Source organism: Nostoc sp. (assembly GCF_036917355.1).
GTDB lineage: Bacteria > Cyanobacteriota > Cyanobacteriia > Cyanobacteriales > Nostocaceae > Nostoc.
Window position 1 is genome coordinate 57,672 of the sequence record NZ_JBALDP010000108.1, and the last position, 57,671, is coordinate 115,342.

Sequence of the window (57,671 nt, forward strand, 5' to 3'; positions counted from 1 at the left end):
CCTGAAAATTCTGTGAATGAGTTTCTAAACCATCAGCGTTAGTCGCAATTTCTCCCTTTGCAGCTAATTGCTCTTTGCCATAAAGAAATATGTTTAACTGAGTTTGGGCTACTTGGATAACTTCCTGGCTACGTTCTTGCACTGGGAATAAAGCATTCGATTCCAATTTAGCAACGGCTATATCTAGAAATGCTACTAATCTATCTGTATTAAGTAAATCTTTTGACATACCCTCCGCTAAAACTGGAATTTTAGCTGGATTTACGTCAGTGAGTTTTGCTAATAATCGGTCAATTTGTGGTAATAGTTGCGTTTCTTTTTTAGTTACAATCAAACGCCAGGACTGCCAGTAATTAGCAACTTCATTAATAATTCGGTCTTCTAATTTTGCCTGTTGTTCGGGTGTTAAGATATCTATAATTTCATTGTCGGCAGTAACAAGTACTAAATTTCGATTCATCAAATTTGTGGCAATTCCTCGCACTATTGGCAGACGCTGTTGAAGGGCATTGTCTAATTGTGAAGGGTTGAGACTGACAGCTTGATTAGCCGTAATATTTGATGATTGAGTAAGATTAGAGTTTTTTTCAACGAATTTCAGCCGAAAAACTCCCAATAAAGCCAAGGGATTGAAATGTTCAGATGCTTTCGTAGGAGTGGAGGCGGGTTCATCTGATGACAGGTGATTGACTGCCTCTAGTACATTTTGAATGGGACTATCAGCATTGGGTAGAGTTTCAGGCTGGAAATCGGTATCATTTGGTTGTAACTTTAATCTAGTTTGTGGTTCTTTAGTATGTAGCGTTTTCCCAGATGATTCAGATGACTGAAACAGTAGATACACTGGGTAAAGTAGTACCTCAACACCCCACTTAGTGGCAACTTGCAAATGCCGAAAGGTATGTTCCCACTGTTGTGTCACCCGCCGAGATTGCTGGTGGACAAAGTTAAATAGTCTGCTTTGATAACGACCAGAGGAACCAGAAGACATAGTAGTAATTTTTCAGTTCAAGTCTTGTTAAGTTGTGAGACTCGCGCCAAACAATAAAAACGACCAACACCTCATCTTAGCGAATATATGACCCCGACTGTCTCTCAATCCCAGACCAAATTTATCTCACAAGCAATTGAGCAACTACGCTCTTTTTGTCAAGTTAATATCCAGTCTACGTGGCTGTATCAGGAATCTGACTTAGTTATTACTGATGTTGTAGCTGCTGATTTGTCTCATTGGCAACCTGCCCAGTTGAATGCTAAAGAACATATTGCTTGGACGGGCGGGAAAAAAGTGCTATGGCTAGTGCAAAGATTGGTGGTTCCTCAAGATTTACACGGTTATCCTTTGGCGGGGTTATCTTTGCGGCTGGCGCTGGTTTGGTGGGCGGATTCTGCTGAGATTTATGTAAATGGCGAGTTAGTGCTGGAGGGTGATTTATTTGATTGTTCGCCGAGAGTGCTTCTCAGTCAGGGGGTGACGCCAGGGGAAGAATTCACTGTGGCTTTGCGTTTAGTGAGTCCGGGACATTGTGATGGTGCTTTAGTGCGATCGCTCCTAGTTTATGAGTCTTATGTTGATAATAATCCCGATCCGGGTTTTGTGGCTGATGAGTTAGCTGTAGTGCAACTTTATTTAGAAAAATTTGCACCGGAGAAGTTGGATGTTTTAGCAGCGATGGTGGGGGAGGTTACGAACCGCCAAGACGCCAAGGACGCCAAGGAAGAGCTAGTAAGATCGTTTTTGTCTCTACGTCAAAATTTAATTCAATCCGACATCTTAGCCCCCCAATTGATTGGGGGTTGGGGGGATCAAAAATCTAAAATTTTCCTGTTGGGTCATGCTCACTTAGATTTAGCATGGTTATGGCCTGTGAGTGAAACTTGGAATGCGGCGCAAAATACTTTTGAGTCGGTTCTGAAGTTGCAAGCAGATTTTCCTGAGTTAATTTTCTGTCATTCGACTCCCGCACTTTATGCTTGGATTGAAGAACATCGCCCAGATTTGTTTAGGGCAATTCAAGCACAGGTAGCCGCCGGACGTTGGGAAGTTGTTGGCGGAATGTGGGTGGAACCAGAACTCAACATAATTGCTGGTGAATCAATAGTCCGTCAGCTACTGTATGGTCAGCGCTACATCCAGGAGAAATTTGGCAAGTTTTCAACTGTGGAATGGGTTCCAGATTCTTTTGGTTTCTGTGCAACTTTACCGCAGTTTTTCGCTAATGCCGGAATTGAGTATTTTGTGACGCAGAAGTTGCGGTGGAATGATACTACTAAATTTGATTATGGGGCTTTTTGGTGGCGATCGCCTGATGGCAGTGAAGTCTTTAGTTTGATGTCTGCACCCATCGGTGAAGCTATAGATCCAGTTAAAATGACATCCTACGCTCTTGAATGGCAAACTCAAACTGGTTTACCAGAATCTCTCTGGCTTCCCGGTGTCGGCGACCACGGCGGCGGCCCCACTCGTGATATGTTAGAAACCGCCCAACGCTGGCAAAAGTCTCCTTTATTTCCAGACTTAGAATTTACGACGGCTGAAAAGTATTTACAGCAAATCAGTAAAGGAGGCAGAAGGCAGGTGGTCACTGAGCGACTTGCCTTGAGCGAAGTCGAAAGGAGTCGAAGTGAGGCAGAAGGCAGTAGTGATGATTCTCCCTTATTCCCGACTTGGAATGACGAACTATACTTAGAATTTCATCGCGGTTGCTACACTACCCACGCAGATCAAAAACGCTGGAATCGTCGTTGTGAAAATTTATTATATCAAGCTGAACTATTTGCTACCTTGGCAACTGTAAGCTGTGGTGTGACATATCCTAAGGCAGAAATTGAAGCAGCTTGGAAATTAGTTTTATTTCAACAGTTTCACGATATTTTACCTGGTTCTTCAATTACCCAAGTTTACACAGATGCCTTGCCCCAATGGCAGCAAGTGGAACAAGTGGGAACGAAAATATTACAGGAATCACTTTTAGCGATCGCATCTCACATTACCCTATCAGAACCACCAAAACCCGATAGTCTACCTATTTTTGTTTTCAATTCTCTCAATTGGCAACGTTCTGAGATAATCTCTGTAGCCTTACCCACACCACCAACAACTACCCAGGAATGGCAGATTTACGATGCTTTTGGAAACCAGCTTGTCTCCCAATTATCTGAACCATCAACCCTACTATTTCTCGCCACCGAAATTCCACCCGTAGGCTACCGCATATTTTGGCTTTCCCCTTCACACTCCACTACAGACGAGATGAATCGCGTCTCTCCGTCATCTCCCCCACTCTTCCCAGACTGGATTTTAGAAAATGAATTCTTGCGAGTTGTTATAGATCCTGACACGGGAGATTTATCAAGTGTTTTTGATAAAACTTATCAGCGAGAAGTTTTAAGTGGAGCGGGGAATCAACTGCAAGCTTTTAAAGACAGTGGGCAATATTGGGATGCTTGGAATATAGACCCCAATTATGCTCAACATCCCTTACCCTCAACAAATCTTCAATCTATTCAGTGGTTAGAACAAGGCCCAGTGCAAAGTCGTGTACGCGTAATGCGTCAGTTGGGTGAATCGGAATTTTGCCAAGACTATATTCTGCAAGCTGATTCACCTCTGCTGAACATTGCTACAACTGTCAATTGGCAAGAAAATCATGTATTAGTGAAAGCTGCTTTTCCTCTAAATATTGAAGCCGACTTTGCTACTTATGAAATTCCCTGTGGCGCGATTCGCCGCCCAACTAAACCGCAAACTCCCGCAGAGAAAGCAAAATGGGAAGTTCCTGCTTTGCGTTGGGCTGATTTAACAGCAGAAGAAACACAGATAAATACTGCAATCCCAAATCGTTATGGCGTCAGTTTGCTCAATGATTGTAAATACGGTTATGACAGCAAACCAAATCAACTCCGCCTAACACTGCTACGCAGTTCTAATTGGCCAGACTCAGAGGCTGACCGAGGTTTTCACGAGTTCAAATATACCTTGTATCCTCATGCTGATAGTTGGGAATCAGCTCATACAGTACGGCGTGGCTATGAATTGAATATACCGTTGCAAGTGATATTCAATTGGCCACTGGCTAAACCCTCCACTACCGCTACCGGCACTATTGAAGGAGTAAGTTTCCTAGATTTATCAGCTGAAAATTTAATCTTGATGGCCTTGAAGCCATCTGAAGATGATCCACAGCAGTTAATTCTGCGATGTTATGAATCTCACGGAGAAACAGCCGAGTTATCTTTGCAAAGTGATTTAGGGTTAAATCTCGGAAATACAGTAGATTTATTAGAGCGTTCCGTCAGTACTGAATTTGCATCTCAGCAACAAAATTTGATGATACAACCTTGGAAAATCGCCAATTTTAAGGTGATACCAGCGATTAATCCCAGGTTGAAGTGAGCCACTATAGTTAATGTTTAGTGATTAATAGAACAACTACTAACCATTAGACATCTGGTGAACGAAATATGTGTTATGCAAAACCTTTGTAGAGATGTAACATTGCTAGGTCTCTACATTCTTTTTCACCAGATTCCTATTAACAATTGGCTTATTTGGATCACCATTGCTCAATAGACATTTCTAGAAATTAATTATCTGCCTTATCCGAAATATTTAGTAGGCAAAATTCATGTAGCTGGAGGCTTCCCATAGCACTTTTTGCAAGCTACGCGTAGCCTTTCCGTTAGGAGAAGGGTATTATGCCTACGTTATTTTCACTTCCATCTCTAATAGCGTCGGCGGATAATCTGGTATCGTCCGTAGGGCTGCCGTCGTTCAATAATCTGGCGTTGTCCAAAGCCCTGCCGTCTTTGGATTATCTGCCGTCTTCCGTAGGGCTGCCATCGTTGGATTCTCTCGTATCGTCCGTAGGGCTGCCGTCCTCGGATTCTCTGGTATCGTCCATAGGGCTGCCGTCCTCGGATTATCTGCCGTCGTCGGATTCTCTGGTATCGTCTTGACCGCCGTTGAGCAATCAAAAGCTCTCCGGTTTTATTTCCAACCAGGTTAACATCTGGTGCAACGCTCTGTTCATTCAGAACATTACTTAGAGAAATATCTTTCGCTTCAGCTAATGAGGGCGGAGACACAAAGGCAAATAGCAATACTGCTATTGAAGATAACTTCCTGAAACCTTTCATGTTTTTGCTTCTCTAAACTTTCGGTAATAACTTTATTAAAACACTTTAAAGTCTGAAAGTTACGGCTCGCGCACTTTTTTAAACTTAATTTAGTATGAACTTCAATATTGCAATTTCACCCTTTCGTATAATTGCAATTTTTATAAACTTGTGTATATAAATAATTAGTATCTAATAGGATGTAATTTTTTTCACCACATAGATAAAGTATACAGTTATTAATTAAACAAGCTACATTTTTTTTGTACAATAGGTTAAAAAGCCTTGCTGTGTAAGGGAAATATCCTCCCAAGTTTTGATTTAGATAAACCTTAGATCGAAATTATTCCCATTTCATAAGATGTATCAAAACTGTATCAAATACAAACGATAGCTGCTAAATATTCTTAGTAGAAGCTGTAAATAATAATATGTCACTGGATTTTTAGCTTCAGGCAACTATCTTGTTAAGGGCTGCGTTTTTTCTATCTTATGCCTGACTTCTTTACAAGAGGATGCACTTCGACTACGCTCAGTGACCACGGCAACGACTACGCTCAGTGACCACTTGCTTTCTGCCTCCTGTCTGATTGTTGAGCGTAGTCGAAACACTGCCTTACACATCCTTTAAGGATATCTTCTGCTACCTCCACCCACTACACCAATTTTATGGCGATAGGAGAGTTCAGCACCAAACCAACCAGAAGCACTGGTTAGCGTACCGACAACAAGCGAGATTAACAGTCCCCAAGGTACGATTCGGGATTCAGCATCACCTAAGCGTAAGAGAAAGTTAACGAGCGATAAAACTAGTATAGAAACGTTAAGTATCAAATGCGTCCAACCAGCGGCGCGCTTGCGGACTCGTTCAATTTTCACAAAGTCGCTCAGACCGATCGCAGATGCAAGGATGCCTCCACCTAATCCAAGTCCGATTAACCATAGCGAAGCCCTAGCCCAAAAGAAATCGTCAGTTAACCAATAACCAATGTCACTTCCCAAGGCAGCGGCTAAAAATGCTATGGGAAAGATCACACTCAACGGGTGTAGGGGATGTCCGGCGATCGCAACTGTACTAGGTACACCAGTATCGCGATACTCACTGTCGTTACTTTCAATAACTGGTGGAATATTTGGGAAAGGTGTTGAACCTGTTTGTGTTGTTTCTGTAGTTTCCATTATTAGTATCCTGAATTTATGAACGTTACATTTTTCGGCTGAAGAAATGTTTTTAACATCAGCTTCAGCTTGTAGGATAGTTTGCCTACTTCTACTTTTAGTGGGTTGACTTGACTAATTTTACGCTGGAAGTTAGTGCTACTTTCCCATCACCGGATAATCGAAAATCTGTTTTTCTAATCCAGGATTGTCTGAACATTATGTAAGTTAACTCTTAGAGGTTGTTTGAAAAGCACATCCTTGAGTAAATTTAATAAACTAACAGCAGACTTTTATCTATCTGGCGATGGAATATAGATTTAAATGTTGTCTATCTAATTTCAATTTTCAATTTTCCCTCCGTACCCTTTTTATCCTTTATTACCTCTGCACTTGGAGCGATTTGTTATAAAATTGACACAAACCCAATATTTCAGTTGAGTTATTCTGACTGCTAAAACTTTTTTATACAATGCTCTCAGAACGTTTTACCGCGGCCCTTACCTACGCCACCCAATTACACGCTAACCAACTTCGTAAAGGTTCAGGCGTCCCTTATGTTGCCCATTTATTAGGTGTTACCAGTATTGCTTTAGAATACGGGGCAAATGAGGATGAAGCGATCGCAGCTCTCTTACACGATGCGATCGAAGATCAAGGTGGCGCTGCAACACGAGAAGAAATTCGTCGTCGCTTTGGTGACAATGTAACGGCAATTGTAGATGGTTGTACTGACGCTGATACAACTCCAAAACCCCCTTGGCGACAGCGCAAGGAGGCATACATTGCTCATATTGCTACTGCTTCCCCATCAGTTCTGCTGGTATCATCAGCGGATAAACTTTACAATGCCCAGTCTATTCTCAAAGATTATCGCATTTTAGGCGAATCACTTTGGGAACGTTTTCATGGGCGTAAAGAAGGTACTCTTTGGTATTACCGGGCGCTTTTAGAGGCTTTTAAAAAGACTGAAAGCACTGTAATAATTGAGGAATTAGAACGGGTAATTTTGCAAATTGAGGTATTAGCATCTAAATAAAAATTTTATTTATCCAGAAGTAGATAAAAAATTTCTCAAAACTAGACAAATAAATTTTTTATAAACACGATATAGTCATGTTTCTCAAGAATAAATTTTGGCTTTTAGGTTCTCTCTCTAGATAAAAAATCTTTCTCTCGATAGATAGGTGTACTGACATTATTACGGCTGCTATGTTACCAATATGACGATAGTAAGACAAAATACCCTAAATCCAACTGTAAATCCTTCAGTAAGTCCTCCAGAAAACTTGGCAGAAAAGTATATGGAAGCAGAGCGTATGCGTGATGTTCTGCTTTTACTGCAAAACTTGATTAACAGTGAAGAAGCCACTGTAAAATTAATTCTGGATTGTCTTTATGATGTTGGTTCAGTCAATTTGATTAATCAAAAGCTTCGCCTGAAACCTTTAAACAGGGTGATGAAATTAATTGCCCGAATGTCTAAACCAGTTTTTAGAACCTTAGCTTTAAATTGGTTTAAAAAGAACTGTCCCCAACTGATTACTAATTGGCTACACACGCAAGTCTCTTTTGAAAATCCCCAAAAGACACCCGAACAAGTAGCTATTGAAGTTGTACAACTGGAACCATATTCCATACCACAAACAGAAAGTCTGAGCCAAGAGATTAAAAATCTGCGCTCTCAGGTAAGATGGCTAGCTGGAATTTCAATAATTGCGATCGCTGTTTTAGTAGTAAGAGCCACTTGGTTAAACTGAAATCTATGAATGATAAATTATGAATTATGAATTATGAGTATTATGTCTCTACCCAAACCGATCTTGGAGGATATAGAAATACACTTGCTCTTGGAGGGTCTGTATCAGTACTACGGTTATGACTTTCGCAATTATGCTCTTTCCTCACTCAAGCGCCGTATTCAAGGCTTCATGCAATTAGAAGGATTAGCAAATGTTTCTGCATTGCAAGAGCAATTACTCCACAACCGTCCCTATTTAGAAAGATTTTTGCTTGCTCTGACGGTGAATGTAACCTCAATGTTTCGCGATCCCAGCTTTTATAATACCTTCAGAAATCAGGTTATTCCCTTCTTACAAACCTATCCATTTATTCGCATCTGGCACGCTGGATGTTCAACTGGTGAAGAAGTCTATTCAATGGCAATTTTACTGCAAGAAGAAGGACTTTATCACCGTTGCCGCATATATGCTACTGATACGAATGAGAAGGTATTACAAAATGCCAAAAGTGGGATTTTCTCGCTGAAAATGATGCAGGAATATACTCAGCTTTATTTAAAAGCAGGCGGCAAGAAATCTTTCTCAGAATATTATACAGCAGCTTATGATAACGCAATTTTTCGCTCATCCCTAAGAGAAAATGTTGTTTTTGCCCAGCATAATTTAGCCACTGATAGTTCTTTTAATGAGTTTAATGTGATTCTTTGTCGTAACGTCCTGATATATTTTAATCAGTCACTTCAAAAGCGGGTACACGAACTGTTTTATAATAGCCTTTGTACTTTTGGGATCTTAGGTTTAGGAAGACAAGAATCTATCAGATTCACCTCTTATGAGCCTTACTATGAAGAGTTAGTCAAGGGTGAGAAAATATATAGGAAAATAGCAGGTATGTGAAAAGAATGCTTTGAATGGGTAATTGAATTATGAATTATGAATTATCCTAAAATAACTAATAGCCAATATCGCAAAAATTATAAATAAAATTGCGCTCGTTGTCAAAAGACAGTCTGTCAAACATTTTTTATTGTGTTCAGAAGATAGATTTAGCGAGCGTTTAAGGTAAATTACACATTAAAGTATTTAAGGAGATTGTCGATGCAACTTCTCGAATGTCCTCTTGTTGCAGTCATTGCTGGAGAAAATGCGGTTCATGTTTCTCAACTACCTTCTATATGGCAAGACATTGCTAGAGGAACCACGAGTGTCGGACTTTCCCAACCCCAAAGCTATGTTGAGATGGCACAGCTATTTTTGTATAAATTAGAACGTGGTGATGTTGACTTATTTCGCGATCGCCCCCAACTAGCTCATTTGATACCTTCATTTTCCCAGCTATTTACACAACTAGCATGGGAAACCTTAGAGTTTTTTGGGCAAGACTTTCTCAAACACAGCTATCCGAACTTTGCAGAAATTCTTCGCGATGTGGAGTCAAAAGGAATCAATTACGCTGATGAAGTAAAAGTGGCTCGCATCGGCATAGATTTATTCAATGAATTTGGTTATGAACTACCAGCAAGTTTTTATCACGTGCATTTAGCACCAATTTACCGCGATCATATTTTTGAAGAACGTGCTTTGCGATTCGATCAGCGCGATATCGAGCATAAACGTGCTTGGGATGCCATACTCCATGCAGGTAAGGTATTTGCTATTCAAATGAAGGTGCAAAGTATAGCTTCTAAATACGGATTTACTTATCAGCATGGCTGCGGTTGCAACTCTCATTTATCTTCCATTGATGTATCTCGTGGGGCGTTTGAATATGAATTGAGTCCCGACAAGCGTCAGCGATGGATTCGCAGTTTCATCTGGACTGCTTGGTACGAGTATGCTTTCTTTGCGATCGTACCAAATACGAGTTATTTGGTTTAATAAGAAAGGAGTCAGGAGTCAGAATTGAATTGTGTGCGATTAGTGAATAGCGCAAGAAGGTAGCGAGTCCGCCTACCCTTACACCGAGGTACACGCAGCCACTCGTAGAGAATATCTTGATTCTTACCGGATGTGAAGTGTCTTTGGCTTTGCTCCTAAATTCTGACTTCTGAATTCTGACTCATGAATTCTTCTTCAAGAAATCGGTTCAAAAACCATTTGCGGAATCAACACTTCATCTTGTAATTGTCCAACACCTAAAAAGCGAGTCTCTTCTTGATAAACTCGCACTATCCCAGTAACATCAGAGTTCAGAGAAACTCGCTGACCTTGACACCATTTTTGAGCAGATGTTGCTGGTAAAGTCACAGACAACAAATGTTGTAACGCTGCATCAGAGGCAAGAGGTTGGAATGTCCCGCCTTGCAATTTAGCTTCTAAGTCGCTAAAAGTGAGACTATCTGTTAAATCGAAACCACTGCTTTGGGTACGGATCAAAGCCGCAAGAGTGCCACCAGTTTCTAAGATTGCACCTAAGTCACGAGCGATCGCTCTAATATATGTACCAGAACCACAGGCGATCGCCACATCCAATTCGGGAAAATCTCCTTCTCTCCAATCCAAAATATCTATCTGAAAAATTTCCACTGTTCGTACTGGAACTTCCACCATTTTCCCTTGGCGGGCTAAGTCGTAGAGACGTTTTCCATCCACTTGAATTGCACTATAATTCGGTGGGATTTGCTCAATCTTGCCTTCAAATTGTGCTAGTGCAGTTTTCACCTCTGCTAAACTCAATCCCGGACAAGCTTGAGAATTAATGATTTCACCTTCTAAATCATCGGTTGTAGTCTGCACGCCCAGACGAATCGTAGCCTTGTAAGCTTTGTTTTCTGGCAGATATTGCAATAATCTTGTGGCTTTACCAAGTGCGATCGGTAAAACCCCTGTTGCAGCTGGATCTAAGGTTCCCGCATGTCCTACACGTTTGAGGCGCAACAATTTTCGCACTCGCGCTACGCAGTCGTGGGAAGTCCAGTCAAATGGTTTGTTTAAGTTGAGAAAACCTTGAAATAACACAAAATCAATACTTACAGTTTCTAAACTCTATTAAATACTTATTCAATGCTCAAAGCATTAATATTTAGCAATTAAAGTTTATTTAAGCATTATTTTATCAGTATCAAGACATTCTCTAAGCACTTTACCGAATAATATCCAAAAAGTGCAGATAACGCCGAGTATTTTCCGCAAATATCACGATGTCATTTATAACTTCTAAGACATAAAACTGTAATAATCAAGAAATATAATAGAAAACTTCATGAAAGGTTTTATTGTCAATCAAAGATTTTTCTTATAGCGCTTTTAGCCAAACAACTATCAATATATTTTAGGAACATAAATCAAATGAAAAAATCAATCTTCATTACTACATTGTTTTTTTGCTCTATGTTGATTTTGAGTTGTAGTAACTCTGGCAATAATTCTGCTCAACAGAATAAAGTTAATCCAGTAAATACTGCAACAGCTATCCAAGTTAATTCTGAATCTATTTCTGTAAATCAAGCAAAACTAGATAACAGCAAAAAAACTATTAATTCAGCATCAACTGAAAAAACATCTCTTAAAAACAATCAATCCAAGGAAATTAAAAACGATAATCCAATTTCTGGTACTATCAAAGATATGCAAAACGGAGACTTGAAATGCTACGTTACTGTTGTCGATGGAAATGGCAAAGTATATGAAGGTGTCGGTGCAGTCTTTGAGGTTTGCGAACCAGAGAAATACGTCAACAAAAAAGTAAAAATGTCTTATTCTCTAGAAAACGTCAGTGATTGCCAAAGTTCTGAACCTTGCGGGAAAACAATCAAAGAATGGTTAATTAGCAAGATAGAAATTCAAGATCAATAATTATCTAAATCAAGTAGATGATGGGGATAGTTGACCAGTTGGGCATATCTTCGGTAAGCTAACTGTAACTTTAGTTCCTTGCCCCACTTCACTTGATAAAGTAATATTGCCACTATGTAACTCGACACAAGCTTTAGCGATCGCTAGCCCTAAGCCTGTACCAGGAATTGTGTCAACGTTACTTCCACGACTGAAGGATTGAAACAAATTTTCTTGATCTGCCATCGGGATACCAATTCCGCTATCTTGAATGTAAAAAATTGCTTCTGATTCTTTGCCGATCAGGTGGAATTCTACACTACCTCCATCTGGAGAGTACTTAATCGCATTGGACATTAAGTTAATAAAAATTTGTTGCAAAAGTCCGCGATCGCCCCAAAATCCATGATGATTACCAGTAATTTTAAAAATCAATTCGTGGCGATCGCCTACTGTTTCTCGCTCTTGTTCTAAAAGGTCAGAAAAAAATTGCAGTAAATCGACTGAGATTGGTTGAAACTTGGGTTTTTCCAGTTCAAGTTGGTTAACCAGAAGCATATTATCCACGAGTTTGGACATATACCTGGCTTTCTGTTCAATGATTCCCAAGAACCTCTGTTGTTTGGACTCATCTAGTTGCTGGCTATGTTTTACCAAAGTTGATGCCGCAGCCAAAATTGAAGTTAGCGGCGTTCGATACTCATGGGAAACCGTTGTAATTATTTGGGATTTAAATACATTGAGTTGCTTTTCTTTGGCAAGAGCTGCTTGAGTTTGGGCTAACAATTCCGCCTGTTGAATAGCGATCGCTAGTTGCACTGATACTTCATTGAGCATTTCTGCATCATCAGTTTGCCAGTGTCGCTCCCCGGAATTATGGTGAGCAATCAGTAAACCCCAAAGCTTAGGTGTTGGGTTCCCATTGTTGCTCAGATTAATCGGAACTACCAGATTTGCCTTAGTATTAAATTGCTCTTTTAGGCTGACACAATTACACAAGCCAAGCTCATAGATATAAGGGATTGGGGATTGGGAATTGGGCACAAGAGGCAGAGGGGCACAAGGGCGGAGGGGCACAGGAGAAAAACCTACTGCAACTTCCTCCCTGCTCCTCTGCTCCTCTGCTCCCCTGCTCCCCTGCTCTCCAGTCCCAGCGCCAAAGCGATCGCACAATGCCACAGTGCGGTATGACTCAACTGATGAGGCGACTATTTTGCCATCTGTATCTGGGGCAAACTGATAAACCATCACGCGATCGCACTTCAGAAGTTGCTGTACTTCGGCTACAGCCGTATTCAAAATTTGCTCTAGGTTAAGAGACTGGCGAATTCGTAAAGCAGTTGTGGCAATTAGGCGTTGTCTCTCCTGAGTTTTGAGCAGTTGGGCTTGCAAGCACGACTGCTTAATGGCGTTGCGGACTGCTAGTTGCAGCACATCCTGTGTAAGATTTTGCTTGACTAAGTAATCCAAAGCACCCCGTTTCATTACCTGCACAGCAATTTCTTCATCACCGCGCCCTGTCAACATAATCACGGGGACAGAAGTCTTAAATATCTCCTGCTGGATGCGATCGAAAAGTTCTAACCCACTCATATCAGGTAGGCAAAAATCCAGCAAAATGACATCGCAGCGTACTTTTTGGCACAAAGCAAGTCCTTCTTCTGCACAGTCTGCCTCCAAAATCTGGTAGGACTGGTGCGGATCTTTCAAAAGATATCGACGATAGATTTTCCGATCTGCGGCACAATCATCGATGATAAGTAGCGTCCATGTGTCCAACATAAGGTTATGAGGATCAGGGAGCCATATAGATCCCTTTTATCCAGATTGTGTTTTCTTGCATAATTCTAAAAATAATATAAAATAAGTGTAAATAAAATCTAAATTCTTTAGTAATCCTAAAGAAACACCAAATAGTCAAAAAATAGAAAAATCGGGAGAAGGAATCTAACAGAGACAAACAGACACAGTGACTCAAAAAGGAAAATGTCTCTGTGTCCTCTGAGCCGTCTCCTTTATTATCCTTTTTCCCCGACTGCTAGATCGACAAAAAATAAACAACTTAATCCAACACAGGCGGCGTATTGGCTTCAAGCCAGTAGTCTACAAATGCCTGGATCGTCTTTTTTAGTTCCAGAGCATCCATCGGTTTTACCAGATATCCATTTGCGCCCTTTTGGTAGCACAATTCAATATCCTTGGGGTTAGATGATGTGGTAAAAACAACGATGGGGATTCCCTTGAAAGTCTTGTCTTGCTTGAGCCGATCTAAAATGTCACGCCCATCAATACCTGGCAAATTGAGATCGAGCAAGATTACAGAGGGTCGTAATACTACTTTTGAGTTAGGTAGGTCTTCGCCTTTAGTGTAGGCATCGTTCCCCATTTGATAAAGGAACTCTAAAACCTCATCTCCATTAGTACAACGGTGTATGGGATTCTGGACGGACATACGCCGCATCAGACGTTGCAGCATCCGAAAATCTTCATTGCTGTCCTCAACAACGAGCAGCGGTTCATGAAGTTTTTTTGTCATTCGTAGTCTTAAAAGAGCTTAACAAAAATATATATTTAGTCATTATCTTAAACTATTCCAACGTAAAATAAAAAATTGAGCCAACGCCTACAGTAGATTTCACCCAAATTTTACCGTTATGAAGCTCAACAATCTTCTTAACAATAGCTAGTCCAGCACCGGCTCCTCCACCGTATTTTTCCTGGGAATGAAGCCGCTTAAATAATCTAAAGATAGTTTCTAGGTGATGCTGTGGAATTCCAATGCCGTTATCGCGGATATAAAATATTGGGCATTGGGTATTGGGCACAAGAGGCAGAGGGGAAAGACCTACTGCAACTTCTCCTCGGTCACTGAGCGCAGCCTCTCGTAGAGAAGTGCTGCTCCCCTGCCCTGCCTCTTCTTGAGAAAAGTAGCCAATCTCAACCCATTGTTCTGCCTTATCGTTGTATTTGAACGCATTACCAAGCAGATTACTGAAGACTTCATTAACCAAGACTCGATCGCACAAAACTGTTGGTAGAGGCCGAGGAATGCGAATATCCACAAGCCCAGAGTCTTGGCGACTAGCACGAAAAACATCAATTACTTGGTTGAGCAATTCGTTGAGGTCAGTTGCTTGCAAGCGTAGTTGTGCTTGTCCTAGCTGCGAGAGTCGCAATAGAGCATTAATCAGAGTTTCCATGCGTACAGACAAGGATACTACTGTTTGCAAGCACTCCATTCCATCATCATCTAATACTTGGGCATAGTCTTCTAGCAACACTGTCGAGAAGTTATAAATGCCTCGCAAAGGTTCCTTGAGGTCATGGGAAGCGGCGTAGGCAAAAGATGCTAGTTCTTGGTTGCTGCGCTCTAACTCCAGGTTAATTTTAGCTAATTCATCTGCTTTCGAGAGTACAATACCAACGATCGCATTATTCAAAGCGATCGCACTGTCAAGTTCGCAAGGTTTCCAGGGTAGAGAAGTTAATCTAACCGTTTCTTGCCATTGTTCAAAGGATTTTCGTGGAGACAGGATATAGCTACCATCTGCCTGTGCTTGCATGGATTCCTGTGGATTTCCTGCCCAGTGTACTGTTTGGATAACTTCCGGGCGAAACCAAAGGATGTAATAGCGCCGAATTTTAGAAATCCGCAGTAGCAACAAGCCACTAGCAGTATCTTTAAATATCAGTGCCTCTGAGTAAAGCTTCGGCAGAGAATTAGTAGAAAATAGGTTGTCACTAACTTGGGTGTCTGCCCATTCAATGAGTGCCCGAACTTCATCAATATTTGGTGTTGTTCCTACAAGAGTAATTTCATTATCTAGACAAACTGCCGCTCCAGAAGCACTAACAAGATCGAGCAAGCGAATTTCCGGTTTGATTAGAGCATCGATAAAATTGTCTGCTTGGGAAATAGATTCTAGAAACTCAGACTGTAGCGATTTGAGTTTTACTTTATAATCCCATTCCGAGTGACTAATTTTATGTGCTAATTCTGAAGACGCAATCTGTCCTAAAAATTCGCACATCTTGCGGACTTCGTAAGAAATATACTTTGGTGTTTGATGGTGACAGGATATTAATCCCCAAAGCTTCTGCTCTTGAATAATTGAAATCACCAAAAGAGCCTTCACCCCCATATTTTGATGATATTGAGTACAACACCAATCAAAACTCCGTAGCAGACAGTAGCTTAAGTCAAGATGCTGATGTGTTGTCGGATTTTCCGTTGGAACTAGTTTGACAGGTTCGGCAGTCAAATCGGGAAGAAATCGGAGAAAGCAGCGCGTGTATAACTCCCTAGCCTGCGCTGGAATATCTGTAGCAGGATAGTGGAGTCCTAAATAAGGTGATAAATCTTCCCGTTTAACTTCTGCAACAACAGAACCCGCTTCTGACTCGTCAAATTGATAGACCATCACCCGATCGAAACCGATGATTTTTTGGACTTCTTGTGCGACTAAATGCAAAAATTCTCCCAGATTGCATGTCCTTTGCATTTTAGCGATCGCTTCACTCGCAAAACTATGAAAGTTTAAGAAACTCACCTCAAATTCCGAGTCAGTTGGTTCTAGCTCCAGAATTACAGCTTCTTCTGTACGATGAGCAATAGCATCAAAGTATATTTCTCCATACAAAGTATTTATTAATACTTTAAACGCATTAGCGCTGCCAACCTTTTTTACTAAGCACTGCTTGACAATTTCCACTGGCTGAGGTTCAAGTAAATAGCTCAAAGGTTGACCGAGTAAATCTTCTGGAGCTTTGCACAAATATACTTGAGTATTGTTACTAACTTGCAGTATCTCTAGCTGAGTACTGAGTGCCAGGAGAATGCCATGAGGTTGAATGGAGCCAGGTATGTGAATAGGTTTGCGATCGTGGTTTGTTAGGGCAGTAGCTTGGGCTGTAGTATATTCCGGCTGGCTCATAACTGAACTTATGTAAAGCTAGTTTTTAAAATAGCGTAATTAAATGTCATATTTCTTTAAAGTATAGGTCGAGAAGTATGAATGCGATCGTATATCAATTGGGCTTGTTACGGTTTTTACAATAAGTAGGTAAGCGCAAATAATTAGAAGATAGTTTTCGGTACGTTATAGAAGCTGTAATATCATGTACGTATAGCTAGTTATGATTTACACGCATATTTATTGCTCCTACTGAGTCTAATAGTCACTGCCGTCTTAAATACGGTGAAAAGCTTGACTATCGTAATATACCTGACAAGTCTCCATCACATTGTTAGCCCGTTTTCACTAGCAACTTAGCGCAAGCTGCAAGAAAACCACTGATGAGTGGATGAGGTTTAGAAGGAGTTGACGAAGTTTGCGGCACAAACAAACTTGCTAGAAAGAAGGGATGAGCTGGTAACTCCAAGATCCGAGGTTCACCATCTTGGTCTGTGCCAGAAATCTGCATACCTGCCTCAATCAGAGCATCACGATACATCGGATTGATTCCAAAGTGGCAGAAGTATTCCTCAACTGCTGCGTTGTTGCTGTAGAGATCGCGAGCAAGACTGTTGGGTTGAATATTGACAGTCATCTTCTTTCCTGCAATGTTACACGCAAGCGGAGTCAGAATTAATCGAGCAGCAGATGGCTCGAATTCAGCACTGGTAGCATCTGCAATCCATAATACGTTGCGGGCAAACTCAATAACCGCATACTGAAATCCAGCACATGTTCCAAAATAGGGCTTGTCATTTTCACGAGCGAAGCGAATTCCTTGGAGCGTTCCTTCCAATTCCCGAACATCTCCTGGCCCGCCAAAGATGCCATCAAAATCCTGCAACATTGCACTTGCATTAGGCTTGGCAAGAGTTTCTGTTGGTATCCATGTTTCTGTAACTTCTAGGTCAAGAACTGCTGCGGCATGACGGAGCGCTACGCCCAATGTGGCTTGAGGTGGAAACACTGGGTGATAGTCACCAACAACCGCTACCTTGATTGGTTTCATTGGCTTACCTCAATTTGTAGTATTTTGTAGTACAAAGTCTTGTCTTCAGTGCTTCTACCACTCTACAGACAGATTCAAAACTCTGCCCCTACCAATAACTTGAGGGCTAACTGTACAAATCAAATAAAAATCATCACATGCAGTAATGCAACACCAATATCCAACATCCAAAATCCGAAGCTGACTATGGTGTTGGGAACTTTTTTTTTACGAGTTTGGCTCCTTTGATATCCAATAATTGTGCTAATTCGGCTGTATTCAATGACTTGACGAGACTCAAACCAAGAGACTTACTAGAAATGCTTTGAGTGTAAGCGGCGTTCAGGTACGGTGTATATTGCGGCTTGACTGCAATGTATGTTTGGAAGAAAGGTAAACTTAAAACATTCATGTAACGACGTGCTTGAGAAGCATCGCCAATCATATCAGCAGGTAATGCTACTTGTTGATTTGCAGGGTTTGCATTGCCAATGGTGGAAAAGTGTGTACCACCAACAAGCATGACGAGATACTTTTGGGAATTTGCCAACCAGGAGAAAGGTACAATTTGCTCGGATAAAGCTGGTGCAACTGTATCATCACTACTGCTGACAATCATCACTGGAGTTTTAATTTGACTTAAGCCAGCTTTGCCGAAAATCGAACTAGTAATGGGATTAACTGCGATCGCAGCTTTTACTCTCTCATCCCGCAGGTTATAATCTTTGCCAGACTTGCTAATGCTCAATTCTAAAGCGCGACACTGGAGCAGTAAAGACATATTCCAGGTATTTTGTAGTGCTGCTGGTTGACAGTCTTGTTTTAGCTGCTCAAAGTTGATTTTAGCGCCTGCCAGGGCTAAGGCTGTGTAGCCTCCCAAAGATTGACCAAATACTCCGACTTGTTGCAGATTTAGGCGACCTTTAAACCGTGAATCAGATTGATTACCTTTTTGCAATTGATTCAGTATATATGTTACATCCAAAGGTCGGTCTTGAAATTCGCTTGGTTCTGCTACTTCAATAGCGTGTCCTTTTAGCAGAGAACGCAATTGTTTCGCGTCACTACCAGGGTGATTGGGAACAACGACAGCAAATCCGTAAGAAGCTAGATGAGTGGCCAAATATTGAAAGTTACTGCTGTCTAAACCCAAGCCGTGAGAAATGACAATTATCGGTGCAGTCTTCTGGACATTGGGAATATAAACATCAGTCAATAAAAGCCGATTGCGGGTTGAGTCGAAAAACTTCAGGATGTATTTTTGCGACTTAAATTTTCCCGGAAGCTTTAAATCGGGCAATTGCGAGAAATTGGGTTGAGAAATGCCATCAGCTTCTATTTTAGACCTTTGGGAAACAGCTGCGATCGCCTGATGGGTTTGGTTAACAAGTTTCTCCAATTCCGTAGCTATTTCCAAAGTCTCGGCGACATCAAGGCGAATGCTGCTGGTGGGATATTTACGCAACACATTTAAAAGTGTCAAGCCTCCCGATTCACCAGAGGCTAAAATTAGCGCCGAACGCAAAGCACCAAATCCTGGTTGACTGGTTTTAATCACTTGCGTTAAGCGATGGAGTAAAAATTCTCCTTGCGGTGTGTAGAGAAGTTGAGAAACTACTACTGGACTAACTTTCACACGATTAAGCAAAATCCGCCGCAATTCTTGAAGCTGTTCTAGAGGCAGATATCGCTGATAGGCTGCTAAGTCTTCGTTAATTACACCTGTTTTGGCGTAGTTCTCTAAAGTTTTGACTGAAATGGAAAGCTCCAAAGCTGAATAAGATGCATAAATCCGCTCTGCTGCCAAAACAGAATTACTAATTCCAAATGTTGGCAGCACCATTGAAAGAACCAGCAATAAAGAATTTTTTCTGAGGGTGCTGGCCCAATTACCAAACAAACTATTCATCGCTCAACTGTTTCGGTGGTCTGGTTTTATCGGGTGTTGGCTTTGGTAGTTATTCGGGCGCCCTGCTTAGTTTCTTTAAAGTTATTAGCCTCAATTTTATCAAAACAGAATTTAGGAGTCAGTAGTTATAATTCACGATGAATTATGTATGACTTGCGAATGTAGCTGGCTGAAAATAATGGGTATAAATGGGTTTAAAATTTCCACCAAATCTGAGATTTAGTAGTCAAAAAAAGTAGTGATTCCCAATTCCCTAGTAATGTATTCTGACTCCTGAATTCTGATTTTTGAATTCTTTTGCAAGGATATTTCGGCTATAAAGTTAACAATCAAATCCTACAAAGTCACGCAGATGGGTAAAGTATCCAACTGACTTAAGTAGTTTGCCTTCACTATTAAATCATAACAAATAAAAAATAGTCTGCCTCAGTATTTATGTTGTAGCTTTGAATATTCCACAAATTCACTAGATGAAAAATCCAGTAAAAATCCTGAAAAACATGGCGATTAATCCGCTTTTCCCAAAGCGATCGCAACTGAACCTGTAACTACTAAACCCGCTCCAAATATTGCTATGAGGGTGAAGTGTTCTGGTGGTGTCCAAGAAGGTGCAATAACAGATACAACCGCAACTGCTATTAATGTCACAATGGGAGCTAAAGCTATTACTGCACTTACTCGTGATGCTTCCCAATGTTGTAATGATTCAGAAAAAGCACCGTAAGCAATTAAAGTATTCAAGGCACAAAAAATCAACATTCCTAAATGGAAAGTATCAAGTATAAAAAGTGATTTAACTTTGGCTAGAGGAGTGAATAATAAAGCACAGCCTCCATAAATAATCAACATGATGCTGGTAGAAGATAAAGATTGTAATAACTGCTTTTGTGCCAAAGCATAAATAGCCCAAGCTGTCGATCCTAGCGCAATTAAAACACTACCTAGTATATATGTGCCATGTGCTGTAATTAAATTTGTTAGTTGTTCGCGAAAAAATAAAAGATAACCACAAATCATGACACTAACGCCAATCCATTGAGACAGCCGATAATGTTCTTTAAAAATTACTAATCCTCCAAAACCTAATAAAAGACTAGATAATTGAATGAGAACTTCAGCGTTAGCAGGCGATGTTAATGCTAAACCTTGGGTAAACGAAAAGTAATTAATCCCTAAAAATATTGTCGCGATCGCTAATAATTTTCCAGAAGCAAAGCGCAGTTGTTCTAAGTTTGGTAATTTGCCGCGTATCCCTAAATACATAGCAAGCAATACAAATGATACTAAAAAACGAAACCAAATTACGGTATAGACATCTAGTACTTGTAGAATTACTGCAAGAGCAATAGGTAAAATTCCCCATAATAAGACCGTCAATAGCGATAATGCTAGCCCTAAGCGCCACCGACCAGAACTTTGATGTAGTAACATTAAAATATCCAAAAATTAGGACTGATAAGTAAGTTATATATAATTTAAATATCTGAACATTTTATCAAACTATTATCGACAAAATATATTAATAGTTTAATTAATGCAAATTCAATATAAGATAACCAATTTATCTAACTCAATTTATTATTCGTAGCCCAAAGAGTTTTTTTGTATTCACGTAAAATTCGTAATTTACGTGTTCATTTTACATGAATATTAAATTTCAAACTTCCTCGGAAATGTATACTTTATCTCGGTGTTACTTTATAATACAACTATGGGGATTATACCCATAATCAGCTTAGTAATCTTTACGACTGCCTTATCTAGTTACTTATTGCTGACCTCAAGAGGTCAATTTTTGCTCAAATCTTTGGTGACAAAAATAAAGCAGCAACAGTGGAAATTCAGATATGGCAAACCTAATTACTTGAGATCGAGATTTTCAAGGACTATAACAATTGCTGTCATTATTCTGGCAGCAGTAATAGTTGGAAATACTGTATCAGCAAAGATTACAGGTCCACCCCCAGTTTCACTCAAGAGCGTATCGGTTCCAGAACCTGACAATCTTGGAGACTTCGTAAGAGACAAAACAGCTGCAATCAAGTTAGGAAAGACTCTTTTTTGGGATATGCAGGTTGGGAGCGATGGAAAGACCTCCTGTGCTAGTTGTCACTTCCATGCTGGAGCTGACAATAGATCCAAAAATCAGATTGCTCCTGGGCTTTTGCGGGTCAACGCCGATGGTACAGAGAATCCAGATTCAGTTTTCAATGTCGGCGGGCTACCAAACTATCAGCTCAAACCAGGAGATTTTCCCTTCCACAAGCTGTCAAACCCAAACGATCCTACGACTGTTGTATCTGACCGTAACGATGTCAGTTCTTCTCAGGGGATCTTCAATACGAAGTTTGTGGATGTCACACCTGGAAATGCAGAAGACAAAGTTACAACCGAGCCAGATTCGGTGTTTAACGTGGGAGGTATAAATGTGCGACGCGTTGAGCCGCGTAACACGCCAACCGTGATTAATGCCGCATTCAACTTTCGCAACTTTTGGGATGGAAGGGCACAAGACATCTTTAATGGGGTGAATCCTTTCGGTTTAAGAGATCCTAATGCTGCTGTCGTCAAGGCTATAAACCCAATTAATGTAGAATTTGTGAAAGTCAGCCTCAAGAACTCGTCTTTGGCATCTCAAGCTGTCGGGCCGCCACTCAGTTCCTTTGAGTCATCCGCAGATGGTCGGACTTTTCAAGAAATTGGTGATAAGTTCGGCGGTAATCAGTTCGGGCGAATTGACATAACACCTCTCACCGTTGGTAAGGGTAAAAAGCTCCCCCGAAAACTTGCGAAAAAGTTATTACCTCTTAGACCGCTAGGTAAACAGATTGTGCATCCACAAGACAGCGTTTTAGGTAAAGATAGTAGATCGCCTAAACCTGGACTTAAAGATAGAACATACGAGCAGATGATTCAAGATGCCTTCAAGCCGGAGTGGTGGAATTCTAATCGACTCATCCAAGTTGACTCTGACGGTAAACGGACTATTGTCAAAAGGCCCGATCGCTCTTTGAAGACTAATGAGTACACATTGCTAGAGTACAACTTCTCGCTATTCTTTGGGCTGGCAGTTCAATTGTACGAGTCTACGCTCATTTCCTATGATACGCCCTACGATCGCTACTTAGAAGGAAACACCAGCGCCTTAACCGCGCAGCAACAACGAGGGAAAGGACTGTTTGAGGGCAAAGCTCTGTGTATTGCTTGCCACAGTGGATTAGAATTAACAGCTGCTTCAGTCAGCAACGTGGCTAAAGAGGGACGAATCAAACGTGCGCCGTTTGGGCCAAAATCCCCAGAAGACACTGGTTTCTTCAATATCGGTGTCAGACCTGCCACAGACGACCCCGGTTTGGGTGGTTATGATGGTTTGCAGAGTAACGGTCAACGTAATCCGCTTTCAGAAGCACGATTGGCTCAGTTGGGTAAATTTAAGAATCTCCTGGGCGAAAACCCCCCAACCCTTACTCCACCGTTGAATTCCAGTGAACCTGTGTTTGCAAACGGAGCTTTCAAAGCACCAGGACTTCGGAATGTAGAACTAACTGCTCCCTACTTCCACAATGGAGGTCAGGCGACTTTAGAGCAAGTGATTGATTTTTACAATCGCGGTGGTGATTATGGAGTACTTCCACCGCTAAATCTTTCACCAGTAGAAAAACAGGAATTGGTCGCCTTTTTAAAAGCGCTGACTGATAACCGAGTTCGGTTTGATAAAGCGCCCTTTGACCATCCACAATTGTTTATCCCTAATGGACATGTGGGTAACACTAATTATGTTGTCAATGACGGCACTGGTAAAGCTACAGATGACACAGTGGAAATTCCTGCTGTTGGTAGGAGTGGTAATAGTGGAACACCAAATTTCCTCAGTTAATCTCATTTCACGACGAAATACCTGAATACAGATAGATATGTAGGGATGTACAAATGTACGTCCCTATTTTTGCGATTTGGTGCAATTGCGAAGTTAGTAGTGAGGGCTAAAGCCCTCAAGCCAAGGACTAAGGTGATTTACAAGAATAAATATACCGATGCCGTTGGTTTCGACTTCGCTCAACCAACTGATAGATCGAGAGTTGAGCGTATCGCTAAAGCGAAAGCTCCGCTAACGCGTAGCGTCTCGCAGAGAAGTCGAAACTCGCCAACACAGGTATTTTCTTTGTCGGAAATCACCTAAAGTCCTTACTACAAACTTATTCACCCTACTCAATGCTGAGTAGTGAGTACCTTGCCTTAGAGTAAATTACTCAGCACTCTTGCTCCACCAAACTTTATGTGGTGGACTAGTAGTTACGATCGCTTGACTAACGAATGCGTAGGCGTAGCCCGCCGGAGGCATCGCCAAATTTGGGTTCTATATTGCTAACTTTGGTATTGTCTAGGTAATTATAGACTCTTCTGGAAACTTCACGGACAAAATCTCCTGCTCTGCGATCGTAGTTTGGTCTTTGCACCAAAACACCTGCTAAATAGCTTTTGCCGTTGGGCATTTGAATAATACCCGCATCACCAATGATAAATCTCAATGTACCAGTTTTATGGGCTATGGTCGCTCCTTGACCGATACCTGCTGGTAGTAAACTATTGGTTTTGACACGGCGCATAATGCCTAAAACTCGATCGCGGCTAGTTGGGGATAACAAACGATTATTAGAAACTAACGCCGCCAATCTGACTAAATCTTTGGAACTAGTTGTATTTGTGCCGCCGATATCTGGAAGTAGATTCCGAAGTGCTGTATTTTGCAATCCCCAGCTACGAAAACGTTGACTAACTTTTGCTGCACCACCCAAGCGATCGAGAACTAGATTTGTGGCGGTATTATCGCTGATTGTCATCATCAAGGTAGCGGTTTCTAGGACGCTAAATTTAGTGCCTATGGGTTTGTACTGCATAATTCCAGATTCACCAACCTTTAAATCGCGCCGCATCACTAATTTATCGGTGAGTTTAATTCTACCTGCATCTATTTCTTGGAAAAGAGCCACTAATAAGGGAAACTTGATTGTGCTGGCAGCAGCAAATCTTTTTTCGCCATTAATATCTATATAGTTTCCTGTATCTAAATCTAAGAAAAATATTCCCGGATTCAATGTTTTATAACTTGCTAACAAAGTGCGAATCTGAGAAGTAATACCAGCCATCTCTTGACCAAGATTCACAACTCCAGCAAATGTCGATGCATCTGTGGATCTGATGGCAATATCTTCTCGATTTTCTCCAACAAGGGGATTATTTTGGCGGTTAAATGAATTGAATTTGAAACTCCAATGAGAACGGGAATCTCCTTTAACTGATATATTTTGGGAAGTAACATCATAACCAGGAGCTAACTCGACGACAAAACGAGTGGTTTGAGGGTCTGGTTTGCCGAGGCGAATTTCTTTTACCGCCTTACCAAAACTTCGTTTAACAGTATCGGAATTAAAATTAGTTCCAGGTAAGTCAATCACTAATCGATTAGGATTATCTAATAAAAAGGCTTTTGGTTCTATTCCCGAAGTGGTAGTTAAGTCTAATTGGTTTTGGCTAGAATCATAGTACCAAGACTGTAATTGTGAGGCTTTAGCTTGTCCTGCAACTAGAACCAAACTGCTTAAACCAATCGCCAGTAGATGTGATTTCATGTTGTGAATGTGGGTGTGCAAGTAAGGATCGACTAATCAGGTTTACTTAGATTGTTTTCTGATGACTGTGCTGAACTTCCGGAGAAAAAGTCATAAATCCCGTTGAGTTATTTTTACCAAATGAGGTTTGGGATTAGATAAGCACGATAAATCATCATTACTTATTTAAAGTAAATTGCTGACAGTTTAATTTGTGTGTGAGTTGACAACAACAGAAATTGTTAATCTAGCGGAAGGACGAGCGAAGGATTAATTATGTTTCCAGCTTCTGTTTTGTAGAGAGAGAAAGTAAAACCTATTCACTAAAACCCTAATACATATAGATTTGAAGTGAAAGCCAGCTTAGAACCAGCTTTTAGATATTGTCTCGTTCCCAGTCTCAAACTGAGAATGCCGTCCTAGAGGCTCCACCTCCCTTGCTTACGGTGTACACACAAGTCTGTTGACCTGCACCTTTGATGCATCGACTTGCAAAAATTAACCTTCTCTAACTATATTTGAACAACCACGAGTTTAACCTAGCGCAGCGAGAATGTCGGGAGGTCTTTCTATATGCAATCAAAAAGGCTTTGGATAAATATGGTTTTAAGCTTTATCTACCTGCAAATATTTGCGTAGCTTCTGAAATAGCTGTTTCTGTCCCATGTAGTTTTCCGGCTATTTGCAAATGGTAGGGAGCGAACAAACTTGTATATAGTGGTGCTAGTTCTCGGATATCTAACTGCAACTTTTGGTGCAGGGCGATCGCACTCACAAATCTCAAAAACGTATTGCTTGCACATTTAAAGGGCGATCGCCAATCCTCACAAATCTTAAAAACGCATTGCCGATTAAAAGAGCCAGCAAGTCCTACTGGGGCAGTAAGCTGCTGGCTGGTCATAAAGTTCACTTGAGAGCGCAAATAAATGCTTACCTGGTCAATTAGCATTGCCGATTCCGCAATAGTGCCAGGTAACGGAACGCCCTGAACTAACAAAAGTGGTACAGAAGTTTGTCTAAGCAAATTGAGGTTGTAGGTTTGATTTGCGGGTGTGAGATATTATGTACTCACACAACACAACTCAAATCAACCCCCACAATCACCTTCCCGAACTAAACTACTACCTAAATCCCAATCCCAATCCCAATCACAATCTGCAATAAACTTTTCTCGTTATGGTCATTATGGCCTTTGCCTCCGACTACTGCCGATACTTGGGAGTCATCAAGTTCCTCTAATACTGGAGCTTGCAGATTTTCGTCGTTGGCTGTTTTTGCAAAGATATTGATAGTCATAAATCATGTCCTTGACGTGTAGTTATTCAGCAGCTATTGACTGCACACGTAATGTATCAAACCGGAACAGGAGAAATCAAGGATTGATACAAAACATCCTACTTTTCCCAATTTTCCTACTTTTTTGACGAAGCATGACAAAATGGGGACGGGATAAATACATACGAATTATGAGCTATTTATTACCTCCAAGTTGGGAGAATTTAATCTCTCTGGCTGGTTTGACTACACAAAACTGTCCCTCTTTGACTCTCAAGAGGAACAGAATTGAACTAACGCGAAAAAAGGTTAGTTGACAGCTCAGGTTAAAAGAAATCAGCCATCCAAGGAGAACTACCTGCAAATATTTGCGTAGCTGCTGAAATAGCGGTTTCTGTGCCATGCAGTTTTCCGGCTATTTGCAAATGGTAGGGAGCGAACAAACTTGTATATAGTGGTGCTAATTCTCGGATATCTAACTGCAACTCACCCTTTCCACCTTTTGTAACTTCACCGCGTCCATTGGCAACAGAAAGAATGAATTTACCATTGTTTGCATCTAGCAAATTATCTTGAATATCTAAGTGCAATTCAGTTTCAATTCCCGATGGATAACCTCGCATCTCTAGCGCTTTGACTACATCTACTACCCGCAACATCCAACGCATAGTATGCCTGAGCTTGGCAGTTTGCTCTGGTAGCAGCAATGTCAAAGAATCGGTTACAGAACTCCTCCATCGCACGTGTTCAATTTGGGAGCGATGACTGGCAAGAAAAGACCAAAATGTTTGTGCAGCCGCAACTGTGAGAATTACCCAATCTTTGATTCGCAGGATTGCGCCATCCTCTTTTGAATGTTGACTGAAGAGGATATAGCCTTCGGGTTTCTCTTTTGTACCGATAAAATATGCGTAAAATGTTTCCTTCTCATCTGGTTGAATTAACCGCTCCCAGATTGCAGGATGTCGGTCTAAATATCCATGCGTTTGTCTCGCCTGCTGCTGATATAGTTGATGAAAGACTTGATGATTGATATTCACTATAGGTTGCAAAGGTAGGGATTGCTCTCGCACTTGGATATTCCTAGTAGCAACTTCCCAATTACACCAGCTACCCCCTTGCTCATACCCGACTTTTCGATACAGAGTTTGCACAGCTGGATAAAGAGCAGAGAGCGGTATACCTCTAGCATAAAGTTCTTTGAGCGTCTGCTGCATGAGAGCGATCGCAGCTCCCGAACCGCGATACTCTGGAGCAATACCCACTGCGGCAATTCCTGTCATTGGTACGCGCACACCACCCCACCACTGACCCATATCCAGAGTTGCCAATCCACCAACTAATTGCCCAAATCCCCGAATAATACGGAAATTTTCTACGCCAATGAGATTAACATAAGCTTCCTCGCCACCAAATCCGCTGATGAAACACTGCTCAAGGATATATATCAGCTGCTGAATATCCTGTGGATTGGCAAGAGTGCTGTATTCAAATTGAGCCGTCATCTCTCGTACCATTAGTAGGACAAAAACACAATCACACTACAGCAGATGTTGCCCTAATACTTGAGCAATTTCATCGCCATAAAGCCCCGGAATAGCCTCAATTATACTACTGCACGTTTGCTTTTAAATGTTGGAACACCCATACGTTTCTTTGTGAAGCTGCATATATTTATCTCCCGGCTACGCCTTCCCTCCAAAGCATCTTCATGGAGAATTGATATTACACTGGTAAAAATTTTTAATGAGTTACTTCAGGACTGTTTATTCTATTTTTAGGGCAGTTGCTCTTAACAAACCACTTACAAAAAATATGTTAATAAGTTGGATTTACCTTATAATTGCAATTCTTTTTGAAGTTTCAGGCACAACTTGTATGAAATTATCGGAGGGATTTACTAAAATAGTTCCTTCAGTATTAATATTTGTCTTCTATGGACTTTGTTTTACTTTTTTGACCTTTGCCCTCAAGCGACTTGAAGTAAGTGTCGCCTATTCTGTCTGGGCTGGATTAGGAACTATTCTAGTAGCTCTTATTGGTATTATTTGGTTTCGCGAATCTGCCACATTCATCAAACTTGTGTCGATCTCCTTAATCATCATCGGGGTAATTGGGATCAACGCAAGTCAGTGAAGGAGGCAGGAGGCAGGGGGGCAGGGGAGCAGAGGAGAAGGTTTGTAGATTTTATACAGCTTAGTATTGGCTGCTTTCGCTAAACATTACTTAGGTAGCGGTGAACAAATTGAATGGCAATTGAACCTTCTCCGACACCGGATGCCACCCGTTTAATTGAGCCATAGCGCACATCTCCGGCTGCGAAGATTCCGGGAATGTTGGTTTCTAATAAGAAAGGAGAGCGTTCTAAAGACCAACCACGAGGAGATTTGCCATTATGTAGCAAGTCTGGCCCTGTGATGATAAACCCCTGAGCATCGCGTTGAATAACGCCATCGAGCCAATCAGTTTTGGGGCTAGCACCGATGAAAATAAACAGCGATCGCGCCGACACGGTTTCGGTTTGTCCAGTGTTGGCGTGGGCGATCGCAATTGCTTCTAAATGTTCCTCTCCCTTCACTTCCACGACGCTGCAACCCGTGCAAACTTTGATATTTTCAGTTGCAGCAATTTGGTCAATCAAATATTGAGACATACTTGATGCTAGTGACTCACCCCGCACTAACATAATCACTTTGCTGGCATACTTAGAAAAGTGCATTGCTGCCTGTCCAGCAGAGTTTGCCCCGCCTACCAAGTAAACCTCTTCGTTGGCGCAGGCGATCGCCTCAGTCATAGCAGCACCATAATAAATTCCTGCTCCTGTGAGCTTCTCTGCTCCTGGAACATTTAGCCAACGGTAGGAAACGCCGGTTGCAACTAAAAGTGCATGGCAACTAATCTCGCTACCATCTGCCAATTGCAGAACCCGATAAGGATCTTCCAGTCGAACCCCAGTTACTACTTGAGGAGTAAGAATTTCTACCCCAAATCGCCGCGCCTGGGTGACTCCCCGCCTTGCTAAATCACTCCCACTCAAGCCAATAGGAAACCCCAAATAGTTCTCAATCCGCGAACTCGTACCTGCTTGGCCTCCTGGCGCTTCACGTTCAATTAAGACAGTACTCAATCCCTCAGAAGCGCCATAGACGGCAGCGGCCAGTCCGGCAGGGCCAGCACCGACGATCGCTAAGTCATAGAAGGGACGCTCTGCCTGAGTTTGCAGTCCAATTTTGGCGGCAATCTCTAAATTAGATGGTTGAATTAATCGGGAACCATCGGGAAACAGCACCAATGGTAATTGCTGTCTACAATCAGCTTGGGCGTATTCCACCAGTTTTGCGGCATCCGGTTCTAGTTCAATATCTAACCACTTGAACGGAACCTGGTTACGTGCCAGGAAATCTTTCACCTGATGTGAAAAAGGCGACCAGCGATTACCAATGACTCGAATGCCTTCAAAGGGTGGGCGGAATCCAGCTAGCCAGTCATCTAACAAATCATCTAAAACCGGATATAGCCTCTCTTCTGGTGGATTCCAGGGTTTGAGTAAGTAATAATCAAGTCTGGCACTATTAATCGATTTAATCGCAGCATCCGTATCTGCATAGGCCGTCAACAAAGCGCGTTTCGCATCGGGAAAGATGTCTTTTGCCCGTTCCAGGAACTCCACGCCTCCCATTTGGGGCATACGTTGATCCACCAAAAATAGAGCAACTGCTTCATTCCGCAATTTTAGTTGCTGCACTACATCCAGAGCCGTGATACCTGAATCTGCCCGGACAATGCGGAAGCGATCGCCATACTGATGACGCAAGTCTCGTGACACCGCTTGCAATACTTCTGGATCGTCATCGACGGTTAAAATTGCTGGTTTCGCCATAACTACTGTTACTTAACAATTGCAGTGTCTAGCCGTTGTCTTCAAAAATTCGTCGTTAAAATATCTACTGTTTAACCAGTTGCTTTAAACGAAAGTATGCCTCTTCTGGTGTCAGCGGTTCCGATTGAGTTTCATTGGGTATATAAAATACCCAGGTATCAGGAAAGTAATGCACCACAAAGCTGGGAATCAAACCCAAGTTTACTGCTTGCTTGCCGAGTTTTTCAGTTTGTTCTTCTAAACTCAGTTGGTCATGAAATGAGTGTTCAGCCATACTTTTGCATCTCCCTGTACTTTATTTGACCCTGGAAGAAGGTTCAAAACCAGTATTGCACGAATCACCTAAAGGTGATTTATCACGTTCCAGAATCAGCTTGAGAATATTTTGGTGTTAGACCTAGAATAATTTCAAATATGCTTTCGTAGAGAATCATAAAACTATTTGGATCGTTCAGGGTAATTGAAATTGGATTGAATCAGGCAACAGGGCATTTTTTACGAATTCTAAGTAAGTATGCGATCGTTGGTGTCAACTTAACGTGAAAGCCACCCTAGAACAAGCTTTTAGATATTGTCTCGTTCCCAGTCTCCGACTGGGAATGCCGTCCTAGAGGCTCCGCCTCCCTTGCTGGCGGCAGAGCCGCAATTGAAGTGCATTTCCAACCAGAGGCTGGAAACAAGGTTTTAAAGGAGTTTCAGCTTAAGTTGACACCAATGGTATGCGATCGCTTCAGCTTGCGTAAGTATAGTGGTGGACAGAGTACAAGGAAGCCATAAAGAAATGATGATTGCGTCACCGATGACTCGCTAACGCTTCTCTACAAGACGCACTCGCGTTCGCTATCGGTGACGCTAGCTCCCAAAGGAGCTGAAAGGACGGATGATTTCTGTTGTCTCTCTGACTTGCCTCCAAGTGTTGTCTTTTGGCACAAGTAACAGTAATGCTTGTTTAGCATCGCACCAACTTTAGAGAGAAAAGCTCAATTTCCACAAAATCGCAATGCTTATTTAAACCCCAATGGGAACAAATCTCTCCAACAGGCTAATTGTTGGCTGTAATGACTGGGCTTCAACAAATAGCGCACTTTGCTCACCAAAAGCAGTCCAATTTTGGTTATTGGATAAAGGCTCAGAAGCAACAATAACTTGGTTTGGCTGCTTGAGTTGATCGTAAGACCAATAAAGAGTAGGTGCTTGTGTGCGATAAGCATAGCGAATTGCTGCAACTGCTTGACCATCACTGACAATTACATTGGCACTAAAGCTGGTGTTGTGTTCTGATGCCAACTTAGTCAATTTTTGAAGTGTGGCATTTAATGCTGACAACAGAGTGCTCTTTGGAGACGACTGCCATATTTCCACTAGTAGGGCGAAGATGTGTTCAGAGTCAGTCGTACCTTTAATCAGGCGGTAAGTGGAATCAGAAAGGCTCTCACGTATTGGTCTACAAAGAGTTTGTTGAAAGTTTGATATCTCGCCATTGTGCACAAACAAAAGTTTCCCACTACGAAATGGCTGACAATTGCTAATGTCGAGGGATTCACCTATTCCAGCTAATCGGACATAGCCTACAGTACAACTGGATTGTACATAGTTGCTCAACTCTTCTAGATTCGGCTCGTTCCACAGCGGGATAGTATTTCGGTAAATAAAGGGTTTACCCACTTCGTCGTACCAGCCTACACCCACTCCGTCTCCACAAACTACTCCTGATTTTAATTCCAAAGGACTGTAACTTTGTTTGTAGAGCGAATGCTCTTGTTTATACAGCAACTCATCTAAGAGGATGGCGTTACCAAGATAGCCAATTAATCTACACATAAGAAAACGATGTTGCTGAAAGAGTAAGAAAAATCAGTCACAAGCCCCGATAGAAATCGAATCTTTTAACTGGACAATTATTGCAAATCATTACTAATTTAACAACTATTGTTTATCTTGTGTATGTTTGATCTATGACTTTAGTCATGGTTTTGTTGTCTTGCTAAAAATATAGAACAGAAGCTAAAGTAATATTTATTCCTTACCTTTGTTTGAACTTTATTTGTGAATTATTCGTTTGCATTCAAAGGATTTTAGAGAACTATGCCAATTAAAAAACACATTAATCTTAATCAAGGATGTTTCCTTAATCCCGCAGACAAACAGATAGTTGTCAATTTAGCTAGTGAAGATATTTTAAATTTGATCGCGCAAGAATTAAAAACTCGTTACTCTCCAGAAACTCAAAAAAACCTACTTGAGGAGAGTTCAAAGTTATTACCTAATTTTGTATTTCAAGAATTATTACAACGCCAACAGCAGGTAGTAGATATTAACCCAGATAGTTTAATTGTCGTTAGCTGTCAGATAGCAGAAGCAGAAGTCGATGATTTGGGATTTGATTTAAATGTCGAAGTATATTTTGTAGTTGGAGATACAAAAAGTCAAAACCATTTTCGGGCTAATCAAATAGTCCTTTGGTCGAATATATGGGGTGATGAAGAACAGCCTTTTGATTTAGAAGATGAGCTAGGCGAACAATTCTGGGCAAGTTATCAAATTCAGTTGCTTTTTGATGAAAAAGAGCAGCAAACAATTGAGCTGGAGCTATCACAAACAGATGATTATGCCGCGAGGTTAGAATTTGCCCCATCACTAAAAAGATTTTCCCCATCGATAGTTCCCTTTACGGATAATGACTTATAAAAATTATTATCCGCACATACAGTGAATGTAAATTAATCATTTATATTCACTGAGGATTTTATTTTTTGAAGTTCTTTTTTAAAAGATGAAGTCTTCAATTCCTTCTACATTAGACCTCTTGCAAAAGTGCTTTTTGTACTCTCGTGGGAACAGGGAAAAGGTTAAAGAGGAAGGGGTAAAGGGTAAAGGTTTTATATTTTCCCTTTTCTCGACTTCTGCAAGAAGTCTATTCTCATTGTGGTTCGATAATTGAACCCATAAATAAAATGTTTCCCGTCTGATTATCCCTGATGGCACAGAAGAAGGGGCGATCGACAATCATTCGGAATGGTTCTAGTTCTTCTCTAAATGATGTTGCTACTATTCCCACTGAAGTAGCCGCAGCGGCTTCGGTGCCTTCTTCGTTCACTTCAACAAAAGTTTTATGCTTAACTTGGCTAATGGCAAAATTTTTACCCATACCAGAAAAATTGGCTTTGTTGCTGAAAGCCTCCCCCATACCTAAAGTTTTTAAAGCATCATTGAGTGTAATCTCGTAATCTGTTTTGAAGCGGGGTAGGCGAATAAACCCTTTTTGATTGTTGAACTGAGTCATCCATTTTTCCCAATTCTCAACATTCAAGTTTTGATAAAACGCTTTGAGGTTAGAATTCTTTTTGGGTAAGAATATATAAAAACTTATCTTACCATCTTTCCCATAAGGTAAACTAACTGCCTGAAATTTTTCGCTTTCATAGTATTTATAATCACCCTCTTGTGACATCATTGGGTATTGTTTTTGCCTGTTAGATGTGATGTAAAAAGGGTATGGAGCTGTTTCTTTCTTGTCAAACTCGTTACTCCAATTACCTTTAAAATATATGGCATTAATCAGAAATAATACCTGATTTGGTTCAATTTTATCAACTATTTTAGTGATTTTGCCGTTAGTATTTTCGTTGACCCAGTTATTAATAATACTAGATGCAGCGGCATTTTGAAAGTTTAAATTGCTGACTTTGGCTTGATAGAAGTCTTGGGTTCTCTTGAGAAAGTCTGGCGCAAAGCTAACATTTTGATTTGCCCAAAGTGAGTTAGCAATATTCAATTGCACTTTCGTATCCGAATTGTCTAAAAGCTGTTTTAATACCGCCGCATAAGAAGAGTTTATTTCTGGTAGATTCATACCCTGTAATTCTAGGGTTTTTGCCATTGCTTGTTGAGTCGAACCGCTAGCGCCGTTGTAAGTCATAGCAAGAGCGATCGCAACACTCGAAGGTGAGATAAAAATATTTTTCTCACCTTTCTCAGCTTTGAGAACTTCTGAAAATAGTTTGAAGCCAAACTTATTGCTAGACTCAACTATTTTTGTATCAGTGTTGACTGTTTTTTTTTGCAATGGATTTTCTGGTTGAGGTAAACTAGATTGGGCAAGGGCACTTTTATTACTATCGACTTGAGAACACCCTAATACACTGAATAAAACGACACTTGCAGCTGCCAGAGCATAACGTCTGCCTAGACTAACACCGTAACGTCTTTGCAGGAAATTTTCTTTTGCATCACTCAATTTATGGCGATTCATTCTGCTACCTCACTTGCCAAAGATTCCCGATTTACGCTTAGAGTTGACGCAGATACTGTGTCAATGATTAACTATTGCATTTACTCCAATAGAAAATTGGGACTGTTACAGTTTTCGTAACAGCAAATTAGTAGCTCAGAGTAATAAAACACAACTTGTGGAGTTGCTAATTCCTTATTGAGACGGCTATACAGACGACTTATAAAAATTTTGATTTCTAAGAATTTTTATCTTTACGTATAAACGTATTGTAAGCTACGTAATCATAAAATAACCACTTTTGTTAGGTTTTTATAGATCGAATAACGTTTCTCAGAGGCAGGAAATCTCGTTCCCACACAGAGCATGGGAACGAGAAAAACGCTGTTACACAGATATTTGTGCTACCCTATTTCAATTAATAGGTACACTCCACCAAGCTAAACTGTAGGGTTGAGTCGCTTCATTGAGCTTTTGACGAAACTGGACACGGATTTTGTAATTGCCAGTAGCAGTAACAGGGCAAAAAATATGTTCTACACTATCAATTTGGCTGATTGAGGAGCAAACAGCACCAGCTTCAGAATTTTGAGCATCAGCTTTTACTAAGTATAGGTCGAGATTATTTAAGCCGCGATCGCGAAAATTTTCGCCTAGATCATATTGCTGGTTTTTATTTTTATCGTTGAGTTCTACCAATCGATCCCAACTCAGGGTGACAGCAACAAAACTTCCCTGCTTTAACGGTTTTGCTAATATATAGTCAACAGATGCTCCAACATCAACTGTGCGATAATCCCAACCAATAGCCGGCACCGCAGCTGATGCTTGCCATTGACCAGCACTAAATTGCTGATAAGCGCGAAATACATTCAAATGACCCGCTCCCATTTGGGCATCTAAGGGAATCTTTGGATCTTTATAAGCATCAGAATCTAGCCAGTTTTGATTTTGCTTATCAATTAGCGTCCGAGTCATTCCCAACTTTAAACCATCGCCACTATCTAGAAGTTTGTCTGCTGAATTCAGCAATACAGCTTTCATCACTTGATGACGCCGAGAATCAATGCTCCAGTGGGGTTGTTTTGTCCGCATCTGTCGGTCTGCAAGTTCCTGCAACAGAGCAACGGTGGCTGTAACTTGAGGTGTTGCAAAACTTGTACCTGTAACCTTGTTCAATTTGCCATCTGGATTGAGCAAAGGAATATTATTACCAGGAGCAACTAAACTGATAGCGCGACGCCCATCAAGGTCAAATTCCCTTCCAGCTAGTCTTCCACTCACCCCTTGGTTAACACCCGCCAGATTAGCCACGTCTACTTTGTTAAAAACTCCCCCTCGGCGGGATGAAAAAGCCACGTTTATTCCGTTAAAATTATCTGTAGGAATAGGAATACCGCCTTTCCCCTGGTTGCCAGCGATCGCATACAAAACATCATGAGCGCGACTAGACCAGTCAACACATAAGGTTAGTAAAGCATTACCGTCTAAAGTAGCTTCCGGTCGAGGGTCGCGGCTCAGAGGTTCCCCAAAGCTAAAGTTAATCGCACGGACATCGCCACCATTTTGGAGCGCTATGTGCTGTGCCGACAAGCACTCTTCTGGCTGACCCATGTTTTTAGTCGAACCCACCGCCGACGAATACAATCGCGCTCCTGGAGCAACTCCTGGCAAAGCTTTGTCTTGACTCACCATCACACCAGCGACATTGTAGGCGTGCGGGTCAACACCATTATTAGACTTAGCTGGCTCATTGCGTAAGAAAACTGCTGCTAAAGATATGGCACGATTTTTAGACACCGCCTTATCCCACCCAAACATTCCCGGCCGGCCAATTTCCACTTGACCAATAGCAATCTTACGACCGATTAAATTATAAGGAGATTTGTGTAGCTTCAGAGCATCAATGCCGTTAGTTCCTAGTGCAGATTCTAAAGCTGAAGCAATTACTGGCGCACTCAGACAAGAAGCAGTTAATCCCCAAAATATCCAGGTTAGTTTTTTAGTCATTAGTTATTTAGTCATTGGTCATTTGTCATTTGTCATTGGGTATGGTGAAGAGGACAACAAGATAAGGGGATCTAACTTTTGTCCCCTTGTGTTCCCTGCTCCCCTGCTCCCCTGCCTCCCCACTCCCCAAAAAACCGGGATCAAAATTATGAGTCTTGTTCAATGTTTTGTTACAATGCGTACAGACGAGGACGCTTAAAAATCCACTAGCCATGACCCAAAACCTATCTCAAAAGCCCATTGTAATTTCTCCATCTATCCTATCAGCCGATTTTAGTCGCTTGGGTGACGAAATTCGTGCCGTAGATGCAGCTGGAGCGGATTGGATTCATGTTGATGTCATGGACGGTCGTTTTGTACCTAATATTACGATAGGCCCTCTGATTGTGGAGGCGATTCGTCCGATTACAACCAAGCCTCTGGATGTCCATTTGATGATTGTGGAGCCAGAAAAGTATGTAGAGGGATTTGCTAAGGCGGGTGCTGATATTATCTCCGTACACTGCGAGCATAATGCTTCCCCACACCTGCACCGCACCTTGGGGCAAATAAAAGAGCTTGGTAAAAAAGCTGGTGTTGTACTTAATCCTGGTACCCCTCTAGAGCTAATTGAATATGTTCTAGATTTGTGCGATTTAGTACTAATTATGAGCGTCAACCCTGGTTTTGGTGGTCAAAGCTTTATCCCTGGTGTATTACCAAAAATCCGCAAGCTGCGCCAAATGTGTGACGAACGTGGTCTTGACCCCTGGATTGAAGTGGATGGGGGACTGAAGGCAAATAATACCTGGCAAGTTTTGGAAGCGGGAGCCAATGCGATCGTCGCTGGTTCAGCTGTGTTTAACGCTAAAGATTATGCTGAGGCTATTACAGCAATTCGCAACAGCAAGAGTCCTACTCCAGAATTAGCCAAGGTTTAATTCATTTTTGAATTAATCAATCATTAAATATGGAAGTGAAAAAAATGTAGAGGCGTAGCACAGCTACGTCTCTACAGGATTCTAGATTAATTGCACTAAATATCTAGTATTCATAAAAAATAAGGTAGGCAAATTGCCCACCTTATTTTTTTTATATATAGATAAAAAACTGGAAGCTATTCGAGTTTTGAACCTTCCAGTAGTTGCTATATAAATTGAAAGTTTAGAAACCAAAGATAATCCAGGTTGGGAGGACTAGGATTACAATAGTCGAAAGAGAAGCGTATGAGCTACTAGTTCTACCAGCCAAGGACAACAATTTCACCGTAACTTTTCTATTTCCGTTCCTAGAATTGATGTTAAGCGTTTGCTTTATTAACTAAAGCAACACCAACCACAGGATAGAAAGTTTTATCAGCATTACTCGCACCGTCTGCAGTCAGTGAAAGCTGTGTAAAATTTGGATTGGGGGGAATCCACCTCGCCAAATTCTCTTTGCTGAGACTTCCTCAGAAAAAGAACCACCAGTTAGTAACAGTTGGATTATTGGTCTTGGTCTAGGAGTTATTTACTCCATGAAATGCTGACTACTTTTGTAATCAGTTTGATTTATTTCGTAGTTAGAACTAATCGTTGATTTTATTTTTTAAATTAACTTGCTTGCCAAATCACCTCTATTTTGGTTTAAGTTGTAGTTGTTATTAGTTTACCAATATCATTAGTATATATTTGCCATTTTGGCAGATTTTTGCAAAATATTATCAAATTCATACTGCTATAGAAAACCTGTCATGCTATAAATTTAAAATTAGCATAACAGGCTTTCAGTAATCAACTTTAGAGCGGAATCTATTGATTCCAAATACTTTTTAATTGAATCCACAGGATTTCAAGGAAATGTCTTGAACATTTTCTGGTTTTAATGGCGATTTGCTTGATTGATGTTCGTTAATTTGCTGTGTCAATCTCTGGTCTAAACTACCAACACGGAGTTCTGCTTTTTGCTTTCTAACGACTTCTAGATAAGCTACGTCTTTAATTTTGCTTAAGCAGCTGATGAAACATTATTATCAGACTGGGAATTATGAGCGTGTTTCAGCATTTTTAGATTTTCACTTTGCTGTTTTTTTGTCCTATCGGCTTGAGAGTTCTCTTTGAGCAATCGATTGTAGGTGCGATATGGAATGTAATGCAGAGGATTATAACCACCAAATCGCAGCATTAAAACACATGCCCAGGAATACTTTCCAGCAAGAATTGCTTCAACTACTTTGTCAAATTGTTGAGCTTTCACTGTCTTATCTAAGTTACTACTAATACCAGCAAGGTCTTGATTCATCATAGTGTTTAGTTATTTTGGGTGAAGTAAACTATTTTCTTCTCTGCGATTGTTGATGTTTCAATTGAGGTGTACAAACTGCACTAGCTTTTTTGCAAATCTTGAATTGCTTGTGGCAAATTATCAGCAGTGGAGCGGTGTTTGATGTTTACAAGGGATAAAAATCCATAAGTAAATAAATTTTCTTGGTTCACACGCTTATATTTCTTACTACTGTTGGATTAGGCAATTTCCGGGAAGTTTGCATATTTTTTTAGACTAAGAGAGAAAATATAATTATCATTGAGCGTTAGCAACACCATTCGTATTTATACTATTTTTTCTCGTTGCTGTCATCTACTAATCTAGTATATTTATAGGTCAAATTTACTGAATATATTCCTATACTTACTTGTGTATTGTGCAGCTTTTAGTTTTGTCCTCTTTTGCTAATTCTTGAGGGGTCTTACCCCTCACCCGATATCATTTTAAAACCTTTATTATTGTCGAGTAACTAAAAAACAATACCATTAAATAGAATGTAAAACAACTTGCAAAAATATTAGTCGATAGAGAATAAAACCTTTCATAGCAATAGGATTGAACTTATTTTTCAATAAGTTCGATTAGATAATGATACTTATTAGACTTGTCTTTATTGGCTTGCAAAGACTCTAGCTTTAGCGCATCTAAATATAATCACTGTCAACTGCTCGTAAATATTTCATAACGAGCAGTAAGTCATTCTAAAATAGACCAGTTGTAAAAGGAAATTACTGGTTAGGGATAATATAAATAAATAGTTATCACGAGCCTTATTTGAGTCAAGAAAAAGATCCGCAAATGGATAAATTTACTCAAAAAGTGTTGCAGGCTAAGTCTGTACAAGATTAGAGAATTTCAGAATAGATATAAAGCTAATTAACACAGAACATTATTAAGTTGATTCAGCAAAAAATTATGATATGAATATTTAACAGATTTATAGAATTGAGATTACAAATGTAGTGGCAATTGAGCTAAGTGGTGGTATCAATATGCGATCGCCTTTATCTCTCCAGACAACTACGCAATCAATTACTTGACAATGAGCTATCCACGGGTTATAGTATGAGTCCAGCTTACTAAGACTCGCCCTTACTGATAACGCTTCATATCCTAAAGTTTGGGCTGTTTCTGTTAAAGGCTGGTGAAATTCACTTGTAGGACTTGCTGGCGTTAAATTACGCAAACTGTAGAGGTTTAAGCGTATTTTCAAGTATTGGCTAGTCATTGCCAAAGACCCAGCACCACAATCTGAATTAACTTTGCTGTTGAGTAAAGGAATAGGCACGTCATAACCTAGCTTTTGATTGTGAACGTAGTCTGGGAACTATTAGCAATATTTATGGCTAAAGCTAGTAATATTTGCATTTTTTGAAACAGTAGTCTTAAATTCTCAATGCTTCAACTCTTACCATTACTGAAATTTTCCTTCGCTTCCGGAAATACTCGGAAAATAAAATCGCAAACCTAAAGTCTGCTTTCTCAGATAAAGACAGGTTAAATTCGCTAGGGACGTACATCTGTCATAGGTGTCAACTTAAGATTGAAGTTAGCTAAGAGTAAGGGTTCTATGCCCTCATCCCCTAACCCCTTCTCCCATATTGGGAGAAGGGGAACTGGAGAATTTGCTTCCTTTTGCTAATTTTGGGAGAGGGACTGGGGGCAAAACTTATACAGTCAGAAGATTTCAGCTTAAGTTGGCATCTATGACATCTACGTGTGTTGCATCAAAACGAGAATCGCTTTGATAGTCAATCAATTAATAACTAAGTAAATCCCCCAAATTGCCATTGGCCGCAGGTAAGTGCTAGCGCGAAAAGTACCAGTTGCGGTGATAGCTTCTGGCGTGCGAAATTGCAGACCATTTTCATAAATTTGCTGCACCACAGCTTGCGTCAACCTCAACGCTTCATCTTTCATTCCCATCTGCACGAGAAAAGCCGCTAGCCCAAAGTTTATCCCTGTCCAAACTTCTAATGGATGAGTAGCTTTGGGATTTTCTGGTGAACCATCACGACGAACACCATTAGCAGCACCAAACTCACCATTACAGAATTTCAAAAAGCAAGCGTCATAAACTGTTTTCAGGGCAGAGAGGGCGCGATCGCTCGGTACAATATCAGGTAAGTCCAGCAGACGGGCGTAGAATTGTCCGCACAATTGATCTGCCATTACCACATCGGAACCACTTTTACTATCAAGTCGGTAATATTCGCCATTCCAGAGTTTTTCTTGGTAAATAGGAAGAGATTGTTGTAACCAAGTTTCATAAGTGGATTTTTGCGCTGCCAACTCTGTTGTGTCACCGGTCTGGTAAGTTAATAAAATATCGCTAATTGCGATCGCAGCTTCTAACGCCGCTAACCACAACCCACCACAATAGGCGCTGACACCTTGTAATCGCCAATCATCAAAGGTTTGATCGGGTGCACCAGAATTTTCAGGAATCCCATCGCCGTCGAGGTCAAAAGTTTTCAGGTAGTCGAGAGTTTGAACGATCGCATTCCAGCAATCTGCCAGGAATTCCACATCGTCAGCACCCGTGAGTAAAAAATCACGGTATACTTGCAAAACGAAATCACTACCTAAATCTTTCCATAAATTACAGTCTTGATAGCTGGTGTAGTTGGTTTTCTCCCAAACGTGTTCGTTCGGTGCGCCTAAATCGTGGGGTGTTGCACCTGCAACTTTGCGAACTGCAATCGGGCTTTCGGCCTTGATTGTCATGTAATAGCCAATTATTCGGGGAGTATCATCACCTTGAGGAATCGCCCGTGCAAATGCCCGAATCACCGACTTTTCTAATTCTGGAAACAGCATCAGCAGGGCAAAAGAGCCATACAACCGCACATCTAGACTTTCATACCAACGGTAATCTAGGCACTCCAGCACTGCAAACTGACCGATGGGGTTAAGTTCTGATGCTGCACTCCAGAGAGTACCGCCGCTAGTGAGGTCATAAAGCTCATTAAATAGAGCCATTTTAAACCAGTCGGGTAAATCTTCCCGGTCGATAATGGGTTTTTGCCAACTTTGAATTTGCGATCGCCAAGTTTGGTATTCTTGTAATGCGGTGGATGCGATCGCCCAGGCGTTGTTGCCATTGTTACCAAAAAAGTCTGTATATCTGCGGTAATAGTTGACTCCAGCCGCAAATTCTGTAATTGGCAAATCCCAAGCGACGACAAAGGGAATTTCGAGAGTTTCGCCTGGTTGGAGAGTGAAACGGATTGCGATCGCAGCCCCAATTTGTGTATTCTCTGTTGCTGGAGTAGTATCAACATAATTGGGCAAAGAGCCATCTTGGGCAAAGCTTTGCCATACCTCATCACCCGTACCTTCAGGATTCCAGCGGCTATGATGAAAGACTTCCACCTGCGGATGTTTCAGCGTCGCAATACACCAAGTTCCGTCGCCTTCTTGCAAAGGTTCATCACTACCAACCCGACCTAAAACACAGCCAAACTGTTGTGTATTTTCAACTATCTGGTTGCAGTTTCCTTGACTTTCGCCCCAGCGCGGTTGGTATTCGTAAACCGGACTACCATCATCGCGCACCCGCACTTCGGGAGATTTGAGAGCATTTGTAAACCAGCCCACCATATTTTGCCAAGTCAGCATAATACTGAGAGTAATCGGTGTATCTGTCGGGTTGTGGGTATTCCAGAGGAATATTGCCACAGGGTAGCTAGTTTCTTGGTAATTACCTGCCCAGACTGGGGAAAATTGCTCACAAGTCAATTGTGCTCGAAATGTACTTTTATATACAAACCAGCTACGTGGATATAGTGCGTGATAATCACCCGTTCCCTCTGTCTTGGCAGTTGTCGGATACCATTGCCACGCTTTGAGAGTGCTATCATCGGGCGCTTGGGTAGACAATGCGTAGGCTTGGGAAGATGTGCTATTGGATTCAAACACACTGAACTGACAAGCGGGAATGTTTTTGAAGGTATGCTCACCGCCGTCGATGTGCCACAGGTTAAAGTCTCCCCGTGAAGAACGACCGATGCAACCTGCACCAAAGCCGCCTAAAGGCATACCATGCCAAGGGCCATCATCAATATTACTTGCATAGCGGACTGTATAAGGTTTATCCCAGCCTAAGCCGATGGGACGGCTCCAAGTGCAAGAGGGAATTTTTAGAGAGAGTTGATTTGTCATCGCCTAATGTTACAGCGTGCAGTTACGTCAATGAAGACTAGCGTGATGTGAGATTTTTCTCAAGGTAGTAGCACGGTAATGCCCATTGATATCCAATACTTCTCGCTTTGTGCATTTTTTTATTCTGAATCGGGTTTTGGGAAAAGGTTAAGGGGTAAAGGTTAAAGGTTTTTTCTTTTCCTTTTCCCTTTAACCGAAAAGTATTGCATTGGTGTCAACTTAAGCTGAAATTTTTTAACTAGTCGTAGCCTGCTCTTAGACATCCCTGCCGTAATTACTACTGAATTACAAGGTATAGAGCTTATCCCAGTCACTAAGACTTTAATATTGTGCTTCTACTGCGTGTTACTCAACTGCTACTTGAACTTTAAATCTAGAGTTTTTAACTCTAGTGGGTAAATAACTCGTTAATCTGGGTATTTTAAAGCACAGAGGTAATTTTCTCAATAGTTTTAACAAAACAAGATGACACAATACGCCCTTGTGGTTGAAATTGCTCAGAATGACAACAGTTTTGGCAGCCTGACTAAACCTATTGATGATGCAGAGGCTGTGGTTAACACAGAAAAATTTTTGCTGGTGGTAGATGAGTTTGAGAAAGTATTTACAGTTTGTATAGATAAGGAAGAACAGCAAAAATTTATTGAACTACTAACTGGGGTAGTAAAAATTCATGATTCGCGGTTAGCAGTTGTAATTACTATGGGAGGGGATTTTCTGGAATCCTGTTTAGATAATCCCTCTCTGACTCACCTGATTCAAACCCAGGCAGTTTTTATGCCGCCTTTAACTGGAGTTGATTTAAAGGAGACAATTGCCAAACCTGCCAAGCTTCAGGTTCATAGTGTTGAAGAAGCAGGAGTATTAAAAATTCTCCAAAATCTTAAACAAGAACCAGAGAGTTTGCCATTGTTAGAGTTTGCCTTAACTAAACTCTGGGAGAAACGCGAGCAAAAGAAATATCAACTCACCCAAGAAGAGTATGAGAAGTTGGGAGGATTAACTGCGGTGTTAAATCTCCACGCAGAAAATGTTTATCACTACCAAGATTATGAGAAAGAATCCCCAACTCAAGAACGCAGTCAGCAAGAAAAAGAATGGATTAAGCAGATTTTTCTGTGGTTAGTGCGAACGGGAGAGGCAGAAAAGGATACCCGACAATGCCAACCAAAAGCCACATTATTAAATATTGCAGGTGATGATGCCAATCAACAGCAACAACTTAATGAGTTACTAGATGGTGAAGCGGGATTGGTTAAGGGACGCTTATTAATTACAGGGAAAGATGAGAAAGGAGAAGTCTGGATTGATTTAGCCCATAAAGCTTTAATTGAAAGTTGGCAGCAGTTTGCCGAGTGGCGACAACAAGACCGAAACTTGCGGCCGTTGAGCGATACATTAGAAAATACTCGACGGGAATGGTTGAACGAAAGGCCGGATGACAAAGATTTAATGCAAAAGGGATTGCTGGCGGAAATCAGGGATGACTGGCAACAATTGCAGCCCCATTTGCAATCACCCCAACAAGATGAAGATTTGTACCAGCGCAGCGATGCTGATGAAAAAGACCGGATTGCCGAGATGGAAAAGGCGCTTACTGAATCCCAGTTACGAGAGAAAGCGGCTAGAGTAGATGATTTATTGCCCTTACAACCCCTAGATAGTCTAGTTTTGGCAATTCAAGCTATGGGGGAAAATCAAGAGAAACTACCCCAGCAGATACTTGCACCAGTTCAGAACAGTTTGAATCGGGTGGTGAATAAAGCAAGAGTCTCAATTCCCTTTCGTGGTCACGAGGGGAATGTCTCTTCTGTCGCTATTAGCGCTGATGGGCAGACGATTGTTAGTAGTGGTACTGACGGCACTGTACGGTTGTGGAATTACCAAGGTCTTCCCTTAGCTGAACCTTTGCGCGATCATCAGGGTAATGTCAATTCTGTCGCTATCAGCGCCGATGGGCAGACGATTGTTAGTAGTGGTACTGACGGCACTGTACGGTTGTGGAATTACCAAGGTCTTTCCTTAGCTGAACCTTTGTGTGGTCATCGGGGTAATGTCTCTTCTGTCGCTATCAGCGCTGATGGGCAGACGATTGTCAGTGGCGGTGCCGACGGCACTGTACGGTTGTGGAATTACCAAGGTCTTTCCTTAGCTAAACCTTTGTGTGGTCATCGGGGTAATGTCTCTTCTGTCGCTATCAGCGCCGATGGGCAAACGATTGTCAGTGGTGGTGCCGACGGTATGGTGCGGTTATGGAACTGCCAAGGTCTTCCCTTAGCTAAACCATTGCGTGGGGATAAAAATAATGTCTCTTCTGTCGCCATCAGTGCCGATGGACAGACGATTGCCAGTGGTGGTGCCGACGGTATGGTGCGGTTGTGGAATTCCCAAGGTCTTCTCTTGGCTGAACCTTTGTATGGTCATGAGGGAAATGTGAGGTCTGTAGCCATCAGCGCCAATGGACAAAACATTGTCAGTGGCGGTGCTGATGGTACGGTGCGGTTGTGGAATCGCCAAGGTCTTTCCTTAGCTGAACCTTTGCGTGGTCATGAGGGAAATGTGAGGTCTGTGGCCATCAGCACCGATGGGCAGACGATTGTCAGTGGCAGTGATGGCGGCACTGTGCGGTTGTGGAATCGCCAAGGTGTTGCCTTAGCTCAACCTTTGCGTGGTCATGAAGGCAATGTTAGGTCTGTTGCTATCAGCACTAATAGTCAGACAATTGTTAGTGGTAGTACTGACGGCACGGTGCGGTTTTGGAACCACCAAGGTCTTCCCTCAGCGAAACCTTTGCGCGGTCATAAGGGTTGGGTTTATTCTGTCGCTATCAGCACTAATGGTCAGACGATTGTCAGTGGCGGTACTGACGGCATGGTGCGGTTGTGGAACCACCAAGGTCTTGCCTTAACTGAACCTTTGCGCGGTCATGAGGGTTGGGTCTATTCTGTTGCCATTAGCGCTGATGGGCAGACGATTGTCAGTGGTGGTAGTGACGGTACTGTGCGTTTGTGGAATCTGCAAGGTCTTGCCTTAGCTGAACCTTTGCGCGGTCATGAGGGTTATGTCAATTCTGTCGCCATCAGTACCGATGGGCAGACGATTGTTAGTGGCGGTGATGATGGCACTGTGCGGTTGTGGAATCGTCAAGGTCTTGCCTTCGCTGAACCTTTGTGCGGTCATCAGGGTTTTGTCAATTCTGTTGCCATTAGCGCTGATGGGCAGACGATTGTTAGTGGTGGTACTGATGGCGCTGTGCGGTTGTGGAATCTGCAAGGTCTTGCTTTAGCTGAACCTTTGCGCGGTCATAAAGGTTGGGTCTATTCTGTCGCCATTAGCGCCGATGGGCAGACGATTGTTAGTGGCGGTGATGATGGCACTGTGCGGTTGTGGAACCTGCAAGGTCTTTCCTTGGCTGAACCTTTACGCGGTCATGAGGGTTGGGTTTATTCTGTCGCCATTAGTGCCGATGGGCAGACGATTGTTAGCGGCGGTGAAGATGGCACTGTAAGGTTGTGGCGGGGTGACTGGCGTGCATGGTTGCAAGTTTGTTGTGACAGGTTACGTTACCATCCCGTCTTCACCAATCCGCAAACAGAGGAAGCAAAAGCCGCCTGTGAAACCTGCCAAAAATATGTTTGGAGTAAAGTCAGCGGGTAAAAACACGGCATTGCTGTACCTCTAAGAAAGTCTGCACTCGACTCAATTGCAAACGCCTATAAAGGCAGTAAGTAAGAAAAGGAGAACACAAAAAAGAGATTTATTATCTTCACCATTTAGGCTCAGAACTCCAGTTTTCACCTTCAAAACTTGGAAGTTCATGCTCAAAACTCGGAACTTTATGTTCACAACTGCAACAACCGAGGTCCAAGGGTAAATTATGGTGAGTGAAAAGCTTAGGCGTAACCCGCACTTTGACAAAGCTCACCCTTTATTCTTGGAATTTTTATTGGTGTTATTGAAACTTAACTGGTATATGTGGGCACTCTAAAATTAAGCAATATACTGGAGATTAACTTCTATGTCCACAGCCCCAATTAGTGCAACACTAGCGCAATCAGATAGAGATGCTGTGTTGCAAGCGATCGCTACAATTAAAGAGAAACTACCATTTTTGATTGATTTAAGTAACGAGGAGCGAAAAGCTTTACCCAAGATGGGAGATAAAAGCCGCGCCTTTGTCAGCAAAGCATTGGAGGTGGCGACACAGAACCCAGAGTTTTTACCGCGATCGTTTGACCTTAATGAGATGCGGAAAGACGTACAATTATTTGAAGCTTTGTATCCAGTACTGCTGTCTTTGTCGCAATTACAAGAGTTGCTAGATGATACATCTATAGCAGTGGGTAGTGAAGCTTATGCAGCCGCGTTGCAGGTATATAACTATGCTAAAGCTAGCGGACAAGGCGCTGGTTTAGATGGAGTAGTTGAGGAAATGGGGCAAAGGTTCGCCCGTAAATCACGGAAATCCAAGCCTCAAGCCGCAGCGTTGTAGAAAATAGCTCGGCAATAGCACTTCTAAGGTGCAATAGACTTCTTGCAAAAGTCGGGGTAAAGGGTAAGGGGGAAAGGGTAAAGAAACTCAAAATCCTTTCCCTTTAACCTTTACCCTTTTCCCTAAGAGTGCAAAAACATATTTTTGCAAGAGGTCTAATGTTGAGGCTAAGAACTCGGATGTTGGAGTAAATTGCTCGGCGTTCCGAGTTCTGAACTCGAAGTTTCAACCTCAGAACATGGAAGTTCGAGATAAGAACACGAAATTTAAAGCTCTGAACAGCAACGTCCGAGATCCAAAGGTGAACGATCGTGAGTAAAAGACAATTACTTTCCCTTTTAACTCGGAACTTCGTGCTTTGAATAGCAACAGCCGAAATTCAAAGGTGAATTATGGTGAGTGAAAGGTGTAGACGTAACCCGCAGGAGATATCGCTTCCATAATTATTAGCAGAGTTGAAGGTATAAAGCTTATCTCTGCTAAAGCAAAACCTTAAGTGCTGGAATTTTGCTTATTTTCAGGAAACTTACACTTCACCTCAATTTCAAAATTACTCTCTGCCGAACCTTCAGTTACGAAGGGGATACCAGTTTTTCCGCCTATCTTTAAGCCAAACTTCAGAGTCACCTCTTCGACTTCAGCAGCACCTAAATTTTTAAAAGCGCCAATGGCATATTTGGTATAAGCTCGAATTTGATGATGAACTTCCTCAATCTTGACAAATGCCTCTTCCCGAAAACCGTAGGATTCTTTCTCCTCATCAACCTCCGGTGTAACTATTTCTGGAACACTTGGCGTTTCCTTTGACTCGAACAGAATTGTATAGATTTCCCCGTCTTCTTCAAAGACTAAACGTTCTATGTTCGACATCAAGCCCTCAGATTTTAGGTGTATTTAAGTTATCTTATTCTGTAACAGACAATTTAAATACGTATAGATGGCTCGTTACGCGCTTGTAGTTGGCATTACAGATTATACAAATCAGCTTTCCAATCTCACAAAACCAGCTACGGATGCCGAAGCAGTCGCGCAGGTACTAAAAACGCATGGTGATTTTGAGGATATCGTTGTTCTTAAAGGGAAAGTTAGCACAACTAAGTTGGCTGAAGCTTTAAAAACACTTTTGCAACAACAAGCAGTTAAAAACGAAGCGCTAATTTACTTTACAGGGCATGGCATCAGCGTCTCTGACAGCTTAGGAACACAACAAGCATATCTAGCAACCTCTGACTTGACAATTGTCACTCAAGGCAAGCAAATTATTGAACAAACAGGCGGAATTAGTCTTTTAAGTCTCAACAATTTAATTAGAGACTCCGACTTGAGTAGTTTAGTAGTGCTGTTAGATTGCTGTCATAGCGGTGAATTTTTAGAACGCAATCTGATCGAAAAAACTCTGACTGCCTTTATTTCACAGCGCGATTACTACTTTATTGCTGCTTGTAGAGGTTTTCAACAAGCTTATGCCAAAAAAAGCGAACAACACAGTATTTTTACAACAGCTTTGCTGGCTGGTTTGTCACCAGACAACACTAACGATCGCGGACAGGTGACAGGCGATCGCCTCTTCGATATACTTGCTACAGAACTCAAAGGTAGCGGACAAGAACCAATCCGCATGGGTTGGGGGCGTAGCATTACTCTAATTAACCACAACATTCAAACCCAAGCTCAAACCTTTGAGGTAAAAGAAGAATGTCCTTACCAAGGTTTAAAAGCCTTTGAAGCAGAACAAAAACAGTTTTTCTTTGGGCGCAAGCAGGTTGTAAGGAAGATTCTGGCGAAACTGGCACAAAAGCCCTTTGTCCCGATTATTGGCGCTTCTGGGAGTGGTAAATCTTCTGTGGTTCAGGCGGGTTTAATTCCAGAATTAGATGATAGAGTCTGGCAAATTTTACCGCCAATCAAGCCAGGATTTCAGCCTTTGCAGGAATTGAGAGCAGTTTTGAAAGCATTTTTTCCAGGGGCGAGAAAAGAAAAATTGCTGTGGGAGTTGATTACTAATGAACCGAATCCTTTACCTGTAATTTTGGAGCATCTCACAGGTGCAAAAAAATTTTTATTGGTAGTAGACCAGTTTGAGGAATTATTTACTGTCTCGGTTGCTGAAGAAAAGCAGAGATTTATTGAATTGCTGACTCAGGTAGTAGAGATGACCGATTCGCGGTTGTCAGTTGTGATTACCATGCGATCGGATTTTCTCGAACCATGTTCAGATTATCCGTCTTTAAATAAATTAATTGAAAATCAGCTTGTTTTGATGCCGCGTATAACTGGAGTTGATTTAAAAGAGACAATAACCGAACCTGCTAAACTTCAAGGTCATAGTGTTGAAGAAGGGCTATTACTGAAAATTTTAGAAGATGTTGGCAAAGAACCGGGATATTTGCCGTTGATGGAGTTTGCTTTAACTAGACTCTGGGAAAAACGCGACCAACAAAAGCATCAACTCACCCTAGAACAGTATGAAAACTTCCAAGGATTGACAGGGGCGCTGAATTTTCATGCAGAAAATGTTTATTTTTACGAAGATTATCAGCACGATTGCCCGACTCAAGAACGAAATGAACAAGGCAAAGACTGGATTAAGCAAATTTTCCTGCGATTAGTGCGAACCGGAGAGGGAGAAAAGGATACCCGACAGCGCCAACCAAAAACTGAACTGTTAACCATTGCTGGTAATGACCAAGAAAAGCAGCAAGCATTAAGTGAATTGCTAGATGAAGTATTAGTGAAAGGACGTTTGCTGGTAGCTGGGAAAGATGAACAAGGAAAAGCTTGGATTGATTTAGCTCATGAAGCCTTAATTGAGGGTTGGGAGAGGTTTGCCCAATGGCGACAACAAGACCGAGATTTGCGGCGGTTGAGCGATCGGTTAGCGGATGCTTTACGCGAGTGGGAGAACAAAGGGGAGAATGAAAAATACCTAATGCAGGGGGGATTGCTGGCAGAGGTACAGGAAAATTGGCAACAGCTAGAGTTTTTATCATCACCTCAAGCAAAGAATTTTTATCAACATAGTGATGCTTATGAACAGTACCAGATTGCCATATTAGATAAGGCACGCACTGAATCACGATTGCGAGACAAAGCTGCCAGGATAGAAAATTTATTCACTGTCCAACCCCTTAATAGTCTAGCGCTGGCAATTCAAACAATGGGTGAGAATCTAGAGAAACTACCCCAGCAGATTCTCGCACCAGTTCAGAGCAGCTTGAATCGGGTGATGAATAAAGTAAGAGTCTCCATTCCCTTCCGTGGTCATGAGGGTATTGTCAATTCTGTTGCCATCAGCGCCGATGGGCAGACAATTGTCAGTGGCGGTGAAGATGGCATGGTGTGGTTGTGGAACCGCCAAGGCCTTCCCTTAGCTGAACTATTGCGTGGTCATGAGGGTATTGTCAATTCTGTCGCCATCAGCGCCGATGGACAGACCATTGTCAGTGGCAGTAGTGACGGCACGATGCGGTTGTGGAATCTCCAAGGTCTTCCCTTAGCTGAACTATTGCGTGGTCATGAGAGTTATGTCAATTCTGTCGCCATCAGCGCCGATGGACAGACCATTGTCAGTGGCAGTAGTGACGGCACGGTGCGGTTGTGGAACCGCCAAAGTCTTTCCTTAACTGAATCATTTCGTAGTCATCAGGGTCATGTCTCTTCTGTCGCCATCAGCGCCTATGGACAGACCATTGTCAGTGGCGGTAGTGACGGCACGCTGAGGTTATGGAACCTCCAAGGTCTTCCCTTAGCTGAATTGCGTGGTCATGAGGGTATTGTCAATTCTGTCGCCATCAGTGCCGATGGGCAGACAATTGTCAGTGTGGGTGATGACGGCACGTTGAGGTTATGGAACCTCCAAGGTCTTCCCTTAGCTGAACCATTGCGTGGTCATGAGGGTGGTGTCAATTCTGTCGCAATCAGCACCGATGGACAGACCATTGTCAGTGGCGGTAGTGATGGCACAGTGCGGTTATGGAACCGTCAAGGTCTTCCCTTAGCTGAACCATTGCGTGGTCATGAGGGTTGGGTCAATTCTGTCGCCATCAGCGCCGATGGACAGACCATTGTTAGTGGCGGTAGTGATTGCACAGTGCGGTTGTGGGACTTCCAAGGTCTTGCTTTAGTTGAACCATTGCATGGTCATGAAGATGGTGTCTCTTCTATCGCCATCAGCCCTGATAAGCAGACCATTGTTAGTGGCGGCGCTGATGGCACAGTACGCTTGTGGAACCGCCAAGGTCTTCCCTTAGTTGAACCATTGCGTGGTCATGAGGGTTGGGTCAATTCTGTCGCCATCAGCGCCGATGGACAGACCATTGTTAGTGGTGGTAGTGATGGCACAGTGCGGTTGTGGAACTTCCAAGGTCTTGCTTTAGCTGAACCATTGCGTGGTTATGAAGATGGTGTCTCTTCTATCGCCATCAGCGCCGATGAGCAGACCATTGTCAGTGGCGGCGCTGATGGCACAGTACGCTTGTGGAACCTCCAAGGTCTTTCCTTAGCTGAACCATTGCGTGGCCATGAGGATTGGGTCAATTCTGTCGCCATTAGCCCCGATGGGCAGACCATTGTCAGTGGAGGTTATGACGGCACGGTGCGGTTATGGAACCGCCAAAGTCTTTCCTTAGCTAAACCATTGCGTGGTCATGAGGGTGGTGTCAATTCTGTCGCCATCAGCACCGATGGACAGACTATTGTCAGTGGCGGTGAAGACGGCACGGTGTGGTTGTGGAACCTCCAAGGTCTTTCCTTAACTGAACCATTGCGTGGTCATGAGGGTGATGTCAATTCTGTCGCCATCAGCGCCGATGGGCAGACGATTGTCAGTGGCGGCAGTGACGGCACAGTGCGGTTATGGAACCGCCAAGGTCTTCCCTTAGCTGAACCATTGCGTGGTCATGAGGGTGATGTCAATTCTGTCGCCATTAGCACCGATGGGCAGACGATTGTTAGTGGCGGTGCTGACGGTACTGTGCGGTTGTGGCGTGGTGGTTGGCGTGCATGGTTGCAAGTCTGTTGCGACAGGTTGCGTTACCATCCCATCTTCACCAATCCGCAAACAGAGGAAGCAAAAGCTGCCTGCGAAGTCTGCCGCAAATATGTTTGGAGTAAAGTAAGTGGGTAAAAACACGGCATTGCCGTGCCTCTAAGAAGGTTTGCACTCGATTCAATTGCAAACGGCTAACAACTGCAACAACCGAGATCCAAGGGTAAATTATGGTGAGTGAAAAGCTTAGGCGTAGCGTGTCGGAGACAGAGGCTGCGCCAACAACAAAGCTCACCTTTTGAACTTGGAATTTTTATTGATGTTATCGAAATTTAACTTGTATATGTAAATCAGCTTGAGCTGGCTTCTGCCTTCACTCCTGAACTGCGTTCCTCGACAACTTATGAAAAAAATTAATACCAATTATTATTAACTCCATCAACCCTATTGAGTTACAGTAGTTTATAGCCTAGCTTTTGCAAAGTAATGTTTGTCGCTGTGCAATGCTCTGGGAAAATCAATGGTAAAAGATGCATCCGAACTAGAAATTACTACCGACTCATCAGCAGTGGTAGATGCCATTAATAGCTTTGTCGATCAATTATTGGGTGTTGGTAACGATGCCCAAGTCATTCTCAAAGCAGTTGAGGCAGATCCGGCTTGTGCGATCGCTAACGCTCAAGTTGCCGCCTTTTATCTATTTACTGGTGGCTCTATTGCCTTAACCAAGGCTAAATCTCATCTGAAGGTGGCGAAATCTTACCTAAAAAGAGCGAACGATCGCGAAAAACTTTACGTTGCGGCAATAGAGGCATGGGCAAACCGAGACATTGCTCAAGCGATCGCTCATCATGAAGCGATGTCTACGACGGGCTTCGCCTACGCCATTGCTTTTCCCCGCGATTTAGCCTCGGTACATCTAGCCCAATACCACTATCGAAATTCCGGTAACAGTCAGGGAATGCTACTAATTGCCGAAAAAGTTTTCGCCGCCAATCGTGACAACCCCTATATGTACGGAATGCTGGCCTTTGGATTAGAAGAGTGCCATCGTTTAGCACAAGCCGAAGAATATGGACGAATTGCGATCGCTCTGAAACGAGATAACCGTTGGGCACACCACGCTGTTGCTCATGTATTAGAAACTCAAGGACGCTTAGAAGAGGGAATTAGTTTAATGGAAAGTCTTAGCGATACTTGGGAATATGGTAGCTCGGCTTTTTATGGACATCTTTGGTGGCATACATCTCTTTACTACCTGGATATTGAGAATTTTGCCAAAGTACTAGAGATATATGACACGCGCATTTGGGGACGTGCCAAAAAAGACAATGGACGCGAACAAATTAACGCGATCGCCTTGTTGTTACGGCTAGAGTTACGCGGTGTAGATATCGGTTCCCGCTGGCAGGAACTTGCTCCTTACCTGCAACCACGAATACACGAACACACCCTTGCCTTCCTGGATTTGCAATATATCTATGCATTGGTAAGGGGCGGTAAAGATGATTGGGCGGCAGAGATGTTAGAGAGTATGCAAAATCATGGAGAAAACGTCTTACCCTATGGGCGGCGGACTTGGATAGAGGTGGGAGTGCCAGCTGCTAGGGGGATGATTGCTCATGCTCGTGGGGATTGGGAAAGTGCGATCGCTCAACTAGAGCCAGTATTACCCGATTTATACTCCACAGGTGGATCTCATGCTCAACGAGATTTATTTGAGCAAATTTATCTTGATGCACTAATTCGCGATCGGCAGTATCACAAAACCTTAAATGTACTAGAAAAGCGCAATGCATCTCGCGGCAATATTCCCGTAATTCAAAGGGAATTAGCTAATACCTACAGCCAGCTAGGACGCAGCGATAAAGCACATCAAGCTTCTCAACTTGCATTAGAACTATCACAACGTTATCAAAAAGTAGAGCAAACAGTATGACGACATACGTAAATCTCGGAAAAAGTGGATTAAAAGTATCACGCTTGACTTTGGGTACTATGACTTATGGTTCTCGGAAATGGCGAGAATGGGTACTAGAAGAAGAAGAAAGTCGCCCGTTTATTAAACTCGCTTTGGAGTTGGGCATTAACTTCTTTGATACCGCTGATGTTTATTCATTAGGTGCTAGTGAAGAAATTCTGGGACGGGCGCTCAAAGACTTTGCCAAAAGAGATCAAGTAGTTATTGCTACCAAAATATACAATAAAATCGGAGATGGCCCCAACGATCGGGGACTGTCTCGCAAGCATATTTTTGATGGCATTGATGCCTCATTACGGCGTTTACAAACAGATTACGTCGATTTGTACCAAATTCACCGCTGGGACTACGAAACGCCCATAGAGGAAACCCTAGAGGCGCTGCATGATGTAGTCAAATCAGGAAAAGTTCGTTACTTAGGAATCTCCAGTGTTTATGCATGGCAGTTTGCCAAAGCCCTTTACACGGCTGACAAACACGGTTGGACTCGCTTTATATCGATCCAAAATCACTACAACTTAGTTTATCGAGAAGAAGAGAGAGAGATCATACCTTTATCTCTAGATCAAGGAATTGGGATCATTCCTTGGAGTCCCTTAGCGCGTGGTTTCCTCGCTGGAAATCGTAGCAAACAAGACTATGGTCAAACCGTGCGCGCAAAAACCGACGAATTCGCCCACAATCTCTACTATCAAGATTCAGATTTTCAAATAGTCGATCGCGTCGTAGAACTAGCGCAAAAACGCGGCGTGAAACCAACACAAATTGCTCTAGCTTGGCTATTGCATCAACCGGGTGTAACAGCTCCGATAGTTGGTGCTAGCAAGATTGAGCATCTCAAAGAAGCGGTTGAGGCTGTAGATTTGCAGCTTTCCGATGAAGAGCGTAAATTCCTGGAAGAACCTTACACACCACATCCCATCTTAGGACATCAGTACCCAACCATCTCCACCAGTCGCTCATAGCAATATCTGTTATTGGGAATGGGGAAGAAAAGCAGAGGGGCAGAGAAGCAGGGGAGCAGAGAAAAAGTTGCAGTAACTTTTATCCCTGTGCCCCTCGACACCTCTGTCTCTTGTACCCAATGCCCCTCAAGAGTGCTGATTAATAAGTGCTGAGTAGGGAATCTCATTTCTTTACTCAGGACTGGGAACGGGCTAAACGCCCCACGAACGTAACTCGGAACTGTTTTGCCCAATGCCCAATGCCCTAATCTCTAAAAACTTATGACATACGTAAATCTCGGAAAAAGTGGATTAAAAGTATCACGTATTGCCCTTGGTACTATGACCTTTGGTTCTCGTAAACTACGAGAATGGGCATTAGAAGAAGAAGAAAGCCGCCCCTTTATCAAACTGGCTTTAGAGTTGGGAATTAACTTCTTTGACACAGCTGATGTTTATTCACAAGGTATCAGTGAAGAAATTTTAGGACGGGCACTCAAAGACTTTGCTAAAAGAGATCGAGTTGTAATTGCGACTAAAGTCTTCGGTAAGGCTGGTGAAGGCCCTAATGACAGAGGACTATCTCGCAAACATATTTTTAATGGCATAGATGCTTCCTTGCGGCGGCTACAAACAGACTACGTAGATTTGTACCAGATTCACCGTTGGGATTATGAAACACCAATTGAGGAAACCCTGGAAGCACTTGATGACGTAGTTAAATCAGGTAAAGTGCGTTATTTGGGAATCTCTAGTGTTTATGCTTGGCAGTTTGCTAAAGCTCTTTACACGGCTGACATACACGGTTGGACTCGCTTTGTGTCCATTCAAAACCACTACAACTTGATTTACCGCGAAGAAGAACGTGAAATTATACCTCTATCTCTAGATCAAGGCATTGGGATTATTCCCTGGAGTCCCCTAGCACGAGGATTTTTGGCAGGAAATCGCACTAAAGAAGGCGGTCAAACAGTAAGGTCAAAAGTTGAAGATTTAGAGGGGAACCGCCAGTATCAAGAGTCAGATTTCCAAATAGTTGCTCGCGTCGCTGAGTTAGCGCAAAAACGCGGTGTAAAACCAGCACAAATTGCTCTAGCTTGGCTATTGCATCAACCAGGACTGACAGCCCCAATTGTTGGTGCAACTAAGATAGAGCATTTCAAAGAAGCAGTTGAGGCTGTGGATTTGAAACTTTCTGATGAAGAGCGCAAATTTTTAGAAGAGCTTTACCAACCTCATCGCATCATTGGGCACCAGTACCCAGCGTAGCAGGCACTGGGGAACGGGGAGATGAAGGATATGCGAATACTCTTGATATACTCCCCCGAATGCGATCTGTTAAATTCGGGGGATTGTAAACTAAAACAGCGATCGCTTTATCTGTTAAACCTTCTTGATATTTCAGCGTCAGTACTTCGAGCCATTTTCGGTCAAATTCTGGGTGCGATCGCAAATTGTAGCCAAAATTGGGGACTATACAGCCAACCGCGTCTGCGTGACATCAAACCAATCCCAATTACACATATACCGAATAGTGTTGCTCTCGTTCTTGGTTCTGGAACTTTCTGCGGTGTCTGGAAGGAACCACTCAAAAAAGCTTGACCTTTCAAGGGAGTAGTTGGATCTCGATCGAGTGACTCAATTTCAATAAAGTATCAGAATTAAAGCCTGAGACAAATGCTTTTGATATGTCGGTTGATGGGATAAGTGTTAGAGTAACTTCTGTGTCATATACTACCTTGAATGGAAACGTAGTTTGGGCGATCGCTTTTGCCGTACTTGCATCCATGCCCAATAAAGAAAAAACTAGTGGAATAAGACACACCCGATTATACGATACAAGAGTTTTGGTCATAATAAATAATAGAGCGTAGTTTACTACCGCAGGCATCACAACGCAACAAACTATATCATCCATCTATCTGCTTTTTTAGGCAGTATTCAGGATTTTTATTCATACTTGTTATTTCTAACGGTACAAGACAAATAACTAAAAATGGTGCAATTTAAAAGTAGTGTAAATATGGTCAATTATGGACGCTGCCAAACGCCTTGCTACTCTAAATCGCATCCGCAAACTCAGCCGTCTGATGGATACATCAATACGTATCCCTTTGACAGGTTTTCGCATTGGCATAGACCCAATCATTGGTCTAGTTCCAGGTGCTGGT

At 42.1% G+C, this 57,671-nt stretch carries 40 protein-coding genes and 1 pseudogene (2 of these 41 cut by a window edge); 18 read left to right on the forward strand and 23 right to left on the reverse strand.

The window, feature by feature from the left end:
• Positions 1–991 carry the 5' portion of a hypothetical protein gene (locus V7K53_RS31950; RefSeq protein ID WP_335201497.1) on the reverse strand. It extends 650 nt beyond the left edge of the window, so only the first 991 of its 1,641 coding nucleotides appear in the window; it begins with the start codon at positions 989–991; the stop codon falls past the left edge of the window.
• Positions 992–1,078: 87 nt separating this feature from the next.
• On the opposite strand from V7K53_RS31950, the gene V7K53_RS31955 reads away from it, so the two are divergent.
• A complete protein-coding gene (locus V7K53_RS31955; RefSeq protein ID WP_335201498.1) occupies positions 1,079–4,396 on the forward strand; it encodes an alpha-mannosidase in 3,318 nt (1,105 codons plus the stop codon).
• Positions 4,397–4,725: 329 nt separating this feature from the next.
• On the opposite strand, the gene V7K53_RS31960 is transcribed toward V7K53_RS31955, so the two are convergent.
• Complete coding sequence (locus tag V7K53_RS31960; protein ID WP_335201499.1) at positions 4,726–5,139, reverse strand: hypothetical protein; 414 nt, start codon at positions 5,137–5,139, stop codon at positions 4,726–4,728.
• Positions 5,140–5,745: 606 nt separating this feature from the next.
• A complete protein-coding gene (locus V7K53_RS31965; RefSeq protein ID WP_335201500.1) occupies positions 5,746–6,297 on the reverse strand; it encodes a DUF2231 domain-containing protein in 552 nt (183 codons plus the stop codon).
• Between the two features lie 451 nt (positions 6,298–6,748).
• On the opposite strand from V7K53_RS31965, the gene V7K53_RS31970 reads away from it, so the two are divergent.
• The 4 genes from V7K53_RS31970 to V7K53_RS31985 all read left to right on the forward strand — a co-directional run bounded on the left by V7K53_RS31970 (position 6,749) and on the right by V7K53_RS31985 (position 9,896).
• Positions 6,749–7,315: an HD domain-containing protein gene (locus V7K53_RS31970; protein WP_335201501.1), complete on the forward strand. Its 567-nt coding sequence runs from the start codon at positions 6,749–6,751 to the stop codon at positions 7,313–7,315.
• Between the two features lie 184 nt (positions 7,316–7,499).
• Positions 7,500–8,036, forward strand: a complete 537-nt coding sequence (locus tag V7K53_RS31975; RefSeq protein ID WP_335201502.1) for a hypothetical protein — start codon at positions 7,500–7,502, stop codon at positions 8,034–8,036.
• A 42-nt stretch (positions 8,037–8,078) separates the two neighbouring features.
• Positions 8,079–8,915, forward strand: coding sequence for a CheR family methyltransferase (locus tag V7K53_RS31980; protein ID WP_335201541.1), 837 nt, complete (start codon positions 8,079–8,081; stop codon positions 8,913–8,915).
• A gap of 201 nt (positions 8,916–9,116) precedes the next feature.
• On the forward strand, positions 9,117–9,896 hold the full coding sequence (locus tag V7K53_RS31985; protein WP_335201503.1) for a hypothetical protein: 780 nt from the start codon (positions 9,117–9,119) through the stop codon (positions 9,894–9,896).
• Between the two features lie 195 nt (positions 9,897–10,091).
• Here V7K53_RS31985 and truB read toward each other — a convergent pair whose 3' ends face one another.
• Positions 10,092–10,976: a tRNA pseudouridine(55) synthase TruB gene (gene truB, locus V7K53_RS31990; protein ID WP_335201504.1), complete on the reverse strand. Its 885-nt coding sequence runs from the start codon at positions 10,974–10,976 to the stop codon at positions 10,092–10,094.
• Positions 10,977–11,306: 330 nt separating this feature from the next.
• Here truB and V7K53_RS31995 point away from each other — a divergent pair, with 330 nt between their 5' ends.
• Positions 11,307–11,813, forward strand: coding sequence for a hypothetical protein (locus tag V7K53_RS31995; protein WP_335201505.1), 507 nt, complete (start codon positions 11,307–11,309; stop codon positions 11,811–11,813).
• 9 nt (positions 11,814–11,822) lie between these two features.
• Here the strand turns inward: V7K53_RS31995 and V7K53_RS32000 are convergent, their stop codons facing one another.
• From V7K53_RS32000 to V7K53_RS32025, 6 genes are all read right to left on the reverse strand, one after another.
• Positions 11,823–13,574, reverse strand: a complete 1,752-nt coding sequence (locus V7K53_RS32000; protein WP_335201506.1) for a hybrid sensor histidine kinase/response regulator — start codon at positions 13,572–13,574, stop codon at positions 11,823–11,825.
• 280 nt (positions 13,575–13,854) lie between these two features.
• Positions 13,855–14,328 carry a response regulator gene (locus V7K53_RS32005; protein WP_335201507.1) on the reverse strand — a complete coding sequence of 158 codons (474 nt, stop codon included), beginning with the start codon at positions 14,326–14,328 and terminating at the stop codon, positions 13,855–13,857.
• 52 nt (positions 14,329–14,380) lie between these two features.
• On the reverse strand, positions 14,381–16,726 hold the full coding sequence (locus V7K53_RS32010; RefSeq protein ID WP_335201509.1) for an ATP-binding protein: 2,346 nt from the start codon (positions 16,724–16,726) through the stop codon (positions 14,381–14,383).
• Positions 16,727–17,039: 313 nt separating this feature from the next.
• Positions 17,040–17,756 carry a CTP synthase C-terminal region-related (seleno)protein gene (locus V7K53_RS32015; RefSeq protein ID WP_335201510.1) on the reverse strand — a complete coding sequence of 239 codons (717 nt, stop codon included), beginning with the start codon at positions 17,754–17,756 and terminating at the stop codon, positions 17,040–17,042.
• Between the two features lie 184 nt (positions 17,757–17,940).
• Positions 17,941–19,644: an alpha/beta hydrolase gene (locus V7K53_RS32020; protein WP_335201511.1), complete on the reverse strand. Its 1,704-nt coding sequence runs from the start codon at positions 19,642–19,644 to the stop codon at positions 17,941–17,943.
• Between the two features lie 507 nt (positions 19,645–20,151).
• Positions 20,152–21,075 carry a DMT family transporter gene (locus V7K53_RS32025; RefSeq protein ID WP_335201512.1) on the reverse strand — a complete coding sequence of 308 codons (924 nt, stop codon included), beginning with the start codon at positions 21,073–21,075 and terminating at the stop codon, positions 20,152–20,154.
• A gap of 280 nt (positions 21,076–21,355) precedes the next feature.
• Here V7K53_RS32025 and V7K53_RS32030 point away from each other — a divergent pair, with 280 nt between their 5' ends.
• The gene (locus tag V7K53_RS32030) at positions 21,356–23,521 is read left to right on the forward strand and encodes a cytochrome-c peroxidase (protein WP_335201513.1); all 2,166 of its coding nucleotides are present in this window, start codon (positions 21,356–21,358) and stop codon (positions 23,519–23,521) included.
• A 430-nt stretch (positions 23,522–23,951) separates the two neighbouring features.
• Here the strand turns inward: V7K53_RS32030 and V7K53_RS32035 are convergent, their stop codons facing one another.
• From V7K53_RS32035 to V7K53_RS32050, 4 genes are all read right to left on the reverse strand, one after another.
• Positions 23,952–25,274, reverse strand: coding sequence for a serine hydrolase (locus V7K53_RS32035; RefSeq protein ID WP_335201514.1), 1,323 nt, complete (start codon positions 25,272–25,274; stop codon positions 23,952–23,954).
• Between the two features lie 592 nt (positions 25,275–25,866).
• On the reverse strand, positions 25,867–26,277 hold the full coding sequence (locus V7K53_RS34170; RefSeq protein ID WP_442940521.1) for a sterol carrier protein domain-containing protein: 411 nt from the start codon (positions 26,275–26,277) through the stop codon (positions 25,867–25,869).
• A gap of 101 nt (positions 26,278–26,378) precedes the next feature.
• Entirely contained in the window at positions 26,379–26,549 is a 171-nt protein-coding gene (locus V7K53_RS32045; protein ID WP_335201515.1) for a hypothetical protein, read from the reverse strand.
• A 305-nt stretch (positions 26,550–26,854) separates the two neighbouring features.
• Positions 26,855–28,033, reverse strand: a complete 1,179-nt coding sequence (locus tag V7K53_RS32050) for a GNAT family N-acetyltransferase (RefSeq protein WP_335201516.1) — start codon at positions 28,031–28,033, stop codon at positions 26,855–26,857.
• A 310-nt stretch (positions 28,034–28,343) separates the two neighbouring features.
• Here V7K53_RS32050 and V7K53_RS32055 point away from each other — a divergent pair, with 310 nt between their 5' ends.
• A complete protein-coding gene (locus tag V7K53_RS32055; RefSeq protein WP_335201517.1) occupies positions 28,344–28,664 on the forward strand; it encodes a DMT family transporter in 321 nt (106 codons plus the stop codon).
• A gap of 79 nt (positions 28,665–28,743) precedes the next feature.
• Here the strand turns inward: V7K53_RS32055 and V7K53_RS32060 are convergent, their stop codons facing one another.
• From V7K53_RS32060 to egtC, 3 genes are all read right to left on the reverse strand, one after another.
• The gene (locus V7K53_RS32060; protein ID WP_335201518.1) at positions 28,744–30,408 is read right to left on the reverse strand and encodes an FAD-dependent oxidoreductase; all 1,665 of its coding nucleotides are present in this window, start codon (positions 30,406–30,408) and stop codon (positions 28,744–28,746) included.
• 64 nt (positions 30,409–30,472) lie between these two features.
• On the reverse strand, positions 30,473–30,682 hold the full coding sequence (locus tag V7K53_RS32065) for a hypothetical protein (protein WP_335201519.1): 210 nt from the start codon (positions 30,680–30,682) through the stop codon (positions 30,473–30,475).
• Between the two features lie 734 nt (positions 30,683–31,416).
• The gene (egtC, locus tag V7K53_RS32070; protein WP_335201520.1) at positions 31,417–32,229 is read right to left on the reverse strand and encodes an ergothioneine biosynthesis protein EgtC; all 813 of its coding nucleotides are present in this window, start codon (positions 32,227–32,229) and stop codon (positions 31,417–31,419) included.
• 264 nt (positions 32,230–32,493) lie between these two features.
• Between egtC and V7K53_RS32075 the strand changes: the two genes are divergently transcribed.
• Positions 32,494–33,096, forward strand: a complete 603-nt coding sequence (locus tag V7K53_RS32075) for a hypothetical protein (protein WP_335201521.1) — start codon at positions 32,494–32,496, stop codon at positions 33,094–33,096.
• A 232-nt stretch (positions 33,097–33,328) separates the two neighbouring features.
• On the opposite strand, the gene V7K53_RS32080 is transcribed toward V7K53_RS32075, so the two are convergent.
• Together V7K53_RS32080 and V7K53_RS32085 are read right to left on the reverse strand one after the other, a co-directional pair.
• The gene (locus tag V7K53_RS32080) at positions 33,329–34,660 is read right to left on the reverse strand and encodes a serpin family protein (RefSeq protein WP_335201522.1); all 1,332 of its coding nucleotides are present in this window, start codon (positions 34,658–34,660) and stop codon (positions 33,329–33,331) included.
• A gap of 393 nt (positions 34,661–35,053) precedes the next feature.
• On the reverse strand, positions 35,054–36,649 hold the full coding sequence (locus V7K53_RS32085) for a S8 family serine peptidase (protein WP_335201523.1): 1,596 nt from the start codon (positions 36,647–36,649) through the stop codon (positions 35,054–35,056).
• 212 nt (positions 36,650–36,861) lie between these two features.
• Between V7K53_RS32085 and rpe the strand changes: the two genes are divergently transcribed.
• Positions 36,862–37,569 carry a ribulose-phosphate 3-epimerase gene (rpe, locus tag V7K53_RS32090; protein ID WP_094349276.1) on the forward strand — a complete coding sequence of 236 codons (708 nt, stop codon included), beginning with the start codon at positions 36,862–36,864 and terminating at the stop codon, positions 37,567–37,569.
• Positions 37,570–38,438: 869 nt separating this feature from the next.
• Here the strand turns inward: rpe and V7K53_RS32095 are convergent.
• The 3 genes and pseudogenes from V7K53_RS32095 to V7K53_RS32105 all read right to left on the reverse strand — a co-directional run bounded on the left by V7K53_RS32095 (position 38,439) and on the right by V7K53_RS32105 (position 43,096).
• Positions 38,439–38,908: pseudogene (locus V7K53_RS32095) on the reverse strand (HetP family heterocyst commitment protein).
• A 961-nt stretch (positions 38,909–39,869) separates the two neighbouring features.
• Positions 39,870–40,220, reverse strand: a complete 351-nt coding sequence (locus tag V7K53_RS32100; protein WP_335201524.1) for a cysteine peptidase family C39 domain-containing protein — start codon at positions 40,218–40,220, stop codon at positions 39,870–39,872.
• Between the two features lie 467 nt (positions 40,221–40,687).
• Positions 40,688–43,096, reverse strand: a complete 2,409-nt coding sequence (locus V7K53_RS32105) for a GH116 family glycosyl hydrolase (RefSeq protein ID WP_335201525.1) — start codon at positions 43,094–43,096, stop codon at positions 40,688–40,690.
• Between the two features lie 465 nt (positions 43,097–43,561).
• Between V7K53_RS32105 and V7K53_RS32110 the strand changes: the two genes are divergently transcribed.
• Complete coding sequence (locus V7K53_RS32110) at positions 43,562–46,753, forward strand: WD40 repeat domain-containing protein (protein ID WP_335201526.1); 3,192 nt, start codon at positions 43,562–43,564, stop codon at positions 46,751–46,753.
• Positions 46,754–47,114: 361 nt separating this feature from the next.
• Positions 47,115–47,588, forward strand: coding sequence for a hypothetical protein (locus V7K53_RS32115; protein ID WP_289799849.1), 474 nt, complete (start codon positions 47,115–47,117; stop codon positions 47,586–47,588).
• 492 nt (positions 47,589–48,080) lie between these two features.
• Here V7K53_RS32115 and V7K53_RS32120 read toward each other — a convergent pair whose 3' ends face one another.
• Positions 48,081–48,458: a CU044_2847 family protein gene (locus V7K53_RS32120; protein WP_094349282.1), complete on the reverse strand. Its 378-nt coding sequence runs from the start codon at positions 48,456–48,458 to the stop codon at positions 48,081–48,083.
• Between the two features lie 67 nt (positions 48,459–48,525).
• Here V7K53_RS32120 and V7K53_RS32125 point away from each other — a divergent pair, with 67 nt between their 5' ends.
• The 6 genes from V7K53_RS32125 to V7K53_RS32150 all read left to right on the forward strand — a co-directional run.
• Positions 48,526–52,713, forward strand: coding sequence for an nSTAND1 domain-containing NTPase (locus V7K53_RS32125; protein ID WP_335201527.1), 4,188 nt, complete (start codon positions 48,526–48,528; stop codon positions 52,711–52,713).
• 382 nt (positions 52,714–53,095) lie between these two features.
• Complete coding sequence (locus V7K53_RS32130) at positions 53,096–54,514, forward strand: tetratricopeptide repeat protein (RefSeq protein ID WP_335201528.1); 1,419 nt, start codon at positions 53,096–53,098, stop codon at positions 54,512–54,514.
• The gene (locus V7K53_RS32135; protein ID WP_335201529.1) at positions 54,511–55,521 is read left to right on the forward strand and encodes an aldo/keto reductase; all 1,011 of its coding nucleotides are present in this window, start codon (positions 54,511–54,513) and stop codon (positions 55,519–55,521) included. Before V7K53_RS32130 ends, V7K53_RS32135 begins: the two co-directional genes overlap by 4 nt.
• A 261-nt stretch (positions 55,522–55,782) precedes the next feature.
• Positions 55,783–56,769, forward strand: a complete 987-nt coding sequence (locus V7K53_RS32140; RefSeq protein WP_335201531.1) for an aldo/keto reductase — start codon at positions 55,783–55,785, stop codon at positions 56,767–56,769.
• Positions 56,770–56,799: 30 nt separating this feature from the next.
• Positions 56,800–57,102: a hypothetical protein gene (locus tag V7K53_RS32145; RefSeq protein ID WP_335201532.1), complete on the forward strand. Its 303-nt coding sequence runs from the start codon at positions 56,800–56,802 to the stop codon at positions 57,100–57,102.
• A gap of 431 nt (positions 57,103–57,533) precedes the next feature.
• Positions 57,534–57,671, forward strand: the 5' portion of a protein-coding gene (locus V7K53_RS32150) for a DUF4112 domain-containing protein (protein WP_334929868.1). Its footprint extends 267 nt past the window's final position; 138 of the gene's 405 nt are visible here — the first part of the coding sequence; the start codon lies at positions 57,534–57,536; the stop codon falls past the right edge of the window.

Coding starts and splice junctions, on each gene's coding strand:
- egtC (WP_335201520.1), bottom strand. CDS start 32,229: ATGTGTAGATTAATTGGCTATCTTGGTAACGCCATCCTCTTAGATGAG.
- V7K53_RS32055 (WP_335201517.1), top strand. CDS start 28,344: ATGTTAATAAGTTGGATTTACCTTATAATTGCAATTCTTTTTGAAGTT.
- V7K53_RS32115 (WP_289799849.1), top strand. CDS start 47,115: ATGTCCACAGCCCCAATTAGTGCAACACTAGCGCAATCAGATAGAGAT.
- V7K53_RS32020 (WP_335201511.1), bottom strand. CDS start 19,644: ATGAATAGTTTGTTTGGTAATTGGGCCAGCACCCTCAGAAAAAATTCT.
- V7K53_RS32110 (WP_335201526.1), top strand. CDS start 43,562: ATGACACAATACGCCCTTGTGGTTGAAATTGCTCAGAATGACAACAGT.
- V7K53_RS32130 (WP_335201528.1), top strand. CDS start 53,096: ATGGTAAAAGATGCATCCGAACTAGAAATTACTACCGACTCATCAGCA.
- V7K53_RS32120 (WP_094349282.1), bottom strand. CDS start 48,458: ATGTCGAACATAGAACGTTTAGTCTTTGAAGAAGACGGGGAAATCTAT.
- V7K53_RS31965 (WP_335201500.1), bottom strand. CDS start 6,297: ATGGAAACTACAGAAACAACACAAACAGGTTCAACACCTTTCCCAAAT.
- V7K53_RS31980 (WP_335201541.1), top strand. CDS start 8,079: ATGTCTCTACCCAAACCGATCTTGGAGGATATAGAAATACACTTGCTC.
- V7K53_RS31955 (WP_335201498.1), top strand. CDS start 1,079: ATGACCCCGACTGTCTCTCAATCCCAGACCAAATTTATCTCACAAGCA.
- V7K53_RS32000 (WP_335201506.1), bottom strand. CDS start 13,574: ATGTTGGACACATGGACGCTACTTATCATCGATGATTGTGCCGCAGAT.
- V7K53_RS32135 (WP_335201529.1), top strand. CDS start 54,511: ATGACGACATACGTAAATCTCGGAAAAAGTGGATTAAAAGTATCACGC.
- V7K53_RS32060 (WP_335201518.1), bottom strand. CDS start 30,408: ATGGCGAAACCAGCAATTTTAACCGTCGATGACGATCCAGAAGTATTG.
- V7K53_RS32025 (WP_335201512.1), bottom strand. CDS start 21,075: ATGTTACTACATCAAAGTTCTGGTCGGTGGCGCTTAGGGCTAGCATTA.
- V7K53_RS31975 (WP_335201502.1), top strand. CDS start 7,500: ATGACGATAGTAAGACAAAATACCCTAAATCCAACTGTAAATCCTTCA.
- V7K53_RS32050 (WP_335201516.1), bottom strand. CDS start 28,033: ATGACGGCTCAATTTGAATACAGCACTCTTGCCAATCCACAGGATATT.
- V7K53_RS32035 (WP_335201514.1), bottom strand. CDS start 25,274: ATGAAATCACATCTACTGGCGATTGGTTTAAGCAGTTTGGTTCTAGTT.
- V7K53_RS32065 (WP_335201519.1), bottom strand. CDS start 30,682: ATGGCTGAACACTCATTTCATGACCAACTGAGTTTAGAAGAACAAACT.
- V7K53_RS32015 (WP_335201510.1), bottom strand. CDS start 17,756: ATGAAACCAATCAAGGTAGCGGTTGTTGGTGACTATCACCCAGTGTTT.
- rpe (WP_094349276.1), top strand. CDS start 36,862: ATGACCCAAAACCTATCTCAAAAGCCCATTGTAATTTCTCCATCTATC.
- V7K53_RS31985 (WP_335201503.1), top strand. CDS start 9,117: ATGCAACTTCTCGAATGTCCTCTTGTTGCAGTCATTGCTGGAGAAAAT.
- V7K53_RS32140 (WP_335201531.1), top strand. CDS start 55,783: ATGACATACGTAAATCTCGGAAAAAGTGGATTAAAAGTATCACGTATT.
- V7K53_RS32125 (WP_335201527.1), top strand. CDS start 48,526: ATGGCTCGTTACGCGCTTGTAGTTGGCATTACAGATTATACAAATCAG.
- V7K53_RS31960 (WP_335201499.1), bottom strand. CDS start 5,139: ATGAAAGGTTTCAGGAAGTTATCTTCAATAGCAGTATTGCTATTTGCC.
- V7K53_RS32030 (WP_335201513.1), top strand. CDS start 21,356: ATGGGGATTATACCCATAATCAGCTTAGTAATCTTTACGACTGCCTTA.
- V7K53_RS31970 (WP_335201501.1), top strand. CDS start 6,749: ATGCTCTCAGAACGTTTTACCGCGGCCCTTACCTACGCCACCCAATTA.
- V7K53_RS32075 (WP_335201521.1), top strand. CDS start 32,494: ATGCCAATTAAAAAACACATTAATCTTAATCAAGGATGTTTCCTTAAT.
- V7K53_RS31995 (WP_335201505.1), top strand. CDS start 11,307: ATGAAAAAATCAATCTTCATTACTACATTGTTTTTTTGCTCTATGTTG.
- V7K53_RS32105 (WP_335201525.1), bottom strand. CDS start 43,096: ATGACAAATCAACTCTCTCTAAAAATTCCCTCTTGCACTTGGAGCCGT.
- V7K53_RS32080 (WP_335201522.1), bottom strand. CDS start 34,660: ATGAATCGCCATAAATTGAGTGATGCAAAAGAAAATTTCCTGCAAAGA.
- V7K53_RS32010 (WP_335201509.1), bottom strand. CDS start 16,726: ATGAGCCAGCCGGAATATACTACAGCCCAAGCTACTGCCCTAACAAAC.
- V7K53_RS32045 (WP_335201515.1), bottom strand. CDS start 26,549: ATGACTATCAATATCTTTGCAAAAACAGCCAACGACGAAAATCTGCAA.
- V7K53_RS32085 (WP_335201523.1), bottom strand. CDS start 36,649: ATGACTAAAAAACTAACCTGGATATTTTGGGGATTAACTGCTTCTTGT.
- V7K53_RS32145 (WP_335201532.1), top strand. CDS start 56,800: ATGCGAATACTCTTGATATACTCCCCCGAATGCGATCTGTTAAATTCG.
- V7K53_RS32005 (WP_335201507.1), bottom strand. CDS start 14,328: ATGACAAAAAAACTTCATGAACCGCTGCTCGTTGTTGAGGACAGCAAT.